This is a genomic window from Pseudomonas sp. A34-9, from assembly GCF_029543085.1.
Taxonomy (GTDB): Bacteria; Pseudomonadota; Gammaproteobacteria; order Pseudomonadales; family Pseudomonadaceae; genus Aquipseudomonas.
On record NZ_CP119967.1, the window covers coordinates 4086028 to 4143698 of the forward strand.

Here is a 57671-nt window from a genome sequence, read left to right on the forward strand (position 1 = left end):
GAAAATACGAAACCCTATACCGCCCTACAAATCATGTCGAAACATCCTACAGACAACGCCTACTCGCCCGACTTCTTTCCTGATTGATCCCCCGCAAAGTCCGCGCACCTCTTTTTTCATGTGCGCGAGTGCCTGCCAATGTTTCAACCCGATCGGCTTCTGGCTCTGAACAACAGCATTGGCCTGCTCATTGTTGCTGCTTTGAATCCCGATGAGCCGGACTTCGAACACCTGATCCGCGAGTTCCGCCTGTGCCTGAACAACTACGAGGTCTGGGCCGAGCAGTTCTGGACAGGAACCGCGCTGGATGTCGAGCAGGTCTTCACCGTCGGCAACGACGTGCGCCTCAGCGCGCCGATCAAGTCGCGCCAACCGCTCAGTTCATCGGTGGTCATGTGCCCGGCCAGCGGGTCGCTGACGCTGGTGCACATGTTCGACGCCGCGCGGTTCGTGCCGATCGGCGATACGCCGGTGACGCTCGAACCGGTGATAACCGATGTTGGCGGCGTGCTGACTTTTGGCGAACCGTTGCACCACACCATCGGCCCCAGCGGCATTCTGCAAGTAACCGATTGCGATCGGGGCCAGCGTTATCGCATCACCTTTTTTCCCGATGTGTCCACCGACCATGTGCGCGCTCTGTATGCCTCTTATGAGGGTGTCATTGCACGCCTGGAAGGCTGGCTGCGCGCTGAGTGGGCAGGATTTCAACCACAGTGGACGGAGTTTTCCAGCGCCGGGTTTCTTGAGCGTTACGGCCAGTTGCAGCAGGCCGATTGGCGCGGGTTCGAGAAAGCCCTGAATGGCGTCTGGGATGACATCAAGCAGGTATTCGCCCTGCTCGCCGACTTGCAGGCCAACAGTGAAAAATTGCTGGAATACCTCAGCGACGCTGAACTGGAAGCGCTGCTGCAGGCGTCCAGCGACGCCATCACCAACGGTCTGCTGATCCTCAGTGACGAACCGTTGCTGTTCATTCATCTGGCCGCGTTCAGCAGTTGGCTGAAGATGCTGCCGCCGCAATACCTGGCCGAAGTGGTGGCCGAGGTGCGGGTCGAACTGCTGATCAGCTTTCTGCTGACGGGATTGTCTGGCGGCGTCGGCGTGCCACTGCGCTTGAGCAGCAAGGTGCTGGCGAAGATCAAGTCGCCGCGCGCTCGGCAATGGTTGGCGGCTTCAGCGTTGCGACTCGCGGAACTGACGTCAGCGCCGGAACTGAACAAACACGCGGGCGCGTTGAAGCCGCTGATGTTTCACGCGCGTGACGTTGAGTTGAAACCGACACCGTCGATACCGCTGAACATTCGTCAGGCCGATTCGCGGGTGTTGACGGTGCCGAATCCGGCGCCTGTGGTGCGCGACAAGCCTGGCGGCTCAAGCCGGATCGAGCGGCACGAGCCTCACGACGACTCGCCGGACCAGGCGAAAAACCCCAACGGTGACAGCGCCGATTGCGTGCCGCTGACTTGCACCAACGGTTGCCCGGTGTCGATGGTCACCGGTGAGGAACTGCTGACCCTGAAAGATGCGGTGCTCGATGGCGTGTTGCCGTTTGAGTTCACTCGGTTGTATCGCTCCAGCGCCGTCGAGATCGATGTTGGACTGGGGTTTGGCTGGAGTCATTCGCTGGCGCATCGGCTGGCGTTTGAGGGCGACTTTGTTGTCTGGGTCGACCATGAAAACCGCCGCACCCGGTTTCCGTTGCCGAGTAGCGAGCGACCGGCGATTCACAACAGTTTGTCGCGGGCGGCGATCTTTCTGGGTGATGAGCCGGAGGAGCTGATCCTCGCGCTGGCCGGTGAAACGGCGCGGTTTTATCACTTTCGTGCGGGTCGGCTGACGGCGATCAGCGATGCCTACGGCAATCGTCTGACGGTGCAGCGCGATCGGTCTGACCGGGTGCAGCGACTGGACAACGGTGCCGGGCGTTCGCTGCTGTTGCGGTATGACCGGGCGCAGTTGGTTGGTGTTGATTACCAGGTGTTTCGCGACGGTGCCTGGAGCACCGAACAGGCGCTGGTCAGTTACCGCTACGACGCTTATCAGCACCTGATCGAAGCGACTAATGCCGTCGGTGACAGCGAGCGCTACGACTACGACGACGCCCACGTGATCCTGCAGCGGCAACTGGCCGGCGGCGCGAGTTTTTTCTGGGAGTGGGAACGTTCCGGCACGGCTGCGCGTTGTGTACGCCACTGGGCGTCGTTTTCGCAGATGGACACGCGCTATGTCTGGAGCGACGACGGCAGTGTCGCGGTGCATTACGTCGACGGCACCGAAGAAACTTATGTCCACGACGAACGTGCGCGGCTGGTGCGCAAGGTCTCGGCCAACGGTGGTGAGCAGCTCAAGGCCTATGACGACGCGGGGCGACTGATCGCCGAGCAGGATGCCTTGGGCGCGGTCACCGAGTACCGCTATGACGAGGTCGGACGACTGATCGCGCTGATTCCTCCGGATGACGCGCCCACGTCCTACGAGTATCGCAACGGTTTCCTGCATCGGCGTTCGCGTGGCGAGGCAGTGTGGATCTACCGGCGCAATGCCGAAGGCGATATCACCGAAGCGGTCGACCCCGAGGGTCAGGTCACCCATTACTACTACGACACCCGTGGCCAGTTGCTGTCGATCCGCTACCCGGACAGCAGTCGGCATCGGCTGGTCTGGAATAGCCTTGGTCAGTTGACCGAAGAAACGCTGCCCGACGGTGGCGTACGGCGTTTTTCCTACGATGCGCTGGGACGGCGGACCACCACCGCCGACGAACACGGTGCGGTCACCCGGCAGCATTGGGACGCCGTCGGCCGACTGATTCAGACGACATTTCCTACCGGCAGCACCCGCGCCTACAGCTACGGCGCCTACGGTCAGGTCACCGCCGAGCGCGATGAACTGGGGCGCATCACCCGCTACGAATACGACGACGATCTGCATCTGGTCTCGCGGCGGATCAACCCTGACGGCACGCAAGTGCAGTACCGCTACGACCATGCGCAACTGCTGCTCACCGAGATTGAAAACGAATCGGGGGAAAAGTATCGGCTGGACTACACGCCGACCGGGCTGATTCGTCAGGAAGTTGGTTTTGACGGTCGCCGCACGGCGTACGCCTACGACCTCAACGGCCATCTGCTGGAAAAGACCGAGTTCGGTGATGACGGTTCGACGCTGATTACCGGATATGCCCGCGATGCTGCCGGGCGCCTGTTAATCAAGACCCTGCCCGACGGCATCAAGGTCAGCTATCAGTACGACCGCCTCGGCCGTTTGATTGGGGTCGACGACGGCCAGCAACATCCGTTGGCCTTCGAATACGACCGTCAGGACCGCTTGATCACCGAACATCAGGGCTGGGGCACTCTGCGCTACCGCTACGACGCCTGCGGCCAGCTCAAGCGCATGCGCCTGCCGGACAACAGTCTGCTCGACTATCACCACGCCAAGGGCGGCACGCTGACCGGCATCGACCTCAACGGCGCACCGCTGACCCGCCACGTCTACCAGTCCGGTCGCGAACTGCAACGCCAGCAAGGTTTGCTGCTCAGCGAATATTCGTACGACGAACAGGGACGGTTACTCGCCCACGCCGTAGGCCATCAGCGCGCTGCGCTGTATCGCCGCGATTATGCCTACAACGCCAACGGCAATCTCGCCCACATCGCCGACAGCCGCCACGGCCAGCGCACCTACGGTTACGACGCCCTCGACCGCCTCATCCGCGTACGCCACTCGCGCGACGAACTGCCGGAAAGCTTCGCCCATGATCCGGCCGGCAACCTGCTGATGCAGGACCGCCCCGGCCCGAGCCAGATCAAAGGCAATCGCCTGCTGATGCAAGGCGACCGCCACTACGACTACGACGCCTTCGGCAACCTGATCCGCGAACGCCGCGGCCGCGCGCAAACCCTCGTCACCGAATACCGCTACGACTGCCAGCACCGCCTGATCGGCCTGACCCGCCCCGACGGCCAGACCGCCAGTTATCGCTACGACGCCTTCGGCCGACGCATCCGCAAAACCGTCGGCGACGAAACCACCGAGTTCTTCTGGCAAGGCGACCACCTCGTCGCCGAAAGCAGCGAACGCGAATACCGCAGCTACGTCTACGAACCCGGCACCTTCCGCCCCATCGCCCTGCTCGACGGCAAAGGCCCGCAAAAGGCCTGCCCCTTCTACTACCAACTCGACCACCTCGGCACCCCGCAGGAACTCACCGACTACAGCGGCGCCATCGCCTGGTCCGCGCAATACGACGCCTACGGCAAAGTCGCCGCGCTGACCCTGGCTGGCGACGACTACCTGAACCAGCCGCTGCGCTTTCAGGGGCAGTATTTCGATGCGGAAAGCGGGCTGCATTACAACCGGCACCGGTACTACGACCCGAGGCTGGGGCGGTATCTGACGCCGGATCCGATCAAGTTGGCGGGTGGGCTGAATCAGTACCAGTACGTGCCGAATCCGACGGGGTGGGTGGATCCGTTGGGGTTGAGCTCCAATTGTCCGCCGCCGAATACGCCTGGGTGTGAGGTGCCGGGTGGGATTGGTGGGGCTAAGGTAGATGAAGGAGAGCCCAAGCGCCCAGCGCCGAAAGGTGAACAAGAATATCTGTACCGTGGAGACGAAAAGGACCCCTCGGATATCTTCGTGAATGGTTTCAAAAGCAAGGGAGATAGCATGGATCTGATGCTTCATTCAATTGACAGCAACTTCCCACCAAGCGGCTTCATCAGTACCTCCCCCTCCAGAGATGTGGGAATAGAGTTTGCTACGGGTTTTTTCACAAGAACCGGCTTCCTTTACACCCTCAAAAAAGTTCCAGGTCACGACCTGAAAAAAGAGCTCGGCTCCGGTTACAAGTTTGATAGAGAACAAGAGATTGCAATCCCCCGAGTAATCAAAAATGAAGACATCCTAGGTGCCACCATCATCACCGACGAAGGCAAAGAGTTCGGCTACTCCATCCCCAACCCACACAGGAAAATATATAAATGATTGCAAAATTCGAAATAGCCATCAGCACTGGAAACACAACAAAAAAAACCGAGCTAATTTGCGACAACGAGGCGATATCGATAACCGCAACCTTAGAAGACGACAGCCCCAGAACCTACATTGAAAGCGATTTTTACAAATGCTTCGGACTACTGCGTAAAGCCAACCCTCACATAACATTTTTTTGTAAGGGTGCGAAAATCAATGTTCACCCGTCAAGCATGTCCGCGCAAATGACTCTGGGCATGAAGGCATACGAACTAGAAGCAGGTAAGAAGCCGTCCCTTGCCGACTTAGTTTTCATATTTGATTATGAGGAACAACAATTGACTAACAACCCGGAGGAGCAGCGCGCTTTCTACTTGAACTGGATAAAATCGAAAACCGAGGAATAAACCCTGAAAGGGCTGTGGAAAATTTAAAAAAACAACAAAGGTCACGCATGAAAACGATATATGTTGAGATCGTTAAAGATCTGAAGCGAGAAACAGGAAACATTGTGATAGATCGAAAAACAAAAAGACTTACCTTCACTATGAAAAACGGCAAAACCAGCACACGCAGTGCCGCCGACTTGTATATTTGCTTCGGCCTAATCAGGGCAGACTTCCCCGACATCAAATTCCTATGTAAAGGCGCCAAAACAAATGTTCACCCTTCGCGTATGACATCACAAATGTCCACTGGGTTGGTCGCATACGAACTCACTTTTGGCCAGCCCACCGAAGAGTCTGACATTGTTCGCATCTTCGATTATGAGGATAACGATTTAACGAATGATCTTGAGGCTCAAAAAGCCTATTACTTTCGATGGATTAAATCCTTAAAGACTTAAAAAAAGACAATTCCAACCCCGACATCATTCCTGCCCCAAATACTCAACGCCTACCAAGAAATATACCGCAGGCCTTTTCCAACATCCCCTAAGAGAGAAAAAATGGAGCACAGAAAAATATCACTTATCGTCAGTGGTGCCAGGGAAGAGGCCAAAATCAATTACGACTCGATAAAAGGCACTATAAAGTTCTCCATGAAAAATGGCTTCACTAAAACCTACGAGTCGACTGATCTCTATTTATGCCTAGCAAAAATAAGACACGACAACCCTGAAGTTATTTTTATGTGCAAAGGAGCAAAACTGAACGTAACTCCATCAAGAATGTGCTCACAAATGAGTGGTGGCGTGATCGCTTACGAGCTTAAGGATGGTAAGTCCGCAACCTTTGAAGACATTGTCCAAATATTTGATTATGAAGAAAACAACTTAGCAAAAAGCCTGAAGGAGCAGCGAGAGTATTACTACACATGGTTGAACTCCCTTTTGATCGCGCTGACTTATAAATAACACCGGAAGCTTTTGTAAGATGAGCGACTCTAATCACGCCCCTTAATTTTGATAAATACATTGGCACCAAAATACATTAAACGCGCCGTCACTGCTCAACCTCATCCTCTTCATACTGCGTATCCGCCTTATCCGAATCACGCAAAGGCACCGTCACATCATCCATCAGCGACCCCGGATCCTTGTTCTCCGAATCATTGATAAACGACAGCCAACTCGAGACATTCTCTTCCTTGCCTTCAGTTTTCAGGTGTCACGGTAACCCTCATCATTTTCAGGGGACAAGCGTTCGAAAATCCCCAACAGCCAATCGTCCCGCCGTCTCACCGGAAAATATGAAAAGCCCGGCAGCGCTACCGGGCTTCTTTATTTGCAACTAACGAGCGACGTGCGACAACGAGTCATCAACAGTCTGCCCCGCGGCGGGAACCCCGTGAATCAGCGGTCCATAACGCCGGCTGAATTCCCAGTTGTACGGCACGCCATCCTTGCTGGTGCCGTTGTCCCAGTTCACCGACCAGGTCATCAAGCCTTTGATCGGTATCCCCTTGATCGCCAGACGCTTGAGGACGTTGCCGACCACGGTGTTGTCGATCACATAACCGGTGGCTGCTGCATCATTGTTGGCTGGCAGACCGATGACGAACTTGTCTGCCGGGATCCGCGTGAAGCCACGTGTGCCGGTCACCAGACTTTCGGTCAGGTAATAAAGGAAATCCTCCTTCAGCGCATCGTTGTTCTGCGCAATCCACGCACCCGCGCCGTTGTTCGCCTCCGGTACCCAGACCCCGTCACCGCCCTGGTTGTAGAACTGCGGGGCGATGAAGTCGTAGTAGCCTTCCAGTGCCTGCAAATAGCTGATGTATTTACCGGTGCTGGTCAGGTACGGAAACTCCGGAGCCATGCTGATGATGAAGTGCTTGCCCTGGCCTGCGTAGTGATCCTTGACCAGTTTCAATGCCGCTGGCAGGACTGTCTTGTTGGCAGCGAAATCAATCGCGCTCTGCTCAAGATCGATGTCCAGCCCGTCGAAGCCGTAGGTTTCCACCAGACGGATGATTTCATTGGCCAGCGGTTGTTCCTGACCGCTGCGCAACTCGATGTGCGCATCGGCACCGCCGAGGGAAATCAACACGGCCCGCCCCTGGCTGTTGAGCACGCCGACCTGACGGCGGAACTCGGCATCGGAAACGTTGAACGGTTTGAAGGTCGGAATCCCGCTGCCCTTCATAAAGGCTACCGCGACGACGTTGTATTCCTTGGGCACTTCCTCCAGCGAGAGGCTGGCGAAGCGGCCCTGACGGTAACCATCGCTTGGCCCCGCCGGCCAGTTGTGCCAGAAGCCCATGAGGATTTTTTTGCCAGCAATGCTCGGCATCAGCGAGGCGGCATCGCTCGCCGCGCTCTGCACTAAAGAGAAATCGATTTTTGACATGTTCTAATCCTTCAGAACGTGGGTTTGACGACGTATCGCCGTTATTTGAAGTCGACGTCGAAAGCCTGATAGAAGGCGTTACCGGTGTTGGCGACGATCCACATCAGTACGATCACATGATGGCCCTTCTTGTTGACCGGCAGTTTCACCGTGTGATTGACCTTGGCCTTCAGCTCATTCGGGTAGCTGTAATAAGGCACCTGAGTGTAGAAGTCCTCGAAGAATGGTTGGGCTTCCAGTTGCGCACGGGTAATACGCTGTTTCGGGTCCCAGCCATCCTTGGTGATCAGCCAGCGGTAGCCGCGGGTGGTGTGCGGCGCGGTGTATTCCCATTTGATTTCGAGGGTTTGCCCCGGGGTTACATTGAGCAGCGTCCAAGTGAACGAACGAGCGAGTTTCTTGCTCATTTCCTCATTGGTGAAGTTCACACAGTCGCGGGCATCGGTCTTGCCGCCGCTGAGGATGTAGCCATCGGCCGGCGGCGTGACACTGTCCGAGTCGCTCTGGTAAGGCGCCGGAAATGGCCCCGCTGCCAGCGCCGGGAAATTCTTCCCGCCTTCCATTTCGTTGACCTGCCAGGCGCCGAGCAATCCTTGCTCGATCGCTACCGCACCGCGGCTGGCAGGAGAGATGACGCGACCGTGTCGCAGTTGGGTGTGTGCTTGTGGTTGATTCATGTTTTTCACTCCGTTGATTTAAGAACTCTCCATTCCGAGGAGAGGCCTTCAAGCTAACGGAGGCGGATTTTTTGTCCATCGGCGGTTTTGTCGCAGCCAGCGGCGTTAAAACGTAAAAACACCGCAAATACTGGATTGATATACAGCTGTTTACGACAACGCCCACTCAAGGTGACGCCAAAGGATTACACGCCGACGCTACAAAAACTTCCATTCAGTACTCACGCCAACTGTGCCTTGAACTCCTTTTCGTACTGCCCGGCGAGCTGCTCTTTCTGCTTTTCGTTGAGCAATTTGCCCGCCATCTGGAAGAACTTTTGCTCTTCTTCTTTCAAATGATGATGAACCTTGTCCGACAGCTTCTTCGCAGTTGCCAACCACGCTGGACTGGACATCTCGGTCTCGTCGAGTTCTTCCATCATCTCGTCCATTTCATGGTGTTCAGCGATGGCATGACGGCTCAGATCGACACCCTGATCAAGCTCCATCAACGGAATGTAGAAATGGCGCTCTTCGGCAGTTTCATGAGCCTGGAGCTCTGCCTTCAGCTGTTTGTAGGCTTCGACCCGCTCTGGCGTATCGCCGCTGGTTTCTATCAGGGTTTTGGCGTAGCTACGCTGGCGGTCATGGCTTTCGCGAAGGGCTTCGAAAATATTCATTGGGGGGTCCTCATCTACCGCGTGCGGGAATGACGCTGTAAAAGCTAGACCCCGACGTGAGAGCGGCAGTTCCACCGGCTTGAGGGAGGGCTTGGAAGACGAGCGCCGGGCAGGATAGGCTGCGAGTTCACATTACAAGGAAGTCCTGCATGAACCTGCGTATCGAGTTGTCGCAAAACTCAACAGAAGAAGAACGTCAGGCCATTCTGGCGCCCCTGCACGCCTATAACGTGGCCAAGGCCGGGATTGCTGTATCCGAGCCGCTCACCCTGCTGGTGCGTGACGATAATGAGCAGATTCTGGGCGGACTCTACGGCCGGTTGGTCTGCCAGTGGTTGTTCATCGATTTGCTGTCGGTGCCTGAAGCTGGCCGGGGTCAAGGTATTGGATCGAAGCTGATGCACATGGCCGAGGAGCTGGCGCGTGAGAAAGGCTGCATCGGCGCATGGCTCGACACGTTCGACTTTCAGGCACCGGAGTTCTACAAGAAGCTTGGATATAGCCAGTTTGGCGAGATCGTCGACTACCCGCCAGGACACAAGCGGCACTTTTTCCAGAAGCGACTGGTAGTTTGAAGGTACTGCCGCCTTCGCGAGCACGCTCGCGAAGGCACATCAACACCTGATCAGAGGCAAGTCGCCAACGCCGCTAACCGGCGTTTGGCGACAAAGTCATCCTTCTGCGCGTAGTAATTCAACGTAGTACCCGATGCCCCGGTAATCACGTCGACAAACGACTCCGCCGAACGGGTATACACCGTCGTACCGCCCGATTTACGCGGCTCCAGATACGCCGCCGCATCCACACCGAACACCGCTTCGTCCTGCCAACCAAACTGCACACACTGCGCCACGACTTTTTCAGCCTTGTCCGACGTCAACACCTTGTACGGGGTTTTCGTGCGAGCATCGTCCATCACCGAGCCGGCGCAACCGGCCAGCAGCGTCGCCGCCAGCGCTACCATCAGAATTCGCATTGCATTCGCTCATTCAGAAAAAAGCGGACTGTATCATCGCAGCAGCAGAAATCGTTCTGCTTTACTGCATTTATAGCGCGACACACGCCAGCCGCTGCGGCACCCTAAGGTCATCAGCCTCACAAGGAAAACCCATGGCGCCTTCTGACCAGCGACATGAACACGCCCTGAAACTGTTTCTCGATGCGCGTCCCGAACTGCGCGAATCCCTCGATCACCTCAACCCGTTGCTGGCCCAGGCCAAGGGTGAAACTCAAGCGCAGTATCGCGAAGAGCGCCTGCATGAAGCGTTTGAGGCCGAAGCGGAAAGCCTCGGACTGTTCGCCTGGGAGTTGACCCTGAAACTGACGACTGATTCGCCTGAGGAATACCAGGCGCAGCGTGAGGAAGTACATCGTGAGGTGGCGGAAATGGCCGGGATGGATTGGCTGGAATATTGCGATCTGTATGGCATAGAACCGTAACCGTCGCGAAAGGACCGCCACTCATGCTGCCATCCGCCTCCACGCACCGCGCCAGCCCCGGCCATCTGCACACGCAAAAGTGGCGCGGACGAGTGGGTCTGGCGCTGGTGGCCAGCCTCTCGGTACTGGCCGGGATGACCGACGCCATCGGCTTTATGGCCAGCGGTGACTTCGTCTCGTTCATGAGTGGCAATACCACCCGGCTCGCCGTGGCGATCAGCGATGGCGATGTCGGACTGACCGTGCGTTTGTTGATCCTCGTCGCAACCTTTATCGTCGGGAATGCCTTGGGGGTGGTCGTTGCACGTTTCGGCGGACGCCGGGCGTTACCGCTGCTGCTGTGTATCGCCACCCTGCTATGCGCGGCGGCAGTCTGGCCATTCGAGACACAGCTGCCAGCGCTGCTGGCGGCAATCATTGCGATGGGCATGCTCAATGCAGCGGTCGAAGAGGTAAACGGCTTGCCGGTCGGACTGACTTATGTGACTGGCGCCTTGTCGCGCTTCGGACGAGGGCTGGGTCGCTGGATGCTCGGCGAACGGCGCAGCGGCTGGCGGGTGCAACTGGTGCCATGGAGCGGAATGTTTATCGGCGCGATTCTGGGCGCGCTGCTGGAACATCATCTGGGGCTCAAGGCGATGTTTGTCAGCGGTGTGCTGGCCGCGATGATCGGGCTGCTCTCCCTGAAAATCCCGCGGCGCTGGCAACTGGGCTACATGCCTCGCTAGTGGATGCCTGAGCCCAATCCCGTGTAGGAGCTGTCGAGTGAAACGAGGCTGCGATCTTTTGACTTGCTTTTAAAGATCAAGATCAACAGATCGCAGCGTGCCGCAGCTCCTACAGAGATCGTATTTCCCTATAAGCGCTGCGATCCTTTGCGGCCTGCAATGCTTTATCATGACCGCAGTTTTGCTGATCGAGTCTGTCATGAAGTTCGCCATCGCGCTGTTTTCCGCCGCCCATGCGCCCTCCTCGCGCCGTGCCCTGTTGTTTGCGCAGGCTGCGCTGGCCGGTGGGCATGAAATTGTCCGGCTGTTTTTCTATCAGGACGGCGTCTATAACGCCTCGGATGCGGTCGTCACTGCGCAGGACGAACTGGATTTGCCCAAGCATTGGCGCAGCTTCATCACCGAGCAGAATCTGGATGGTGTGGTGTGTATCGCCGCCGCCCTGCGCCGTGGTGCGCTGAACGCTGAAGAAGCCAAACGCTATCAACGTGACGCCGTCTCTGTCAGCGGGCCGTGGGAGTTGTCCGGTCTTGGTCAGTTGCATGACGCGGTGCAAGACGCCGACCGTTTGATCTGCTTCGGAGGTGCGTGAGATGGCCAAATCCCTGTTGATCGTCAGCCGCCAATCACCGTGGTCTGGCCCCGGCGCCCGCGAAGCGCTGGACATCGTGCTGGCAGGTGGCGCCTTCGATCTGCCGATCGGTTTACTGTTTCTGGATGATGGCGTACTGCAACTCGCCGCCGGGCAAAACGCCAGGGCCCTGCAACAGAAAGACCTCAGCGCCAACCTGCAGGCGCTGCCGATGTTCGGCGTAGAAGAACTGTTTTATTGCGCAGAGAGCGCCGAAACTCGCGGCCTCGTCGCTCTGTCGCTGGACGAAGCGCAGCCGCTGGCCGCCGAGCAAATCACCGCCCTTATTGACCGTTACGACCAGGTGATCACCCTCTGATGTCGACTTTGCATGTGTTGTCTCATTCCCCGTTTGGCGACGATCGCCTGACCAGTTGCCTGCGCCTGATCGGCAACGCTGATGCTGTGTTGCTGTCCGGCGATGCGGTCTATGCGCTGCAACCGGGCACCGCGCCATTCACCGCACTGCAAAACCGCCAGATCAAATTGTTGGTGCTGGCCGAAGATGCACAGGCTCGCGCCATCGAAGTTCCGGACTGGGCCGTTGCGATCGATTACCCGACCTTCGTCGAGCAGTCGATCCATCACGACAAGGTCAACAGCTGGCTATGAATTCCATGACCGTCGGCGCCCGCGCCATCGAACTGGACAAGGACGGTTTTCTCGTCGACCTGAGCGACTGGTCGGCGGATGTCGCCAGCGCCCTCGCCGCCGCTGAAGACATCGCGTTGACGCCCGAACACTGGGAAGTCCTCGAACTGTTGCGCAGCTTCTACGCCGAATTCCAGCTGTCCCCGGCCACGCGGCCATTGATCAAGTACACCGCGTTGAAACTCGGTCCGGACAAAGGCAACAGCCTGCACCTGAACCGACTGTTCAAAGGCACCCCCGCCAAACTCGCCGCGAAACTGGCGGGCCTGCCCAAACCGACGAATTGCTTATGACCGACCTTCCAGCGCTGACCCTCGAAACGCCTGCCGAACATCCGTTCGCTCAATTCGTGCGAATCCTCGGCAAGGGCAAGCGCGGCGCCCGCGACCTGACCCGCGACGAGGCCCGCGAAGCCATGGGCATGGTGCTCGACGACAAGGTTGAAGACACCCAGCTCGGCGCGTTCCTGATGTTGCTGCGGCACAAGGAAGAAAGCGCCGAGGAAATGGCCGGCTTCACCGAAGCCCTGCGCGAGCGCTTGCAGGCCCCCAAGCTGAATGTCGATCTGGACTGGCCGACCTATGCCGGCAAGAAGCGCCATCTGCCTTGGTATCTGCTGGCAGCCAAGTGTCTGGCGCAGAACGGTGTACGCATTTTCATGCACGGCGGCGGCGCACACACGGCCGGGCGCCTGTACAGCGAGCAATTGCTCGGCGAATTGAACATCCCGTTGTGCCGCACCTGGCAGCAGGTCGGCACGGCGCTGGACAACGGCGGACTGGCGTTCATGCCGTTGGTCGACTGGGCGCCGCAGTTGCAGAAGATGATCGACCTGCGTAACACCCTTGGCCTGCGCTCGCCGATTCATTCGCTGGCGCGGATTCTCAATCCATTGGGCGCGCGTTGCGGGCTGCAAAGCATTTTTCATCCTGGCTATCAGGCCGTGCATCGCGATGCCAGTGGTTTGCTTGGCGACACGGCGATTGTGGTCAAGGGTGACGGCGGCGAAATCGAGATCAACCCGGATGCCGACAGTCACTTGTACGGCACCACCGGCGGCGAGAGCTGGGACGAGGAATGGCCGCAATTGTCGGCGCAACGCCACGTCAAACCGGCAACTCTGGACGTTGAACATCTGAAAGCGGTGTGGCGTGGCGAGGTGGTCGACAGCTATCCCCAAATGGCCCTGATTGCGACCATGGCCCTGGCCTTGCGCGGCCTCGGTGAAAGCCGTGGACAAGCCTTCGAAACCGCCGAGCACTACTGGGCTGCGCGGAACAAATCGATTTAACCGATCATTCACGCCCGATCTTTGCGCTTTTTGTTCGAACTCATCGGAATAGACTCGACTCCAACGATTATTGGTTTATGGAGTCTTGATCATGGGTTTACTCGTCGATGGCCACTGGCAGGACAAGTGGTACGAAAGCAGCAAGGACGGCGCGTTCCAGCGCGAGCAGGCCAAGCGCCGCAACTGGGTCACCGCCAACGGTGAACCCGGTCCCAGCGGTGAAGGTGGTTTTGCCGCTGAAGCCGGGCGCTATCACCTCTACGTTTCCCTCGCCTGTCCATGGGCGCATCGCACGCTAATCCTGCGCAAGCTCAAAGGCCTGGAAAGTCTGATCGACGTTTCGGTGGTCAGTTGGTTGATGCTGGAAAACGGCTGGACCTTCGACAAGACCCTCGGATCGACCGGCGACACGCTCGACGGCTTCGACTTCATGCATCAGCGCTATACCGCCGACACTGCCGATTACACGGGCCGCGTCACGGTGCCCGTGCTGTGGGACAAGAAACTCAAGCGCATCGTCAGCAATGAATCGGCGGAAATCATCCGCATGTTCAACAGCGCATTCGATGGTTTGACCGGCAATGACCTGGATTTCTACCCTGCGCCATTACGCAGTGAGATTGATGCGCTGAACGAGCGCATTTATCCAGCCGTGAACAACGGCGTGTATCGCGCAGGCTTTGCGACGTCACAACAGGCTTATGAAGAAGCGTTCGATGAGGTGTTTGCCGAACTGGATCATCTGGAGCGTGTATTGGGCGCCAATCGCTATTTGACCGGTGAATACCTGACCGAGGCGGACGTGCGTCTGTTCACCACGATGATTCGTTTCGATGCGGTTTACCACGGCCACTTCAAGTGCAACCTGCGGCGGATTGCCGATTACCCGAATCTGTCGAACTGGCTGCGTGAGGTGTATCAGTGGCCGGGGATTGCCGAGACCGTGGATTTGCGGCACATCAAGAACCATTACTACGGCAGTCACAAGACCATTAACCCGACTGGCGTTGTGCCGAAGGGGCCGGAGCAGGATTTCACCGTGGCCCATGATCGGGCGCGGTTGGCTGGCAAAGGGGTTTGGTTGAAAGGCTAACAGCACAAGCAAAAGATCGCAGCCTTCGGCAGCTCTTACAGGAGAATGCGTTCCTTTGTAGGAGCTGCCGAAGGCTGCGATCTTTTGATCTGACTCAGACCTGCGCCTGAGCCCCTTCGAACCACGCCAGTTTCTCGCGCAGTTGCACCACTTCCCCGACGATCACCAATGTCGGCGCATGCACTTCATGCTCCGCCACCAATCGCGGCAGATCAGCCAGCGTGCCGGTAAAGACCCGCTGATTGACCGTGGTGCCCTGCTGAATCAACGCCGCCGGGGTATCTGCTGAACGACCATGCTGGATCAGTTGTTCGCAGATGACCGGCAAGCCGACCAGGCCCATGTAGAACACCAGCGTCTGCGCCGGCGCGACGAGGTCGGCCCATGGCAGATCGGTGGAGCCGTCCTTCAAATGCCCGGTGACAAAGCGCACGGACTGCGCGTAATCACGATGCGTCAGCGGGATCCCGGCATACGCCGCGCAACCGCTGGCCGCGGTAATACCCGGCACAACCTGAAACGGGATACCGTGAGCGGCCAGCTCTTCGATCTCTTCGCCGCCACGGCCGAAGATGAATGGATCGCCGCCCTTCAAACGCACCACGCGCTTGCCGGCCTTGGCCAGATCGACCAGTTGCTGGTTGATCTGATCCTGCGGCACGGCGTGATCGGCGCGACGCTTGCCGACATAGATGCGCTCGGCATCACGACGGCACAGTTCAAGAATCGCCGGCGCGACCAAGCGGTCGTACAGCACCACATCGGCTTGCTGCATCAGGCGCAAGGCCTTGAAGGTCAGCAGATCCGGATCACCCGGCCCTGCCCCGACCAAATACACCTCACCGGTGGTGACCATGGCTTCACCATCAATCTTGGCTTGCAACAGACGTTCGGCTTCAGCGCCCTGCCCAGCCAATTGCCGATCGGCAATCGGCCCCTGAAACACGTCTTCCCAAAATCCACGACGCTGCTGCACATCCGGAAACAGGGCTTTCACCTGATTGCGGAAGCGTGCTGCCAACCCGGCCAGGTGACCGTAAGTCGATGGAATCCAGGTTTCGATCTTGGCGCGAATCAACCGCGCCAGGACCGGCGCATCACCGCCGCTGGACACCGCAATGATCAGCGGCGAGCGATCGACGATCGCCGGGAAGATCACGCTGCACAAGGCAGGCGCGTCGACCACGTTGACCGGCACGCAGCGCCGATGAGCATCGGTGGACACTTGTGCGTTCAGCGTCTCATCGTCGGTGGCGGCGATGATCAGCCCGCAACCGTCCAGATCCGCCTCGACGTAACCGCGCAACAGGCACTCACCACCGGAGGCAGTAACCAGTTCACGCAGTTGCGTTTCGATTTCAGGTGCGACCACCCGCAGCAGCGCACCGGCATCGGCCAGCAGGCGGGATTTGCGCAAGGCAATTTCCCCCCCACCGACGACCAACACACGACTGCCGCGCAGGTTGTGAAACAGCGGCAGATATTTCATTTAGCCGATGACCTCAAGGCCACCCATGTACGGCTTCAGTACGTCCGGCACACGGATCGAACCGTCGGCCTGCTGATAGTTTTCCAGCACGGCAACCAGCGTACGGCCAACAGCCAGACCAGAACCGTTCAAGGTGTGTACCAGCTCAGGCTTGCCGGTTTCCGGGTTGCGGAAACGCGCTTGCATACGACGGGCCTGGAAGTCGCCGCAGTTCGAGCACGAGGAGATTTCACGGTACTTGTCCTGGCTCGGGATCCACACTTCCAGGTCGTAGGTCTTGACCGCGCTGAAGCCCATGTCGCCGGTGCACAGCGCCAGGGTGCGGTAAGGCAGACCCAGCAGTTGCAGGACTTTCTCGGCGTTGGCGGTCAGGCCTTCCAGTGCTTCCATCGAGGTCGACGGCTCAACGATCTGAACCATTTCAACCTTGTCGAACTGGTGCTGGCGAATCATGCCGCGGGTGTCGCGGCCCGACGCACCGGCCTCGCTGCGGAAGCATGGAGTGTGTGCGACGAACTTGATCGGCAGCAGTTTCGAATCGACGATTTCACCGGCCACGATGTTGGTCAGCGACACTTCGGCGGTCGGGATCAGGTACAGATCGGCTTCGCCTTCGCGGGCGATCTTGAACAGGTCTTCTTCGAACTTCGGCAGTTGACCGGTACCTTGCAGGGCCGGGGCCTGAACCAGATAAGGCGTGTAAGCCTCTTCGTAGCCGTGCTCGTTGACGTGCAGGTTGATCATGAACTGCGCCAGTGCGCGGTGCAGACGCGCAATCGGGCCGCGCAGCAGGGCGAAACGGGCGCCGGACAGTTTGGCGGCGGTTTCGAAATCCAGCCAGCCGAACTTCTCGCCCAGGGCAACGTGGTCTTTCACTTCGAAATCGAACGCAGTCGGCGTGCCCCAGCGGCGCACTTCAACGTTGTCGTCTTCGTCTTTACCGACCGGCACCGATTCGTGTGGCAGGTTCGGGATGCCGAGCAGGATCGAATCCAGTTCGGTCTGGATCGCGTCCAGCTCGACTTTACCGGCGCTCAGTTCGCCCGCCATGCGCTCGACGTCCGCCATCAACGGCGCGATGTCTTCGCCGCGCTGCTTGGCCTGACCGATGGATTTGGAACGCGCGTTACGCTCAGCCTGCAGTGCTTCGGTGCGGGTCTGGACGGTCTTGCGCTGTTCTTCCAGCGCTTCGATGCGCGCGGTATCCAGGGCAAAGCCACGGGAAGCCAGGCGGTCCGCTACGTCCTGAAGGTTGCTACGTAACAGTTTGGAATCGAGCATGTCGGTTTCTCGTTATCAAAGTTTGGTCAAAGACAGGCCAGCCCACGTCGCGAGCAGCCCGCCGAATACGCTGAGTGCCGCATAGCCGAGGGCCAGCGGCACTTGCCCGCTTTCCAGCAGGCGCACCGTATCCAGTGAAAAGGATGAAAAAGTCGTCAGCCCCCCAAGGAAGCCGACCATCAACCCGGCGCGCACCTCGATCGGCACCTCCGGGCGTATCAAAAACAGGCCGTACAACACGCCAATCAACAGACAGCCCACGATATTAACGGCCAGCGTCGCGGTATAGAAGTGCCGCGGCCAATTGGCGTTGACCCAATTGCCGGTGGCGAAGCGCAACAGCGTGCCGGCAACCCCGCCGACGGAGACTGCAATGATCAATGGAAGCACTATTTTCTCCGCTGCCGAGGGCTTAAACGGTCGAGTTGAGCAAGGTGGTTGAGCTTCTCGCCGATCTTCAACTCCAGGCCACGCGGCACCGGTTGGTAGAACGGGATGGGATCAAGCTCTTCCGGGAAATAGTCTTCGCCGGCGGCGTAAGCGTCCGGCTCGTCATGGGCGTAGCGGTATTCGTCGCCGTAGCCCAATTGTTTCATCAGTTTGGTCGGCGCATTGCGCAGGTGCAGCGGCACTTCCAGCGAACCGTGTTCGGCGGCGGCACGCAGGGCCGTTTTGAAGCCCATATACACCGCATTGCTTTTCGGCGCGCAGGCCAGATAAGTGATGGCTTGCGCCACGGCCAACTCGCCTTCCGGGCTGCCGAGGCGTTCCTGCACCTCCCACGCGGCGAGGCACAGGCTCAGCGCACGCGGATCAGCATTGCCGATGTCTTCGCTGGCCATGCGCACCACGCGCCGGGCCAGGTACAGCGGATCGCAACCGCCGTCGATCATCCGCGCAAACCAGTACAGCGCACCGTCGGGGTTGGAGCCGCGCACCGACTTGTGCAGCGCGGAGATCTGGTCGTAGAACGCTTCGCCGCCCTTGTCGAAACGCCGGCGCGTGTCGCCGAGCAGGCTCTGCAGCAGATCGATGCCCATCTCGCTGTTGTCATCGGCCAGATCGGAGGCGTTCTCCAGCAAATTGAGCAGACGCCGGCCATCGCCATCGGCGGCCGATAGCAGCATCTGAAATCCCTCATCGCTGAGGGTCAGGTTGCGCTTGCCCAGACCGCGCTCTTCGGTGAGTGCGCGGTGCACCAGTTTACGCAGTGCGGCTTCGTCGAGGCTTTTCAACACGTAAACGCGGGCACGCGACAACAGAGCGTTGTTGAGTTCGAACGAAGGGTTTTCGGTGGTGGCGCCGATGAAGATCAGCGTGCCGTCTTCAACATAGGGCAGGAATGCGTCCTGCTGAGACTTGTTGAAGCGGTGCACTTCGTCGACAAACAGAATCGTGCGCTTGCCGTACTGGCCAGCCTGCTGCTTGGCGATTTCAACGGCCTGACGGATCTCCTTGACCCCGGCGAGCACCGCCGAGACCGTTTCGAAGTGCGCATCAGAGACTTCCGCGAGCAACCGCGCCAGGGTGGTTTTACCCACGCCCGGCGGGCCCCAGAAGATCATCGAATGCAGGGCACCCTGCTCCAGCGCCTCACGCAGCGGCTTGCCGCGAGCGAGCACGTGCTCCTGACCGACGTACTCATCCAGATTGGTCGCACGCAAACGCGCGGCCAGTGGCTGGGCAATCGGTGCACTGCGAAACAGATCCATCACGTAGCGTTGAAACCTCTATTTGATCTGGAGCAGATCATTGTCCCTGTGGGAGCGAGCCTGCTCGCTCCCACAGGGGGTTGGGTTTATTCCTGGATCACGTCGGCACCCTTGGGGATGTCGAACTTGAACTTGGATGCCGGTACTGGCTCGTTGGCCTTGACCCCGGTAAACAGAATATTGGTGCGCTGGCCGACGCTGTCGATCAGTTGCATGTCATTGAGCAGACCGTTGCGGAACGACAGACGCAGGTTGTCGAACAGGGTGTCCTTGGTTTTCGGCTTGAGGGTGAAGTCGATCACACCGCCCGCCTCTTTCGCGGAAATATCAAAGCTCTGGCTGATCTTCGACACATCACCGGACAGCAGCAGCGCCGGGGTCTGGGTCAGACGCTCGTCGAGCTTCTTGATGGTCGCCTGTTCCAGGTCCGGATCCCACAGGGTGACTTTCTTGCCATCGGAGACCATGGTCTGCTCGGCCGGCGCATTGGTGTGCCAGTAGAACAGGCCCGGACGCTGCAGGGTCATGTCGCCGGTGGTTTCCTGCAACTGCGTGCCGCTGCCGTCGAGGGTCAGTTGCGAGAAGTTCGCGCTCAGGGTTTTGGATGTTTCCAGCAATTGGGTCAGACGCGCCACGTCCTTGTCATCGGCGTGGGCCGTGAGCGTGGTCAGCGCCAGTACTGGCAGCAGCATGCGGATAAGACGCATGGGAGTCCTCTTGAATACTCGTTGGGAGAGCGGCGGCACATCATTGTCCCGCCTCTTGCGTTTGCAATCAGTCACGAACCGGGCCCGGGGCCAGGACTTCACGGGAACCGTTGGTGTTCATCGAGGTGACGACCCCGGCCATTTCCATGGCTTCGATCATCCTTGCGGCGCGGTTGTAGCCGATTTTCAGCTTGCGTTGTACCGCGGAAATCGAGGCGCGACGGCTTTCGAGTACGAACTGTACGGCTTCGTCATACAGCGCGTCGGCTTCCGGATCATCGCCGTCGCCACCACCGCTGCTGCCTTCAAAGCCGCTGCCGGCTTCTTCGACACCGTTGAGGATGTCGTCGTTGTATTCCGGTGCGCCACGCAGTTTCCACGCTTCAACCACACGGTGTACTTCATCGTCGGAAACGAACGCCCCGTGAACCCGGATCGGCAGGCTGGTGCCCGGCGGCATGTAGAGCATGTCACCGTGGCCAAGCAATTGTTCGGCGCCGCCTTGGTCGATGATGGTGCGCGAGTCGATCTTGCTCGACACCTGGAACGCCATTCGGGTCGGAATGTTGGCCTTGATCAGACCGGTGATCACGTCCACCGACGGCCGCTGGGTCGCGAGGATCAGGTGAATACCGGCCGCCCGTGCCTTCTGCGCAATACGGGCGATCAGTTCTTCAACCTTCTTGCCGACGATCATCATCATGTCGGCGAATTCGTCGACCACCACAACGATGGTCGGCAGCTTCTGCAGCAACGGCGCTTCGTCGTGGATGCTTTCCCGCTTGTACAGCGGATCGCTCAACGGCTCGCCGGCGTCCTGGGCTTCCTTGACCTTGGCGTTGAAGCCGGACAGGTTTCGTACGCCCATCTTCGCCATCAGCTTGTAGCGACGCTCCATCTCGGCGACGCTCCAGCGCAAGGCGTTGGCGGCGTCCTTCATGTCAGTCACCACCGGACACAGCAGGTGCGGAATGCCTTCGTAGATCGACAGTTCCAACATCTTCGGGTCGATCATGATCAGCTTGGCGTCTTCCGGGCCGGACTTGAACAAAATCGACAGAATCATCGCGTTCACACCCACCGACTTACCGGAACCGGTCGTACCGGCCACCAGCAAGTGCGGCATCTTCGCCAGGTCAGTGATGACCGGTTTACCGCCAATATCGTGACCCAGCGCCAGGGTGACCGGCGATTTGAAGTTGTCGTATTCAGGTGTCGACAGCACTTCGGAGAAGCGCACGATCTGCCGGTCTTCGTTGGGAATCTCGATACCGACGGTGGTTTTGCCCGGAATCACCTCGACCACCCGCACACTGGTCACGGCCAGCGAACGTGCAAGGTCTTTCGCCAGGTTGGCGATGCGGCTGACTTTTACGCCGGCGGCAGGCTGGATCTCGTAACGGGTAATCACCGGGCCGGGGTGGATCGAATCCACCGTGACTTCGACGCCGAATTCCTTGAGCTTGATCTCCAGCAAGTGGCCGACCGCCGCCAGGGATTCCGGTGAGTAATTGAGTTGTTTCTTTTCTGCAGGATCGAGAATCGAGATCGGCGGCAAGGTGCCTTCCACGGCGCTGTCGACGAACAACGGCACCTGCTTCTCTTTCTGTACGCGTTTGCTTGGCTCCGGGGCCTTGACCGGCGCCGGGGCAATCACTGGCGGAACCTGTTTTTCGCGATCGGACATGTGCTTGCTCAGGGCTTGCTCACGTTCGATCAGGCGTTCTTTGACTTTGGCTTGCTCACGCTTGTCGGTGACTGTCGGCGCGACCACGTCATGCACGCGATCGTCGACTTCACGCAGTTGTGCGACCAGTTGCTTGCGTTCGGTACGCGCCGACCACCAGCGATTGACGGCGCCCTGGAACAGTTCGAACAGGTCTAGGGTGATCTTGCCAGTGATGTCCATCACCTTGAACCACGACAGGTCGGTGAACACCGTCAGGCCAAACAGAAACAGCGCAATGAACAACAGGGTGCTGCCCTGAATGTTCAACGCGTTCTTCGCCAGATTGCCGAGGCTCTCGCCCAACGCGCCACCGGCACCGGCCGGTAGACCCGACGCCGCATGAAAATGCAGATGCGCCAGCGCCGCGCCGGACAGCACCAGAAACACCAGACCGATCAGACGCCAGGAAAAAAGCCAGCCGCTCCACTGCCACGGTTCGTGGCGCTGGCGGAAGATCTGGTAGGCCTTGATCGCCAGCAGCAGCGGGAAGATGTAGGCGAAGTAACCCAGCACCATAAACAATATGTCGGCGCTGTATGAGCCCGCCGGGCCGCCGAAATTCTGTACGTCGTCGATCTTGCTGTTGTGGCTCCAGCCCGGATCGTCCTTGCCGTAGGTCAGCAAAGCCATCATCAGGAACAGGCACAAGGCGCCAATGGCGATCAATGCACCTTCCTTGAGCCGGTAGTGCAATTGTTGGCGCCAGAGCGGAACGACTGTTTTTGGTGCTTCGGTGGATTTCTTCAAAACGCTTCTTTTCCTGCGCCCGAGGCGCGTCCATCTATTGAATGACGATAAAAAACTGCCCAATCCAGGCAGGTAAAAAAGTGAACGAGCGCAACTGAGACTACTTTTAACACTGCGTCGCGCTTTTTATAAACACAGCGCACCGCGAATATTCTGTAACAGCCCGGCATTGTACGGGTTTGTGCGTCTGATGCCATGCTTCAAACCCCAGGACTGAGGATAGTCAAACACACAGAACCCGCGATTCAATTTGAGCATGCATTACCTTTTGTGACAAAGGCTTATGAGGTGTATTTGATGAACGTAGCGAAGCATTCACGCCTGATCATCCTCGGCTCCGGTCCAGCCGGCTACAGCGCTGCCGTGTATGCCGCCCGCGCCAACCTCAAACCCGTGGTCATTACCGGCCTGCAGGCAGGTGGCCAGCTCACCACCACCGTTGAAGTCGACAATTGGCCCGGCGACGTCGAGGGCCTCACCGGCCCGGTACTGATGGAGCGCATGCAGAAACACGCCGAACGCTTTGCCACAGAGATCGTTTACGACCACATCCACACCGCCAAGTTGCAGCAGCGCCCGTTCGAGCTCGTTGGCGACAGCGGCACTTACACCTGCGACGCCCTGATCATTGCTACCGGGGCCTCGGCGCAATACCTGGGACTGCCCTCGGAAGAGGCCTTCGCCGGCAAAGGTGTTTCCGCCTGCGCGACCTGTGATGGTTTTTTCTATCGCAATCAGGTGGTGGCGGTAGTCGGCGGCGGCAATACCGCCGTCGAGGAAGCGCTGTACCTGTCGAACATTGCCAAGGAGGTGCACCTGATCCACCGCCGCGACAAGCTGCGTTCGGAGAAAATCCTTCAGGACAAACTGTTCGAGAAAGCCGCGAACGGCAACGTACGCCTGCACTGGAACCAGCATCTCGACGAAGTACTCGGCGATGCCAGCGGCGTCACCGGTGCGCGATTGCGCGACAGCCATACCGGCGAAACCCGCGAACTGGCACTGGCCGGGGTATTCATCGCCATTGGCCACAAACCCAACACCGACCTGTTTCAAGGCCAGCTGTCGATGCGCGACGGCTATTTGCAGGTCAAGGGCGGTCGCGACGGCAATGCTACTTCCACCGAGATTCCCGGGGTGTTTGCCGCCGGCGACGTGGCCGACCACGTTTACCGTCAGGCGGTCACATCGGCAGGCGCCGGCTGCATGGCCGCGCTCGACGCCGAGAAGTATCTGGACGACATTCCTGTCATTTAACGGCAAACTTTATCGCGGGCCAGACAGCCCGCACCGCCCTCCCCTTCTGCAAGCCTGGATGCCATGCTGACTTGGTTACAACGTAATTCCCTGACTTTTCCGCCGCTGGAAAAGGCCATGCGCGACCCTAACGGATTGCTTGCCGCCGGTGGCGATCTGTCGGCCGATCGGCTGATTCAAGCGTATCGCCATGGCTGCTTCCCGTGGTTTTCCGAGGGCCAGCCGATTCTCTGGTGGTCGCCGGATCCGCGCACGGTGTTGTTTCCCGACGAACTGCATGTTTCGCGCAGCCTCGGCAAACTGCTGCGCCAGGAACGCTATCGAGTGACCTTCGATCAAGACTTCGACGCCGTGATCCGCGCCTGCGCGGCACCACGGGACTACGCCGACGGCACCTGGATCACCGAGGCCATGCAGGACGCCTACGTTGAACTGCATCGTCGCGGCTTCGCGCATTCTGTGGAGGTCTGGGATCAAGGCGAACTGGTCGGCGGCCTGTACGGCCTGGCAATGGGCCAACTGTTTTTCGGCGAATCGATGTTCAGCCGCGCCGACAACGCCTCCAAATTCGGCTTTGCCACCCTGGTGCGCCACCTGAAAGACTCGGGATTCGTGCTGATCGATTGCCAGATGCCGACCGATCATCTGCACAGCCTCGGTGCCCGGGCCATTCCCCGCCACGAATTTGCCGACTATCTGGGTCGCCACCTGGATCAACCCAATCGTGCCACCTGGGTTTGCTGAGCGACTTTTGCGCGCGTGGCTTACACTTAATTCACCAGCTTATCCCGAGGGTTGATCATGACCGAGTTGGCGCGTCTGAAGTTCTATGCCACTCAGCCTCACTCTTGCAGTTATCTGCCCGAGGAGCAGGCCACGACCCTGTTTCTCGATCCGAGTCAGCCCATGGATGTGCATGTCTACGCAGACCTGTCGGAAATGGGCTTTCGTCGCAGCGGCGACCATTTGTACCGGCCACATTGCCAGAACTGCAATGCGTGCGTGCCTGCGCGAATCCCGGTGGCGCAGTTCATGCCCAATCGCCAGCAGAAGCGGATTTTCAAGCGCAACACGGATTTGCAGGTACGCCCGGCCAAACCGCAATTCAGCGAAGAATATTTCGATCTGTACCAGCGCTACATCGAACAGCGTCACGCCGACGGCGATATGTATCCGCCGAGCCGTGATCAATTCTCGACGTTTCTGGTACGCGACCTGCCCTTCTCACGCTTTTACGAGTTTCGACTCGACGGACGGTTGCTGGCCGTTTCGGTGACCGATTTGCTGCCGAACGGTTTGTCGGCGGTCTACACCTTTTACGAACCCGCTGAAGAGCGCCGCAGCCTTGGCCGATTTGCCATCCTCTGGCAAATCGGCGAGAGCCAGCGCCTCGGGCTTGAGGCGGTGTACCTCGGTTACTGGATCAAGAACTGCAAAAAGATGAACTACAAGACGCAATATCGACCCATCGAATTGCTGATTAATCAGCGCTGGGTCATCCTCAACTAAACCCACGCCCTAAACCCCTTGGCGTAAACCCCATTTTTCGGGCACAATGCACGCCGCTTTTGCCTGGCGCAGTTGCACCGGGCCATTCATTGGATACCGAGGGCTTTACTGCATGTCGAAAGAAGACAGCTTCGAAATGGAAGGCACTGTCGTCGACACCCTGCCCAACACCATGTTTCGTGTGGAGTTGGAAAATGGGCACGTCGTAACCGCGCATATTTCCGGCAAGATGCGCAAGAACTACATTCGTATTCTTACCGGTGACAAAGTGCGCGTCGAGCTGACGCCCTATGACTTGAGCAAAGGGCGCATCACTTACCGCGCTCGTTAATCAAGTCAATACAGAACGCCCGGTTTATGCCGGGCGTTTTTGTTTGTCTGCGTTTTGGGGTTTTGGGGTTTTGGGGGCATATCCGTTTTCTCGGGTGCTGCCGCTGGTGGTTTCGCTCTTACAGCGACTCACTTTTCCAAACGCCGAAAAGTAAGCAAAAGGCTTTGCCCCGGTATGACTCACCCACATAGGTAACAAAACAGTTCAAGCACATAGGTAACAGTTTTTAACTGGCACTGGTCGATTCCGAGGATCTGACCATGCCGTGGCGAGAGCTGAAACCTATGGACCTTAAAGTGATGTTCATCGCCGACTATCTGTCCGGTCGGCTCAACTTCAGTCAACTCTGTGCGGCTCACAGCATCAGTCGCAAGACTGGCTACAAGTGGGTGGCCCGCTACAACGCGGACAGCATCAATGGCTTGGCGGAGTGCAGTCGCAAGCGTCATTCTCAAGCACAGGCTGTGCCGTTTGCGGTCAAAGAAGCCATTCTTGAGCTGCGGCGCCAAGGTCAAACCACGCCGGGCCCGAAAAAGATCCAGACAGCCCTGCAAGAGCGGTTTCCAGATCAGCCGCCGCCCTCCAAAACCACGATCTACAACGTGCTTAAAAAAGCGGGGCTAGTGGTGTCTCGACGGTTGCGTCAGCGTGTCGCTGTCTATCCAAAACCACTCCAGAAAGCCGACCTTCCTAATCAGCTCTGGAGCGCTGATTACAAAGGCCAATACCTGACAGGAGACGGTGTCTGGTGTTACCCGTTGACGGTAATGGATCACGCCAGTCGATTTTTACTGGCTTGTGAAAGTATGCCGAGCACGACTTTCAAGGACGCCAAAGCCACCTTCGAACGGTTATTTAAGACGTATGGGATGCCTGAGCGGATCCGCACTGATAACGGTGTCCCTTTTGCCAGCGGCGGGCGTGCGGGGTTATCACAATTATCCATTTGGTGGGCTCGTCTAGGCATCATTCATGAGCGGACTCAACCTGGGCGACCTGAGCAAAACGGACGGCATGAACGCATGCACCGCACGCTTAAAAGTACATTGCCAAGACCGCCGGAAATTGAGTGGGGAGCTCAGCAGAAGCATTTTGATCTGTTCATGCAGCACTATAATCATGAGCGTTTTCATGAGGCATTGGGGCAGAAAACCCCGGCCTCTTGCTACATCAGCTCTTCACGGGTATTTCCGAGAAAGTTGCCGGAGATGAAATACCCCAGCCATGTTGAGGCATACCGAACGGACTCCAACGGCGTAGTGAACAAAGGAAGGCTCAGAATCTATGTGGGCTATGTCCTGAAACATCAGATAGTCGGATTGGAGAGCATCAGCGAGGGTGTTTGGGACATCATCTTTGGGCCTGTTCTACTGGGACGTGTTGATGAACGAGACGCTAAGGATGGTTATCTGACGCTCAAAGTAATCAAAAATAAGTGATCAGGTGTTACCCATGTGCCTGAACTTAACTGTTACCTATGTGGTTGTCCCGTTCACCCCTGGCGTACGGCACTTCGCTGAGGCTCAGTGTTCCCTCGCTACGGTGTCCATCCGGGGGCATCGCCTACGGTTTGCTTCGCTGCACCTCCTCTCGATGAATGCGGCTTCGCCGCACGGCGCTGCGCGCCTACCCCCGGATGAACACCTTCGCTCGGCCTGCCGAAGGGGCAAAAAATCAAAAGCCAAAGCAAGATCAAAAGCCAGATCAGAAGCCCCTCACCCTAGCCCTCTCCCGGAGGGAGAGGGGACTGACCGTGGTGTTTGGGGGAGGTATGCCGACGTGTGATACCGCGGTGAACTCAGGTTTTGAAACGCCCGAAAATCGGCCCCCTCTCCCTCGGGAGAGGGCTGGGGTGAGGGGCAAATCCACCACAAAACCACAGGCGACCGCGCTGTGCTCTTCACCACTCAACAGGATGAGCGTTAGCTCGGCTGCAGCTCTTGATCTTGATCCACGGGCGACGTCGGAAGGCTGAGCGGAGGGATTGATCCGGGCGTGGGAGCGCAGCGACCGTTTGGCGAAGCCAAACACAGCGGGAGGAGGTGCAGCGAAGCAAACCGTAGGCGCTGCGCCCAGATCGATCCCGGAGCGAAGGAACCCCGAGCCCCAGCGAGCGGGCCGCACGTAGGAGCAAGCCTTTTTGGTTACTTTTTCGGCGTCTGGAAAAAGTGACCCGCCGTAAGGGCGGAACCCTAATCAGCCATCACCGCAGCAACGGATATTCACCCAAAAACCCCAGACAACAAAAAGGCGCCCGAAGGCGCCCTCTTGATCTAAGGCCGTCAGGCCATTTCTGCAGTAGTTTCGAAGTCAAACGTCAACTCACCATCCTTGATGTCGATGTGAACCACACCGCCATGCTCGGCCAGTTCGCCAAACAGAATCTCCTCCGCCAACGGACGCTTGATCTTGTCCTGGATCAGACGCGCCATCGGACGCGCACCCATCGCCGAGTCATAACCACCCGCCGCCAGCCAACTGCGTGCCGCGTCGGTCACCTCAAGCAACACACGCTTGTCTTCCAACTGCGCCTGAAGCTCGGTAAGGAACTTGTCCACCACACTTTTGATGACCTCATGGCTGAGGCGACCAAACTGGATAATGGTGTCCAGACGGTTACGGAACTCCGGCGTGAAGCTCTTCTTGATCACTTCCATCGCATCAGACGAGTGGTCCTGATGGGTGAAACCGATCGAAGCCCGCGCGGCCGTTTCAGCACCGGCGTTGGTGGTCATGATCACAATCACGTTGCGGAAGTCCGCCTTGCGCCCGTTGTTGTCGGTCAGCGTGCCGTGGTCCATTACCTGCAGCAGCAGGTTGAAGACTTCCGGATGCGCCTTCTCGATTTCATCGAGGAGCAATACGCAGTGCGGCTGTTTGGTGATCGCTTCGGTCAACAGACCGCCCTGATCGAAACCGACGTAGCCCGGAGGCGCACCGATCAGACGCGATACGGTGTGACGTTCCATGTACTCGGACATGTCGAAGCGAACCAGCTCGATCCCCAACGCCTTGGCCAGTTGCCGCGCAGCCTCGGTTTTACCGACACCGGTCGGGCCTGCGAACAGGAACGAACCGACTGGCTTGTCAGGCGACTTGAGGCCGGCGCGAGACAGCTTGATCGCGGTCGACAACGAATCGATCGCCGCGTCCTGACCAAACACTGTCAGCTTCAGGTCTCGCTCAAGGTTACGCAGCAGCTCCTTGTCGGAGCTGGTGACGTGCTTGGGCGGAATCCGCGCGATTTTCGCGACGATGTCTTCGACGTGCGGCACTTCGATGCGCTTGGCGCGCTTCTCGACCGGTTGCAGGCGCTGATAGGCGCCCGCCTCGTCGATAACATCAATGGCTTTGTCCGGCATATGCCGGTCATTGATATAGCGCGATGCCAGTTCAGCAGCGGCACGCAGCGCTTCGTCGCTGTATTCGATGTTGTGGTGCTGTTCGAAACGCCCTTTCAGGCCGCGCAGGATACCAATGGTGTCTTCCACCGATGGCTCGACGACATCGACCTTCTGGAAGCGACGCGCCAAGGCACGATCCTTCTCGAAGATGCCGCGAAACTCCTGGAACGTGGTCGAACCGATGCAGCGAATGTCGCCAGACGACAGCAGCGGCTTGAGCAGATTCGAAGCGTCCATGACCCCGCCCGACGCAGCGCCCGCGCCAATAATGGTGTGGATCTCGTCGATGAACAGAATGGCTTGCGGACGTTTTTTCAATTCATTGAGCAGCGCTTTGAAGCGCTTCTCGAAATCACCACGATACTTGGTGCCCGCGAGCAGAGCACCGAGATCCAGCGAATAAACCACGCTACCGGCCAGCAGATCCGGAACCTGGTTGTCGACAATGCGCTTGGCCAGACCTTCGGCAATCGCGGTTTTACCCACGCCTGCTTCACCGACCAGCAGCGGATTGTTTTTGCGCCGACGCGCGAGAATCTGCGCGACACGTTCGACTTCCGATTCACGACCGACCAGCGGATCGATACGACCCTGGCGCGCGAGTTCGTTGAGGTTGCTGGCATAAGCATCCAGAGGATTGCCTGAAGAAGAAGACTCACCGCCCTCGTCGTCCTGCATATCTTGTTCACCTTCAGAGTGATCGCCATGCCCCGGCACTTTGGAAATGCCGTGAGCGATGTAGTTGACGACATCAATGCGCGCCACGCTCTGCTGCTTGAGCAGGAACACGGCCTGACTCTCTTGCTCACTGAAGATTGCAACCAGCACGTTGGCGCCGGTTACCTCGCGTTTGCCCGAGCTCTGTACGTGGAAAACAGCACGTTGCAGTACACGCTGGAAGCCCAGGGTTGGCTGGGTTTCGCGATCTTCGTCATGAACGGGGATCAATGGCGTGGTGGAGTCGATGAACTCCTGCAGGTCATGCTTGAGTTTGTCGAGGTTTGCGCCGCAGGCACGCAAAACGGTGGCGGCAGCCTCATTGTCCAATAGGGCCAGCAAAAGGTGTTCGACGGTCATGAATTCATGACGTTTCGAACGAGCCTCCTTGAAGGCTAGATTGAGGGTGACTTCGAGCTCGCGGTTTAACATAGCTTCACCTCATACCCAAGTGGTCGGCGATTAACCGTCCTTCTCGATTTCACAGAGTAGCGGATGCTGGCTTTCCCTGGCGTACTGGTTGACCTGCATGGCCTTTGTCTCGGCGATGTCGCGGGTAAACACTCCACATACTGCCCGTCCTTCTGTGTGAACGGCCAGCATGACCTTGGTCGCCAGCTCGCGATTCAGGTTAAAAAACACCTCGAGCACTTCGACGACGAAATCCATCGGTGTGTAGTCATCATTAAACAAAACCACCTTGTACATCGGCGGCGCCTGTAACGCAGGCTTTGCTTCCTGAACAGCAACGCCTGCCGAATCGTCGTCGTGCTCCTGTGGAAGATCCTTTTGGAGAAGCGGGCGATCCTGATTGAATGTTAGTCGAATCTGGCTGATTGCATGCATGGAAAGAAAGGTTCGTCAGTTGTGCAAATACAGTGGTGGGGGCGGTTGTACGCGTTTTCAACTCCGACTGCCCGGTCACCTTGACTATCGGGAAAACGGTGTTACAACCAATAGAGCCCACAGTGGGTAAAAAAGATCCGCGGAGTCAATCCTTTTAACGGATTAGATTGCGGATGAATTGGATGATACTCCAGCGATGGAGTCTGTTGCAGAGGGATTTGAGCATGGCTGTCGGCAAGGTGAAATGGTTCAACAATGCCAAGGGATTCGGCTTTATCAATACCGACGCCCGTGAAGGCCGCGATGAGGATGGCAAAGAGATTGATTTCTTTGCGCATTACTCCGCCATCAAAATGGACGGGTACAAAACCCTCAAGGCAGGGCAAGCCGTCAGCTTTGAGATTGTGCAAGGCCCCAAAGGCCTGCATGCGACCGAGATTAAAAACGTCGAGACCGCGAAAGACGCCGTCTCGAGCGCCGTCCAGCAGCAACCGGTAACCAGCTGACCTGACTGAACCACCTGCCAGAAAAAAAGTGCCCGGCTCGATCACTCGAGCCGGGCACTTTTGTTACAGCCGCTTCAGTTACATATGTGAAATCAGCGCATCACCGAAGCCCGAAGAAGACACCAGCGTGGCACCCTCCATCAGACGCTCGAAGTCATAGGTCACGGTCTTGGCCTTGATGGCGCCATTGGTGCCCTTGATGATCAGGTCTGCCGCTTCGGTCCAGCCCAGGTGACGCAGCATCATCTCCGCCGACAGAATCACCGAACCCGGGTTGACCTGATCCTTGCCGGCATACTTCGGCGCAGTACCGTGGGTGGCTTCGAACATGGCCACGGTGTCGGACAGGTTGGCACCCGGCGCGATGCCAATACCGCCTACTTCCGCCGCCAATGCGTCGGAGAGGTAGTCACCGTTGAGGTTCAGGGTGGCGATCACGTCGTATTCGGCCGGGCGCAGCAGGATCTGCTGGAGCATGGCGTCGGCGATGGCATCCTTGACGATGACTTCACGGCCGGTTTTCGGGTTTTTGAACTTCATCCATGGCCCGCCATCGAGCAACTCGGCACCGAATTCTTCCTTCGCCACCTCGTAGCCCCAGTCCTTGAAGGCACCCTCGGTGAATTTCATGATGTTGCCCTTGTGCACGATGGTCAGCGACTTGCGATCGTTGTCCACCACATACTGCAGGGCCTTGCGCACCAGACGCTTGGTGCCTTCTTTGGAAACAGGCTTGATGCCGATACCGCAATCCTGGTCGAAACGGATCTTGGTGACGCCCATTTCTTCTTTGAGGAATTTGATGACCTTGGTGGCTTCAGGGGAGCCGGCCTTCCATTCGATACCGGCATAAATGTCTTCGGAGTTCTCGCGAAAGATCACCATATCGACGTCGCCGGGCTTTTTCACCGGGCTCGGCACACCTTCGAACCAGACCACAGGGCGCAGGCACACATAAAGATCGAGTTGTTGGCGCAGGGCCACGTTCAGGGAACGGATACCGCCACCGACCGGGGTCGTCAGCGGGCCTTTGATGGAGACGACGTAATCTTTCACGGCGTCCAGAGTTTCCTGGGGCAGCCAGGTGTCCTGGTCATAGACCTGGGTCGCTTTTTCGCCAGCGTAGACTTCCATCCAGGAAATCTTGCGCTTGCCCCCGTAGGCTTTCTCTACGGCAGCATCAACCACTTTGATCATCACAGGGCTGACATCGACGCCAATGCCGTCACCTTCAATGAAGGGGATGATCGGGTTATCAGGAACATTGAGAGAATGGTCTGCATTGACGGTGATTTTGTCGCCGACGGCTGGAACCTGAATCTTCTTGTAACCCATGCTGAACTCCATTGTTTGGATTGAACATCTGGCTTGGTTCGAGCGTAACCCAGTTAAATCAACACGCAAACCCTCTGTTCGTGGCGCAGCTACATCTCGTTTCGTACAAGCCTGAAAGCAAAGGGAAAAGCGCCAAACTCAAGCATTCGCGACGACTCTACGCCCCACCCTGCCCTGCGACCTTTAGACCAATGGACGAGAATCGTTGCATATGAACCATCGGCAGATTGCCAGCTACCTATGTATAATGCCGCCCGCTGACCACAGGGTCACGACGGCTGGCCTCTCTAGCACGAGACTTTCCGCCTGATTGGTCGGGTTGTTACCGCAGCCTGACTGCTTGACGCTCTACTGATGCACCCAACATCACCGCGAAGAATCTCGACATTCGGTTCATGGATGACTTTGAACGAACGCGCTTACCCGGCGCCCCTCGAGTTTCTGCGCACGCTTTAGCAAAGAAGAGAGAGTTAATCCGAATATGCCCACCCGCTCGAAGATCATCTATACCTTCACCGACGAAGCCCCAGCCCTCGCCACCTATTCCCTGCTGCCGATCATCGAGGCTTACACCGCCTCGGCCGATATCGCCGTAGAAACCCGCGATATCTCTCTTGCAGCACGCATTCTGGCCAGCTTCCCCGAGCAACTGGGCGACAAAGCCGTAGCCGACCACCTCGCCGAACTGGGCGACCTGGCCGTTACGCCTGAAGCCAACATCATCAAGCTGCCGAACATCAGCGCTTCGGTGCCACAGCTGCAAGCCGCGATCAAAGAGCTGCAAGCTCAGGGTTACAACCTGCCGGACTACCCGGAAACCGTGACCAGCGACGCCGACAAAGACGCCAAGGCGCGTTACGACAAGGTCAAGGGCAGCGCCGTGAACCCGGTTCTGCGCGAAGGCAACTCGGACCGTCGCGCGCCGCTGTCGGTCAAGAACTACGCTCGCAAGCACCCGCACAAAATGGGCGCCTGGGCCAAAGACTCCAAGTCCCACGTCGCTCACATGAGCACCGGCGATTTCTACGGCAGCGAAAAAGCTGCCCTGATCGACGCCGCTGACGCCGTGAAGATCGAACTGATCGCCAAAGACGGCACCGCGACCGTTCTGAAAGAGAAAACCACCGTTCAGGCCGGCGAGATCCTCGACTGCGCCGTGATGAGCAAAAACGCCCTGCGCGCGTTCATCGCTGCTGAAATCGACAGCGCCAAGGCACAAGGCGTGCTGCTCTCGGTTCACTTGAAAGCAACCATGATGAAGGTCTCCGACCCGATCATGTTCGGCCAGATCGTTGCCGAGTTCTACAAAGACGCCCTGACCAAGCACGCTGACGTGCTGGCCGAGATCGGCTTCAACCTGAACAACGGCATCGGCGATCTGTACGCGCGCATCAAGGCCTTGCCGGCTGAGCAACAAGCTCAGATCGAAGCCGACATGGCTGCGGTCTATGCCGTTCGCCCATCGCTGGCGATGGTCAACTCCGACAAAGGCATCACCAACCTGCACGTACCGAGCGACGTTATCGTCGACGCTTCGATGCCGGCAATGATCCGTGACTCCGGCAAGATGTGGGGCACCGACGGTCAGTTGCACGACACCAAGGCTGTGATCCCGGATCGTTGCTACGCGACCATCTACCAGGCTGTGATCGAAGACTGCAAAGCCAATGGCGCTTTCGATCCGACCACCATGGGCAGCGTGCCAAACGTTGGTCTGATGGCGAAGAAAGCCGAAGAGTACGGCTCGCACGACAAGACCTTCCAGATCAAGGCTGACGGCGTCGTTCGCGTGACCGACAGCAAAGGCACCCTGCTGATGGAACAGGCTGTTGAAGCCGGCGACATCTTCCGCATGTGCCAGACCAAAGACGCGCCGATCCAGGACTGGGTCAAACTGGCCGTCAACCGTGCCCGCGCAAGCAGCACGCCAGCAATCTTCTGGTTGGACCCGATGCGCGCTCACGATGGCGTAGTGATCGAGAAAGTTCAGGCTTACCTGAAGGATCACGACACCACCGGTCTGGACATCCAGATCATGGCGCCGGTCGATGCCATGAAGTACACCCTGCAGCGCACCCGCGAAGGCAAGGACACCATTTCGGTGACCGGCAACGTCCTGCGCGACTACCTGACCGACCTGTTCCCGATCATGGAACTGGGCACCAGCGCCAAGATGCTGTCGATCGTGCCGCTGATGAACGGCGGTGGCCTGTTCGAAACCGGCGCCGGCGGTTCGGCACCGAAGCACGTGCAGCAACTGGTTGAAGAGAACTTCCTGCGCTGGGATTCGCTGGGCGAGTTCCTCGCACTGGCAGCGTCCCTTGAGCACCTGGGTGTGAACTACAACAACCCGAAAGCGCTGGTGCTGTCGAAAACCCTGGACCAGGCCACTGGCCAGTTCCTCGACAACAACAAGTCGCCATCGCGCAAAGTCGGCAACATCGACAACCGCGGCAGCCACTTCTACCTGGCAATGTACTGGGCTCAGGCCCTGGCTGCCCAGACTGAAGACGCTGCACTGCAAGCGCAGTTCGCGACCCTGGCCAAGACCCTGACCGAGAACGAAGCAACCATCGTTGCCGAGCTCAACGCCGTTCAGGGCAAGCCAGTCGACATCGGCGGTTACTACCACGCCAATGCCGAACTGATCAGCAAGGCCATGCGCCCAAGCGCAACCCTCAACGCGGCGATTGCTGCGCTGGTATAAGGTTGTAATGGGAACATCACAAACCCCGGCCCTGTGCCGGGGTTTGTGTTTTTAGGGTTCACACAAATCCCCTGTGGGAGCGAGCCTGCTCCGGGCGGCGTTCCGACGAATGCGGTTTATCATTCAGCATCTTCATTGACTGACCCACCGCTTTCGCGAGCAGGCTCGCTCCCACAGGGGATTGGGTTTTAACCTGAATATTGAGGAAGGTTTATGGAATGGCTCCCCCACATCACCGTCGCCACCATCGTCGAAGACAACGGTCGCTTCCTGATGGTCGAAGAACACAAGGCCGGGCGTAACGTACTCAACCAGCCGGCCGGCCATCTCGACCCGGACGAAACCCTGATCGACGCCGCCGTGCGCGAAACCCTCGAAGAAACCGGCTGGGACGTTGAACCCACCGGTGTCATCGGCATTTACCTGTACACCGCGCCGAGCAACGGCGTGACTTACCAGCGCGTGTGCTTCAGCGCCAAAGCCGTCAAACACCACCCGGATTATCAACTCGACGACGGCATCGTCGGCGCCAAGTGGCTGACCCGCGACGAATTAATCGCTCAACGCGACAACTGGCGCAGCGAGCTGATCATCCGTTGCATCGACGATTATCTGGCCGGTCATCACTTCAGCCTCGAACTGATCCGCCCTTCTCTTTAGCCTTGAGGCCGCGAGCCTGCTAGAATCGCGTCCTTTTTCAAGACACTCATTGAATCCCTATGCGTGATCCAGCCCCTTCTGACACATCCAAGAAGCGCGTCATTGTCGGCATGTCCGGCGGCGTGGACTCTTCCGTTTCCGCTCTCCTGCTGATCGAGCAGGGTTATGAGGTGGAAGGCCTGTTCATGAAGAACTGGGAAGAAGACGACGGAACGGAATACTGCACCGCCATGGACGACCTGGCGGATGCTCAGGCTGTCTGCGACAAGATCGGCATCAAGCTGCACACCGCTAACTTCGCCGCCGAGTACTGGGACAACGTGTTCGAGCACTTCCTGGCTGAATACAAGGCCGGGCGTACGCCGAACCCGGACATCCTGTGTAACCGCGAGATCAAGTTCAAGGCGTTCCTCGACTACGCCATGATGCTCGGCGCCGACCTGATCGCCACCGGCCACTACGTGCGCCGCCGTGACATCGATGGCCGCACTGAATTGCTCAAAGGCCTCGATCCGAACAAGGATCAGAGCTACTTCCTGCACGCCGTTGGCGGCGAACAGATCGCCAAGACCCTGTTCCCGGTCGGCGAACTGGAAAAACCCGAAGTCCGTGCGATTGCCGAGAAATACGAGCTGGCGACTGCCAAGAAGAAGGATTCCACCGGGATCTGCTTCATTGGCGAGCGTCGTTTCAGCGACTTCCTCAAGCAATACCTGCCGGCGCAACCGGGCGAAATCAAAACCACTGAAGGCGAAGTCATCGGCCGTCACCACGGCTTGATGTATCACACCATTGGTCAGCGTCAGGGCCTCGGCATCGGCGGCTTGAAAGACGCCGGTGATGAGCCGTGGTACGTGCTGCGCAAGGACCTGGACACCAACGAACTGATCGTCGGCCAGGGCAACAACCATCCGTGGCTGTTCTCCGGCGCCCTGCTCGCTTCGGAAATCTATTGGGTCAACCCGATCGACCTGAGCCAGCCGCTGCGCCTGACCGCCAAAGTGCGCTATCGCCAGAGCGATCAGGCCTGCACCCTGGAAAAAACCGCCAGCGGCTACCGCGCCGTGTTCGACGAGCCGCAACGCGCGGTGACGCCGGGCCAGTCCGTGGTGTTTTACGACGGTGAAATCTGCCTCGGTGGCGGCGTGATCGAAGTCGCCGAGCCGTGGAGCGGCCAGGCATGAGCCCGACTCAGGAGCAACTGACGGCGCTGGGCGGTGTATTTCTCGCCGCCGTGCTGGTCGACCGGATCGCCAAGACCGGCCAGACCAACGAAGCCGGCCTGATCTGCATGCTCGGCAGTCTGCTGGTGCGCGACCCGAAAGACACGCTGGACGTCTACGGCGGCGATGACCTCAATCTGCGCGAAGGCTATCGAGCGCTGATCGGTGCACTGGAACGCGACCCGAGCACGCTGCAACGCGAGCCACTGCGCTACGCCCTGTCGATGCTCGGCCTGGAGCGTCAACTGGCCAAGCGCAACGACATGCTCGACACCATCGGCAAGCGCTTGCCGCAAATCCAGTCGCAGGTCGAACATTTCGGCCCGGCCCACGAAAACGTGGTTGCGGCTTGCGGCGCGCTGTATCAGGACACCCTGAGCACGCTGCGCCAACGCATTCAGGTGCACGGCGACATGCGCAACCTGCAGCAACCGAGCAATGCCTCGAAAATCCGCGCCCTGCTCCTCGCCGGCATTCGTTCGGCGCGCCTGTGGCGGCAGCTCGGCGGCCATCGCTGGCAGTTGGTGATCAGCCGGCGCAAGCTGCTCAAAGAGCTGTATCCGTTGATGCGCAGCGAGTAAAACGCCGCACAATAAAAGCTTTGTAGTCTGTAACGCGTAATACGCCGGTCAGTTGGCAACGGACCGGCGGATTTTTTCATGTATGATACGCGCCCCATTTCGTTGCCCGACTGTCCGAGAACACCCCATGCAGCTTTCTTCGCTCACTGCGGTTTCCCCTGTTGACGGCCGCTACGCCGGCAAAACCCAGGCCCTGCGCCCGATTTTCAGCGAGTACGGCCTGATCCGTGCCCGTGTTCTGGTTGAAGTGCGCTGGCTCCAGCGCCTGGCAGCCCACGCTGGCATCCCTGAAGTGCCAGCCTTCTCCGCCGAGGCCAACGCCGTTCTTAACGAACTGGCTGAAAACTTCTCGCTGGAGCACGCCGAGCGCGTCAAAGAAATCGAGCGCACCACCAACCACGACGTCAAAGCGATCGAATACCTGCTCAAAGAGCAGGCGGCCAAGCTGCCGGAGCTGGCCCAGGTCAGCGAGTTCATCCACTTTGCCTGCACCAGCGAAGACATCAACAACCTGTCCCACGCCCTGATGCTGCGCGAAGGCCGTGACGACGTGATGCTGCCGCTGATGCGCCAGACTGCTAACGCCATCCGCGAACTGGCCATCCGTTTCGCCGACGTACCGATGCTGTCGCGCACCCACGGCCAACCGGCTTCCCCGACCACTCTGGGTAAAGAGCTGGCGAACGTGGTTTACCGTCTCGAGCGCCAGATCGCTCAAGTCGCTGCCGTGCCGCTGCTGGGCAAGATCAACGGCGCTGTCGGCAACTACAACGCACACCTGTCGGCCTACCCGCAGATCGACTGGGAAGCCAACGCCCGCGCCTTCATCGAAGACGAGCTGGGCCTGGGCTTCAACCCGTACACCACGCAGATCGAACCGCACGACTACATCGCCGAGCTGTTCGACGCGATCGCGCGCTTCAACACCATCCTGATCGACTTCGACCGTGACATCTGGGGCTACATCTCCCTGGGTTATTTCAAGCAGCGCACCATCGCTGGCGAAATCGGTTCGTCGACCATGCCGCACAAGGTCAACCCGATCGACTTCGAAAACTCCGAAGGCAACCTGGGTATCGCCAACGCACTGTTCCAGCACTTGGCGAGCAAACTGCCGATCTCCCGCTGGCAGCGCGACCTGACCGACTCCACCGTACTGCGCAACCTCGGTGTCGGCTTCGCCCACAGCGTGATCGCCTACGAAGCCAGCCTCAAAGGCATCAGCAAACTGGAGCTCAACGAGCAGAAGATTGCCGCTGACCTCGACGCTTGCTGGGAAGTATTGGCTGAGCCGATCCAGACCGTGATGCGCCGTTACAACATCGAAAACCCGTACGAGAAGCTGAAAGAACTGACCCGCGGCAAGGGCATCAGCCCTGAAGCGTTGCAGACTTTCATCGACGGCCTGGACATGCCAGCGCAAGCGAAAGCCGAGCTCAAGCAACTGACTCCGGCCAACTACATCGGCAACGCTGTAGCGCAAGCCAAACGCATCTGATCGACCGCTTGATCCGTTTGAGACGCCCGGCCGCGCCGGGCGTTTTTATTCCCGTCTGAAAAGTGCTTTTTTTCAATAGGTTACATATGAATTCCGATATTCTTCTTCAACTTCTGGGCGGCCTCACTGCACGCGAATTCCTGCGCGACTACTGGCAGAAAAAGCCACTGCTGATCCGTCAGGCGATTCCTGACTTCGAAAGCCCGATCGACGCCGACGAACTGGCCGGCCTGGCCCTGGAAGAAGAAGTCGAATCGCGCCTGGTGATCGAGCACGGCGAGCGCCCTTGGGAACTGCGTCGCGGTCCGTTCGCTGAAGACGAATTCAGCAAATTGCCGGAAAAAGAGTGGACCCTGCTGGTGCAAGCGGTTGACCAGTTCGTACCGGAAGTCAGCGAACTGCTGGAAAACTTCCGCTTCCTGCCGAGCTGGCGCGTCGACGACGTGATGATCAGCTTCGCCGCCCCGGGTGGCAGCGTCGGTCCGCACTTCGACAACTACGACGTGTTCCTGCTGCAAGGCCACGGCAAGCGCAACTGGAAAATCGGCCAGATGTGCGACTCCGAGAGCCCGCTGCTGCAACACGCGGACCTGCGCATCCTCGCCGAATTCCACGAGACCGAAGAGTGGGTGCTGGAGCCGGGCGACATGCTCTACCTGCCGCCACGTCTGGCTCACTGCGGTGTCGCGGTCGACAACTGCATGACCTATTCGGTCGGTTTCCGCGCGCCGAGTGCCTCTGAGGTGCTGACCCACTTCACCGACTTCCTCAGCCAGTTCCTGACTGACGAAGAGCGCTACACCGACGCCGACGCGCAGCCGGCCAACGATCCACATCAGATTCAACACGACGCACTGGATCGCCTGAAAGCGCTGCTCGCCGAGCACATGAGCGACGAGCGCCTGCTGCTGACCTGGTTCGGCCAGTACATGACCGAGCCGCGCTACCCGGAATTGGTGGCTGGCCCTGAAGACATCGAGGAAGAAGATTTCCTCGCCGCCCTGCAGGATGGCGCCATCCTGATCCGCAACCCGAGTGCGCGCCTGGCCTGGTCGGAAGTCGATGACGACCTGCTGCTGTTCGCCAGCGGCCAGAGCCGTTACCTGCCGGGCAAGCTGCGCGAACTGCTGAAGCTGATCTGCGCCGCTGACGCCCTGCACACCGATAACCTCGGTGAGTGGCTGAACGACGAAGACGGTTGCAGTCTGCTGTGCCAACTGGTCAAGCAAGGCAGCCTGGGGTTCGCTGATGAATAAGATTCGCGTTCGTGTCGCAGACTGGCAAAAGGACATCGCCGAGATCCGGCGCATTCGTGAAACGGTGTTCATCGCCGAGCAATCGGTGCCACCTGAGTTGGAATGGGACGCGGACGACGCGACCGCCGTGCATTTTCTGGCGTTTGAAGGCGACTTTCCGATCGGTACGGCACGCCTGCTGCCTGATGGGCACATTGGCCGGGTTTCGGTGCTGAAAGACTGGCGCGGGATGAAGGTCGGTGATGCGCTGATGCAAGCGGTGATTGCCGAAGCGGAAGCGCGCGGTTTGAAGCAGCAAATGCTCAGCGCTCAGGTGCAAGCCACGGCGTTCTATGAGCGCCTGGGCTTCAGCCTGGTCAGCGAGGAATTCCTCGAAGCCGGGATTCCGCATGTCGATATGGTTCGCCATTCGGCTTAAGACCGAGGCGCAGCCTTCGCGAGCAGGCTCGCTCCCACACTGGATCTGTGCCTGACGCACAATTTGTGTCCGCTGGAGATCTACTGTGGGAGCGAGCCTGCTCGCGAAGAGGCCAGCAAGAACACCACAAAACGCCCTGCCATTCTCGGATGCCGGGGCGTTTTGCTGTCTACGATTCAACTTGCCCCACCCAAGGCCGACAAACTGGCAATATCAAGCCTTTCGAAAGCGGAGATAACGGACATGTCCCTACGCACCCTGCTCACCACCCTGCTGCTCGGTTGCAGTTTTTCGGTGATGGCAGCCACAGAAATCGTGCCTCTCAATTACCGCACCAGCACTGACATGCTGCCGATGGCGCAAGACTTCCTCGGCAAGGACGGTCAGGTCAGCGCCTACGGCAACCAACTGATCATCAAGGCCGACCCGGACAAGATCCAGGAACTCAAGGCGCTGATCACCCAACTCGACACGGCGCCCAAGCGCCTGCTGATCACTGTCGACACCAATGAAAACAACGGACGCGGCGACGACGGTTATTCGGTCAACGGTGCGCAGACTCGCATCATCAGTCGCAGCACTGCCAGCCGTGACGGCGGCGTGCAACAGGTGCAGGCCACCGACGGCATGCCGGCGCTGATCCAGGTCGGCCAGAGTGTGCCGATCACCAGCAGCCAGAGCAATTCCTACGGCGATTACAGCAGCCAGACGCAATACCGCAACGTCACCCAGGGTTTCTACGTCACCGCCAGCGTCACCGGCGACATCGTTCATCTGGCGATCAGTACCAATCGTGACCGCATGAGCCAGGAACGTCCCGATGTAGTGAACGTGCAAAGCACCGACACAACCGTCAGCGGACGCCTCGGTGAATGGATCACCCTCGCCGGCGTCAATCGCCAGACTCAGGCCGACAAACAGGGCCTGACCCGCAGCTACTCGACTCAAGGCCGGGATGACATGACCTTGCGGGTGAAAGTCGACGCCTTGGACTAAAGCACCAAAAACTGACTGATTAGTCGTATTAGACGAAAGATGTAGTGCTTTAAAAAAAGCACTACAAAACGTTTGACGAGGCAAAAAAGCGAAGGCATGATGGCCTCGCTCCCGCTAATCAGAGGCCCTGGCAAGGGCCTTCGAAGCGATGTTCGCACCTACCCCGCGAACCGCTTCGTGTCTGTACCGCCCACAAGGTGTGTTTGACGAGGTTGCCGACTGGAACGAAGTTGTCCCGAGGGACGGAAGCGTATTTAGGTAACCCGGCTTCACACTGTAGACCGTATAGAGGCCCACGACGCCCGAATGCGCCCACAGTCCGCCACTACCTGCTCACTTCCCCTCGAGCCCATCGTTCATCCCGTCGCCTGCCCCGCCGAACCCGACCTGACCACCTAAGCTTCTGGTCAGCGAGAGCAAGGAATTTTCCACCGCAGAACAACTTTTCATAAAAGACGCGACGAGGTTTATCTCCATGGCACTGACACGCGAACAGCAAATTGCAGCCCTCGAAAAAGACTGGGCTGAAAACCCGCGCTGGAAAGGCGTGACACGCACTTACTCCGCTGCTGACGTCGTCCGTCTGCGTGGCTCGGTTCAACCTGAGCACACCTTCGCAAAAATGGGCGCCGAGAAGCTGTGGAACCTGGTCACCCAGGGTGCCAAGCCGTCCTTCCGTCCTGAGAAAGATTTCGTCAACTGCATGGGCGCCCTGACCGGCGGCCAGGCTGTGCAACAGGTTAAAGCCGGTATCCAGGCGATCTACCTGTCGGGCTGGCAAGTGGCTGCGGACAACAACTCCGCAGAATCCATGTACCCGGACCAGTCGCTGTACCCGGTGGATTCGGTGCCAACCGTGGTCAAGCGCATCAACAACTCGTTCCGTCGTGCTGACCAGATCCAGTGGAAAGCCGGCAAGAACCCGGGCGACGATGGCTACATCGACTACTTCGCACCAATCGTGGCGGACGCTGAAGCCGGTTTCGGCGGCGTTCTGAACGCCTACGAGCTGATGAAGAGCATGATCGAAGCAGGCGCCGCCGGCGTTCACTTCGAAGACCAACTGGCTTCCGTGAAAAAATGCGGTCACATGGGCGGTAAAGTACTGGTTCCTACTCAGGAAGCCGTACAGAAGCTGACCGCTGCTCGTCTGGCTGCCGACGTTGCCGGTACCCCGACCATCATTCTGGCGCGTACCGACGCGAACGCTGCTGACCTGCTGACTTCCGATTGCGACCCGTACGACCAGCCGTTCGTGACTGGCGAGCGTACCCAGGAAGGTTTCTACAAGGTTCGCGCTGGCCTCGATCAAGCCATCGCTCGTGGCCTGGCTTATGCGCCGTACGCCGACCTGATCTGGTGCGAAACCGCCAAGCCGGATCTGGAAGAGGCTCGTCGCTTCGCCGAAGCGATCAAAAAGGAATACCCGGACCAACTGCTGTCGTACAACTGCTCGCCTTCCTTCAACTGGAAGAAAAACCTCGACGACGCGACCATCGCCAAGTTCCAGCGCGAACTGTCCGCCATGGGTTACAAGCACCAGTTCATCACCCTGGCCGGCATTCACAACATGTGGCACAGCATGTTCAACCTGGCGCACGACTACGCCCGCAACGACATGACTGCCTACGTGAAGCTGCAAGAGCAGGAATTCGCTGACGCCGCCAAGGGTTACACCTTCGTGGCTCACCAGCAGGAAGTGGGCACCGGCTACTTCGACGACATGACCACCGTGATTCAGGGTGGCTCGTCTTCGGTAACCGCGCTGACCGGTTCGACCGAAGAAGAACAGTTCCACTGATTCGGCTTCGCTGAGCAAACGGCCTCTGTGGATCGTATAGAAAGCTAACCGCAGAGCCGCAAAACTGACGCCCCGACTGGTTCGGGGCGTTTTTTTGCGCCCGGAAAACACACTCTCACCTGTAGGAGCTGCCGAAGGCTGCGATCTTTTGATTTTGCTTTTAAAAGACAAGATCAAAAGATCGCAGCCTTCGGCAGCTCCTACAGGCGACATGTGTTGGCTCAAGCGCCACGAAACCCTGTGGGAGCGAGCTTGCTCGCGAAGGCATCTTGCCAGCCACCATCCATGTCGGATGATGAACCGCATTCGCGAGCAAGCTCGCTCCCGCAGGGTCGGGGGTGGTCGCGAATCAAAACATTGATCCAGAGCGGTACAACCGTCAGAAAAATCCGCTAAAACGGGCGCCGTCGCTACTTGCAGTAACGTGCAAGTAAGACAACTTCCCAACTGCCATCCCGTTAAACAGTTACAAAACCCCTGCAAACGATATCAATTATCATTTAGCGACAACTATGTTCGTTACATTCCCTACAAAACATTATTTGCATAAACCCGCCTAATGCCCGCAACGCATGGGCTGTAGGGCATTGGAGATGCGCTATGTCCTTATTCCAATAAATAATTTCGCTATAGGAATTTTACTTGCAGGGTGTTTAGCCATAAAATCAGCGCGATTGATTGCTGCGACATATCGTCACTGCCTATTTCTTTATCAAGCTCAGAGACCTTTGCTCTCTGTTAAGGATTACCAGCATGCCCGAAGCGACAGGACTCATGGCCCACAACTGGGGCTTTGCCATTTTCCTTCTGGGTGTCGTCGGCCTGTGTGCCTTCATGCTTGGCGTCTCCAGCCTCCTTGGGTCAAAAGCCTGGGGCCGCAGCAAAAACGAACCGTTCGAGTCGGGCATGCTACCTACCGGTGGCGCCCGCTTGCGGCTCTCAGCCAAATTCTATCTGGTCGCGATGCTCTTCGTGATCTTCGATATCGAAGCCCTCTTTCTCTTTGCATGGTCTGTGTCCGTCCGCGAAAGCGGCTGGACCGGATTCGTCGAAGCTCTCGTTTTCATAGCAATTCTGTTGGCAGGTCTTGTCTACCTGTTCCGAGTGGGCGCCCTTGACTGGGCTCCGGAAGCTCGTCGCAAGCGGCAGGCGAAGCTGAAACAATGAGGCTTTGGCAATGCAATACAATCTCACCAGGATCGACCCCGATGCTCCTAACGAGCAATATCCGATTGGCGAACGGGAAACCGTTTCCGATCCGTTAGAAGATCAAGTCCACAAAAACATTTTCATGGGCAAGCTGGAAGACGTGCTGAGTGGCGCGGTCAACTGGGGACGTAAGAACTCCCTGTGGCCGTACAACTTCGGCCTGTCGTGCTGCTACGTGGAAATGACCACCGCCTTCACGGCGCCCCACGACATCGCGCGCTTTGGCGCCGAAGTGATCCGGGCATCGCCGCGTCAGGCCGACTTCATGGTTATCGCCGGGACCTGCTTCATCAAGATGGCGCCGATCATCCAGCGTCTCTACGAGCAGATGCTCGAGCCGAAGTGGGTTATCTCCATGGGTTCGTGCGCTAACTCCGGTGGCATGTACGACATCTACTCTGTGGTTCAAGGGGTGGACAAGTTCCTGCCCGTGGACGTCTACGTACCTGGCTGCCCGCCCCGTCCTGAAGCATTTCTGCAAGGCTTGATGCTGTTGCAGGAATCGATTGGACAGGAGCGTCGTCCGCTTTCCTGGGTCGTTGGTGATCAAGGCGTCTATCGCGCCGACATGCCTTCGCAGAAGGAACAGCGCCGCGAACAGCGAATCGCAGTCACCAATCTGCGCAGCCCTGACGAAGTCTGATCCAGATCTGTTCTGACAAAGAAACGAGAAGCTGGCTTCATTCTTTACGTTGACCGAAAGCGAAAAAATAACCATGACTACAGGCAGTGCTCTGTACATCCCGCCTTATAAGGCAGACGACCAGGATGTGGTCGTTGAATTGAACAACCGTTTTGGCGCCGAAGCGTTTACCGCTCAGTCGACCCGCACCGGCATGCCGGTGCTGTGGGTCGCGCGCGCCAGGCTCGTTGAAGTTCTGACTTTCCTGCGCAACCTGCCCAAGCCGTACGTCATGCTCTATGACCTGCACGGCGTGGACGAGCGTCTGCGCACCAAACGTCAAGGCCTGCCGAGCGACGCCGAGTTCACCGTGTTCTATCACCTCATGTCGCTGGAGCGTAATAGTGACGTGATGATCAAGGTCGCCTTGTCCGAGAGCGACCTCAGCTTGCCGACCGTCACCGGTATCTGGCCGAACGCCAACTGGTACGAGCGTGAAGTCTGGGACATGTTCGGCATCGACTTCAAAGGTCACCCGCACCTGTCGCGCATCATGATGCCGCCGACCTGGGAAGGTCACCCGCTGCGCAAGGACTTCCCGGCGCGCGCCACCGAATTCGATCCGTACAGCCTCAACCTCGCCAAGCAACAGCTTGAGGAAGAAGCCGCACGCTTCCGTCCGGAAGACTGGGGCATGAAGCGTTCCGGCCCGAACGAGGACTACATGTTCCTCAACCTCGGCCCGAACCACCCTTCGGCGCACGGTGCGTTCCGCATCATTCTGCAACTGGACGGTGAAGAGATCGTCGACTGCGTACCGGACATCGGCTACCACCACCGTGGTGCCGAGAAAATGGCCGAGCGTCAGTCCTGGCACAGCTTCATCCCGTACACCGACCGTATCGACTACCTCGGCGGCGTGATGAACAACCTGCCGTACGTGCTCTCGGTCGAGAAGCTGGCCAGCATCAAGGTGCCCGAGAAGGTCGACGTCATTCGCATCATGATGGCCGAGTTCTTCCGTATCACCAGCCACCTGCTGTTCCTCGGGACTTACATCCAGGACGTGGGTGCGATGACCCCGGTGTTCTTCACCTTCACCGACCGCCAGAAGGCGTACACGGTGATTGAAGCCATTACCGGTTTCCGTCTGCACCCGGCCTGGTACCGCATCGGCGGCGTTGCCCACGACCTGCCGCGCGGCTGGGAAAAACTGGTGAAAGACTTCGTTGAATGGCTGCCAAAACGCCTCGACGAATACACCAAGGCGGCCCTGCAGAACAGCATCCTCAAGGGCCGTACCATCGGCGTCGCCCAGTACAACACCAAAGAAGCCCTGGAATGGGGCGTCACCGGTGCCGGCCTGCGTTCGACCGGTTGCGACTTCGACCTGCGCAAAGCGCGCCCATACTCCGGCTACGAGAACTTCGAGTTCGAAGTACCGCTGGCTGCCAACGGCGATGCCTACGACCGCTGCATGGTTCGCGTTGAAGAAATGCGCCAGAGCATCAAGATCATCGACCAGTGCATGCGCAACATGCCGGAAGGCCCGTACAAGGCGGATCACCCGCTGACCACGCCGCCGCCGAAAGAGCGCACGCTGCAGCACATCGAAACCTTGATCACGCACTTCCTGCAAGTTTCGTGGGGCCCGGTCATGCCGGCCAACGAATCCTTCCAGATGATCGAAGCGACCAAGGGCATCAACAGTTATTACCTGACGAGCGACGGCGGCACCATGAGCTACCGTACCCGGATCCGCACTCCAAGCTTCCCGCATCTGCAACAGATCCCTTCGGTGATCAAAGGCAGCATGGTCGCGGACATGATTGCGTACCTGGGTAGTATCGATTTCGTTATGGCCGACGTGGACCGCTAAGCATGAACAGCACGCTTATCCAGACAGACCGTTTCACCCTCAGTGAAACCGAGCGCTCGGCCATCGAGCACGAGCTGCATCACTACGAAGACCCGCGCGCGGCGTCGATCGAAGCCCTGAAGATCGTTCAGAAGGAACGCGGCTGGGTGCCGGATGGCGCCCTGTACGCAATCGGCGAAATCCTCGGCATCCCGGCCAGCGACGTTGAAGGTGTGGCGACGTTCTATAGCCAGATTTTCCGTCAGCCAGTCGGCCGTCACATCATTCGCGTCTGCGACAGCATGGTCTGCTACATCGGTGGCCACGAGTCGGTGGTCAGCGAAATCCAGAACAATCTGGGCATCGGCCTGGGTCAGACCACCGCCGACGGTCGTTTCACCCTGCTGCCTGTCTGCTGCCTCGGCAACTGCGACAAGGCACCGGCGCTGATGATTGACGACGACACCTTTGGTGATGTGCAGCCTGCTGGCGTCGCCAAACTGCTCGAGGGCTACGTATGACCCTGACATCTTTCGGTCCTGCCAACCGCATTCAGCGTTCGGCCGAGACTCACCCGCTGACCTGGCGTCTGCGCGATGACGGCGAAGCCGTATGGCTCGACGAGTACCAGGCCAAGAACGGCTACGCCGCTGCGCGCAAAGCCTTCGCCGACATGGACCAGGACGCCATCGTCCAGACCGTGAAAGACGCAGGTTTGAAAGGTCGCGGCGGTGCAGGCTTCCCCACGGGCGTGAAGTGGGGCCTGATGCCCAAAGACGAATCCATCAACATCCGCTACCTGCTGTGCAACGCGGATGAAATGGAGCCGAACACCTGGAAAGACCGCATGCTGATGGAGCAACTGCCCCATCTGCTGATCGAAGGCATGCTGATCAGTGCTCGCGCGCTGAAAACCTACCGTGGCTACATCTTCCTGCGTGGCGAATACACCACCGCCGCCAAGCACCTCAACCGTGCCGTGGAAGAAGCCAAGGCAGCGGGCCTGCTGGGCAAGAACATTCTCGGTAGCGGTTTTGATTTCGAGCTGTTCGTCCACACCGGCGCCGGGCGCTACATCTGCGGTGAAGAAACCGCACTGATCAACTCCCTCGAAGGCCGCCGCGCCAACCCGCGCTCCAAGCCGCCCTTCCCTGCCGCCGTCGGCGTGTGGGGCAAGCCGACTTGCGTGAACAACGTGGAAACCCTGTGCAACGTGCCGGCGATCATTGCCGACGGCGTTGACTGGTACAAATCGTTGGCCCGCGAAGGCAGCGAAGACATGGGCACCAAGCTCATGGGCTTCTCCGGCAAGGTCAAGAACCCGGGCCTGTGGGAACTGCCATTCGGCGTCACCGGCCGCGAGTTGTTCGAAGACTACGCCGGCGGCATGCGCGACGGCTTCAAACTCAAGGCCTGGCAGCCAGGGGGTGCCGGTACCGGTTTCCTCCTGCCTGAGCACCTCGACGCACAAATGTACGCCGGCGGCATCGCCAAAGTGGGCACCCGTATGGGTACCGGCCTGGCCATGGCGGTGGACGACAGCGTCAACATGGTCTCCTTGCTGCGCAACATGGAGCAGTTCTTCGCTCGCGAGTCGTGCGGTTTCTGCACCCCGTGCCGTGATGGTTTGCCATGGAGCGTCAAGCTCCTGATGGCCATCGAAGAAGGCCGCGGTCAGCCAGGCGACATTGAGACCCTGCTGGGTCTGGTCAACTTCCTCGGCCCGGGCAAGACCTTCTGTGCTCACGCACCGGGTGCCGTGGAGCCGTTGGGCAGTGCCATCAAATACTTCCGTCCAGAGTTCGAAGCCGGTATTGCGCCTGTAAGCGCCGTCCCGCCTCTGGCAAGGCCGATCGTAGTCGGCGCGTAAACGCTTAAAAGGCGAAGGGTCCGTGCCCTTCGCCTTTCGTCCGATGACGCCTTTCGGGGCTGACTGGATTCGGACGGATAACAAGATTCCATTAGCCACGCCCGCTGACACCGGGCCAACGAAGACCTTTGAACCATGGCCACTATCCACGTAGACGGCAAAGCGCTCGAAGTCGACGGGGCAGACAACCTGTTACAGGCATGTCTGTCGCTGGGCCTCGACATCCCTTATTTCTGCTGGCACCCCGCGCTTGGTAGCGTCGGGGCTTGCCGCCAGTGCGCGGTCAAGCAGTACACCGACGAGAACGACACCCGTGGTCGCATCGTCATGTCGTGCATGACCCCGGCCACCGACAACACCTGGATCTCCATCGACGATGAAGAATCCAAGGCGTTCCGCGCCAGTGTTGTCGAATGGCTGATGACCAACCACCCGCACGACTGCCCTGTGTGCGAAGAAGGCGGTCATTGCCACCTGCAAGACATGACCGTGATGACCGGCCACAACGAGCGCCGTTATCGCTTCACCAAACGCACCCACCAGAACCAGCAACTGGGCCCGTTCATTTCCCACGAAATGAACCGCTGCATCGCTTGCTACCGCTGCGTGCGTTTCTACAAGGATTACGCCGGCGGCACCGACCTCGGTGTGTTCGGCGCCCACGACAACGTGTACTTCGGTCGCGTTGAAGACGGCACCCTCGAAAGCGAATTCTCCGGCAACCTCACCGAGGTCTGCCCGACCGGTGTGTTCACCGACAAGACTCACTCCGAGCGCTACAACCGTAAATGGGACATGCAGTTCGCGCCGAGCATCTGCCATGGCTGCTCGAGCGGTTGCAACATTTCCCCGGGCGAACGTTACGGCGAACTGCGTCGTATCGAAAACCGTTTCAACGGTTCGGTGAACCAGTACTTCCTGTGCGACCGTGGCCGTTTCGGTTATGGCTACGTCAACCGCACCGACCGTCCTCGTCAGCCGCTGCTGGCCGACGGCACCAAGCTCAGCCTCGACGCTGCGCTGGATAAAGCCGCTGACTTGCTGCGCGGGCGCAACATCGTCGGTATCGGTTCGCCGCGTGCCAGCCTCGAAAGCAACTACGCGTTGCGCGAACTGGTCGGCGCCGAGCACTTCTACTCGGGTATCGAAGCCTCCGAACTGGAGCGCATCCGTCTGGTCCTGCAAGTGCTGAAAGACAGCCCGCTGCCAGTGCCGAACATGCGCGACATCGAAGACCACGACGCCATTTTCGTCCTCGGTGAAGACCTGACCCAGACCGCCGCCCGCGTGGCGCTGTCCCTGCGTCAATCGGTCAAAGGCAAAGCTGAAGACATGGCCGAAGCCATGCGCGTTCAGCCTTGGCTCGACGCTGCAGTGAAGAACATCGGTCAGCACGCGCTGAACCCGCTGTTCATCGCCAGCCTGGCGGAAACCAAACTCGACGACATCGCTGAAGAGTGCGTTCACGCTGCTCCAGACGATCTGGCGCGCATCGGTTTCGCCGTGGCTCACGCTCTGGATGCCAGCGCGCCGGCCGTTGAAGGCCTGGACGCTGAAGCACTGGAACTGGCCAAGCGTATTGCTGATGCCCTGCTCGCAGCCAAACGTCCGCTGATCATCGCCGGTACTTCGCTGGGTTCGAAAGCCTTGATCGAAGCGGCGGCGAACATCGCCAAAGCCCTGAAGCTGCGCGAGAAAAACGGTTCGATCAGCCTGATCGTACCGGAAGCCAACAGCCTCGGTCTGGCCATGCTCGGTGGCGAGTCGGTGGATGCGGCGCTGCAAGCGGTCATCGACGGCAAGGCTGACGCGATCGTTGTGCTGGAAAACGATCTGTACACCCGCACCTCGAAAACCAAGGTCGATGCGGCACTGAACGCGGCGAAAGTGGTGATCGTTGCCGACCATCAGAAGACCGCTACCAGCGATCGCGCGCACCTGGTTCTGCCAGCGGCGAGCTTCGCTGAAGGCGACGGTACCTTGGTCAGCCAGGAAGGTCGCGCCCAGCGCTTCTTCCAGGTTTTCGATCCGCAATACATGGATGCGAGCATCCTGGTTCACGAAGGCTGGCGCTGGCTGCACGCCCTGCGCGCCACCCTGCTGAACCAGCCGATCGACTGGACGCAACTCGACCACGTCACCGCTGCCGTGGCTTCGAGCACCGCGCAACTGGCGCGTATCGTCGACGCTGCACCGTCCGCGGCGTTCCGCATCAAGGGTCTGAAACTGGCGCGTGAGCCGCTGCGTTATTCCGGTCGCACCGCGATGCGCGCCGACATCAGCGTTCACGAACCGCGCACCCCGCAAGACAAAGACACCGCGTTCGCCTTCTCCATGGAAGGTTACTCGGGCTCTGCCGAACCGCGTCAGCAAGTGCCTTTTGCCTGGTCGCCGGGCTGGAACTCGCCACAAGCGTGGAACAAGTTCCAGGACGAAGTCGGTGGTCACATCCGTGCAGGCGACCCGGGCACGCGCCTGATCGAAAGCACCGGTGATTCGCTGAACTGGTTCGCCGCTGCGCCACGTGCGTTCAACCCGGCGCCGGGCACCTGGCAAGCCGTGCCGTTCTATCACCTGTTCGGCAGCGAAGAGAACTCTTCGAAAGCCGCACCGGTTCAAGAACGCATTCCGGCTCCGTACGTTGCTCTGGCCAAGTCCGAAGCGGATCGTCTGGGCGTCAATGACGGTGCTCTGCTGAGCCTGAACGTGGCCGGTCAGACCTTGCGTCTGCCGCTGCGCATCAATGAAGAACTGGGCGCCGGTCTGGTGGCATTGCCTGCGGGCATCGCCGGCATTCCACCGGCATTCGCCGGCGTATCCGTCGACGGTCTGCAGGAGGCAGCGCAATGACCTGGTTCACCCCTGAAGTGATCGATGTGATCCTCTCGGTCGTCAAAGCCATCGTGATTCTGCTGGCCGTTGTGGTTGCAGGCGCGTTGCTCAGCTTTGTCGAACGTCGCCTGCTGGGCTGGTGGCAGGACCGTTACGGTCCGAACCGCGTTGGCCCGTTCGGCATGTTCCAGATCGCCGCCGACATGCTGAAGATGTTCTTCAAGGAAGACTGGACCCCGCCGTTTGCCGACAAGGTGATCTTCACCCTGGCACCGGTGGTGGCCATGTCCGCCTTGCTGATCGCGTTTGCGATCATCCCGATCACCCCGACCTGGGGCGTCGCGGATCTGAACATCGGCCTGCTGTTCTTCTTCGCCATGGCCGGTCTGTCGGTCTACGCGGTGCTGTTCGCCGGCTGGTCGAGTAACAACAAGTTCGCCCTGCTCGGCAGCTTGCGTGCGTCGGCGCAGACCGTGTCCTACGAAGTGTTCATGGGCCTGGCCCTGATGGGCATCGTGGTTCAGGTCGGCTCGTTCAACATGCGCGACATCGTCGAGTACCAGGCGCAGAACCTGTGGTTCATCATTCCGCAGTTCTTCGGCTTCTGTACCTTCTTCATCGCTGGCGTCGCCGTGACTCACCGTCACCCGTTCGACCAGCCGGAAGCGGAACAGGAACTGGCCGACGGTTACCACATTGAATACGCCGGTATGAAATGGGGCATGTTCTTCGTCGGTGAATACATCGGCATCATTCTGATCTCGGCGCTGTTGGTCACCCTGTTCTTCGGTGGCTGGCACGGTCCGTTCGGCATCTTGCCGCAACTGGCGTTCGTCTGGTTCGCACTGAAGACCGCGTTCTTCATCATGCTGTTCATCCTGCTGCGCGCTTCCATTCCGCGTCCGCGTTATGACCAGGTGATGGATTTCAGCTGGAAATTCTGCCTGCCACTGACCCTGATCAATTTGCTGGTGACCGCTGCGGTCGTGTTGTGGAACACGCCTGCAGTCGCGGTTCAGTGAGGATTTGACCCATGTTCAAATATATTGGCGACATCGTTAAGGGTACTGGTACCCAGTTGCGCAGCCTGGTCATGGTCTTCGGCCATGGCTTTCGCAAGCGCGACACCCTGCAATATCCGGAAGAAGCGGTCTACCTGCCACCACGCTACCGTGGCCGTATCGTCCTGACCCGCGACCCCGATGGCGAAGAGCGTTGCGTAGCCTGCAACCTGTGCGCCGTGGCTTGCCCGGTCGGTTGCATCTCGCTGCAGAAAGCTGAAACCGAAGACGGTCGCTGGTACCCGGACTTCTTCCGTATCAACTTCTCGCGCTGCATTTTCTGCGGCCTCTGCGAGGAAGCCTGTCCGACCACCGCGATCCAGCTGACCCCGGATTTCGAGATGGCCGAGTTCAAACGTCAGGACCTGGTGTACGAGAAAGAAGATCTGTTGATCTCCGGCCCCGGCAAAAACCCTGATTACAACTTCTATCGTGTTGCAGGTATGGCAATCGCTGGCAAGCCGAAAGGCTCCGCGCAGAACGAAGCCGAACCGATCAACGTGAAGAGCTTGCTGCCTTAAGGAAGAACGATGGAATTCGCTTTCTATTTCGCATCGGGTATCGCTGTTGTGTCCACGCTGCGCGTGGTCACCAACACCAACCCTGTGCACGCCCTGCTCTACCTGATCATCTCGTTGATCGCCGTGGCCATGACCTTCTTCGCACTCGGCGCGCCGTTCGCCGGCGTGCTGGAAGTGATCGCCTACGCCGGCGCCATCATGGTGCTGTTCGTGTTCGTGGTGATGATGCTGAACCTGGGTCCCGCCTCGGTTCAGCAAGAACGCACCTGGCTCAAGCCCGGCATCTGGGCAGGCCCGGTGATTCTCGCCGCCCTGCTGCTGGCCGAACTGCTGTATGTGCTGTTCGCTCACCAGAGCGGTGAGGCCATCGGCCACACCACCGTAGACGCGAAAGCCGTGGGCGTCAGCCTGTTCGGCCCGTACCTGCTGGTGGTCGAACTCGCCTCGATGCTGCTGCTTGCCGCAGCCGTCACGGCGTTCCATTTGGGCCGTAACGAGGCTAAGGAGTAGAACATGCCTGTTATCCCTCTCGGTTCTATTCCTATGGAGCATGGATTGGCCGTCGCCGGCATCCTGTTCTGCCTTGGACTGGTCGGCCTGATGGTCCGCCGCAACATTTTGTTCGTGTTGATGAGTCTGGAAGTGATGATGAACGCCTCTGCACTGGCCTTCATCGTTGCAGGCGCCCGTTGGGGCCAGCCGGATGGACAGATCATGTTCATCCTGGTGATCAGTTTGGCAGCCGCCGAGGCCAGTATTGGTCTGGCGATCCTGCTGCAACTGTATCGCCGCTTCCACACGCTCGATATCGACGCTGCCAGTGAGATGCGCGGATGAACCTGATCTTTCTGACTTTCGTATTCCCTCTGATCGGTTTCCTGCTGCTGTCGTTCTCCCGTGGACGCTGGTCGGAAAACCTTTCGGCGCTGATCGGCGTGGGTTCCATTGGCTTGTCGGCGATTGTCGCCGCGTACGTCATCTGGCAATTCAACGTCGCGCCACCCGAAGGCGGTCACTACACCCTGGTGCTGTGGAAGTGGATGGCGGTCGAAGGCTTCAAGCCTGACTTCGCCCTCTACGTCGACGGCCTGTCGATCACCATGCTCGGCGTGGTCGTTGGCGTCGGTTTCCTGATCCACCTGTTCGCGTCCTGGTACATGCGCGGCGAAGCGGGTTACTCGCGCTTCTTCTCGTACACCAACCTGTTTATCGCCAGCATGCTGTTCCTGGTGCTCGGCGATAACCTGTTGTTCCTGTACTTCGGCTGGGAAGGCGTGGGCCTGTGCTCCTACCTGTTGATCGGTTTCTACTACAGCAACCGCAACAACGGTAACGCCGCACTCAAAGCCTTCATCGTGACCCGGATCGGCGACGTGTTCATGGCCATCGGCCTGTTCATCCTGTTCCAGCAAGTGGGCACGCTGAACATCCAGGAACTGCTGGTGCTGGCACCGCAGAAATTCCAGGTCGGCGACTTCTGGATCACCCTGGCGACCCTGATGCTGCTGGGTGGTGCGGTCGGTAAATCGGCGCAACTGCCGCTGCAAACCTGGCTCGCGGACGCAATGGCCGGCCCTACCCCGGTTTCGGCACTGATCCACGCCGCAACCATGGTGACCGCCGGTGTCTACCTGATCGCCCGTACCCACGGTCTGTTCACCCTGGCGCCGGAAATCCTGCACCTGGTCGGCATCGTTGGTGGTGTGACCCTGGTACTGGCCGGTTTCGCTGCGCTGGTACAAACCGACATCAAACGTATCCTCGCCTACTCGACCATGAGCCAGATCGGCTACATGTTCCTGGCGCTGGGCGTTGGTGCCTGGGATGGTGCGATTTTCCACCTGATGACCCACGCCTTCTTCAAGGCCCTGCTGTTCCTTGCTTCCGGTGCGGTGATCGTTGCCTGCCACCACGAGCAGAACATCTTCAAGATGGGCGGTCTGTGGAAAAAGCTGCCACTGGCCTACGCCAGCTTCATCGTCGGTGGTGCTGCACTGGCCGCTCTGCCACTGGTGACTGCAGGCTTCTACTCCAAGGACGAAATCCTCTGGGAAGCGTTCGCCAGCGGCAATCACGGTCTGCTCTACGCAGGTCTGGTCGGTGCGTTCATGACGTCGCTGTACACCTTCCGCCTGATCTTCATCACGTTCCACGGTGAAGCCAAGACCGAAGCCCACGCCGGTCACGGCATCGCTCACTGGCTGCCACTGTCGGTGCTGATCGTGCTGTCGACTTTCGTCGGCGCGATGATCGTGCCACCGCTGCACGGCGTGCTGCCGGAAAGCGTTGGCCATGCCGGCGGCGAAGCCAAGCACAGTCTGGAAATCGCCTCGGGCGCCATCGCCCTGGCCGGTATCCTGCTGGCGGCCCTGCTGTTCCTCGGCAAGCGTCGCTTCGTCACGGCCATCGCCAACAGCGGCATCGGCCGTTTCCTTTCGGCCTGGTGGTTCGCTGCCTGGGGCTTCGACTGGATCTACGACAAACTGTTCGTCAAGCCGTACCTGGCGATCAGCCACGTACTGCGCAAAGACCCGCTCGACCAGACCATCGGTCTGATCCCGCGTATGGCCAAGGGTGGTCACACTGCCCTGAGCCGCACCGAGACCGGTCAACTGCGTTGGTACGCTGCTTCGATGGCTGCTGGTGCCGTGCTGGTAATCGGCGCCATCGTGCTGGTAGCGGTCTGATATGAACCTTGCGAATTTGCGAAAGGAAACGAGCCCGTCATGATTCTGCCTTGGCTAATCCTGATCCCCTTCATCGGCGGCCTGCTGTGCTGGATGGGTGAGCGCTTCGGCGCTACCCTGCCCCGCTGGATTGCGCTGTTGACCATGACCCTGGAACTCGCCCTCGGCCTCTGGCTGTGGGCCCACGGTGACTATTCATTTGCCCCGGCGCCTGGCGCCGATCCGACCTGGGCGCTTGAGTTCAAGCATGTCTGGATCCAGCGCTTCGGCATCAACGTGCACCTGGCCCTCGACGGCCTGTCGCTGTTGATGATCCTGCTGACCGGTCTGCTGGGTATCCTCTCGGTACTCTGCTCGTGGAAAGAGATTCAACGTCACGTTGGCTTCTTCCACCTGAACCTGATGTGGATCCTGGGCGGCGTGGTCGGCGTGTTCCTCGCCCTCGACCTGTTCATGTTCTTCTTCTTCTGGGAAATGATGCTGGTGCCGATGTACTTCCTCATCGCGCTCTGGGGTCACAGTTCTTCGGACGGCAAGAAAACCCGGATCTACGCAGCGACCAAGTTCTTCATCTTCACTCAGGCTTCCGGCCTGATCATGCTGGTGGCGATCCTCGGTCTGGTACTGGTCAACTTCAACAACACTGGCGTGATTACCTTCAACTACGCCGACCTGTTGAAAACCAAGATGTCGATGACCACCGAGTACATTCTGATGCTCGGCTTCTTCATCGCCTTCGCGGTTAAGCTGCCAGTCGTACCGTTCCACTCGTGGTTGCCTGACGCTCACGCCCAGGCGCCGACTGCCGGTTCCGTCGACCTCGCCGGTATCTTGCTGAAAACCGCTGCCTACGGTCTGCTGCGTTTCGCCCTGCCGCTGTTCCCGAATGCCTCGGCCGAGTTTGCGCCGATCGCCATGACCCTCGGTCTGATCGGGATCTTCTACGGTGCGTTCCTCGCTTTCGCACAAACCGACATCAAGCGTCTGATCGCCTTCTCGTCCGTTTCCCACATGGGCTTCGTGTTGATCGGCATCTACTCCGGCAGCCAGCTGGCCCTGCAAGGTGCAGTGATCCAGATGCTCGCGCACGGTCTGTCGGCGGCGGCACTGTTTATCCTCAGCGGTCAGCTGTACGAGCGTCTGCATACTCGTGACATGCGTGAGATGGGCGGTCTGTGGTCGCGTATCGCTTACCTGCCGGCAATCAGCCTGTTCTTTGCAGCCGCGTCCCTGGGTCTGCCGGGTACCGGCAACTTCGTCGGCGAGTTCCTGATCCTGATCGGTACGTTCGCCAGTGCGCCATGGATCACTGCGATTGCCACGTCCGGTCTGGTGTTCGGTTCGGTCTACTCGCTGATC

Annotated in this window: 52 protein-coding genes and 1 pseudogene (1 of these 53 running past the window's edge); 40 read left to right on the forward strand and 13 right to left on the reverse strand. The window is 58.8% G+C overall.

Translation table 11 applies throughout. The annotated features are described in order from the left end of the window. The first annotated feature begins 138 nt into the window (after positions 1 to 138). The 4 genes from P3G59_RS18180 (at position 139) to P3G59_RS18195 (ending at position 6337) form a co-directional block, all read left to right on the forward strand. Positions 139 to 4992, forward strand: coding sequence for an RHS repeat-associated core domain-containing protein (locus tag P3G59_RS18180; RefSeq protein WP_277758396.1), 4854 nt, complete (start codon positions 139 to 141; stop codon positions 4990 to 4992). Then, on the forward strand, positions 4989 to 5387 hold the full coding sequence (locus P3G59_RS18185) for a hypothetical protein (RefSeq protein ID WP_277758397.1): 399 nt from the start codon (positions 4989 to 4991) through the stop codon (positions 5385 to 5387). Before P3G59_RS18180 ends, P3G59_RS18185 begins: the two co-directional genes overlap by 4 nt. Positions 5388 to 5434: 47 nt before the next feature. Beyond that, on the forward strand, positions 5435 to 5827 hold the full coding sequence (locus P3G59_RS18190) for a hypothetical protein (protein WP_277758398.1): 393 nt from the start codon (positions 5435 to 5437) through the stop codon (positions 5825 to 5827). Between the two features lie 102 nt (positions 5828 to 5929). Next, positions 5930 to 6337 (forward strand): hypothetical protein, encoded by a 408-nt coding sequence (locus tag P3G59_RS18195; RefSeq protein ID WP_277758399.1) that lies wholly within the window; start codon positions 5930 to 5932, stop codon positions 6335 to 6337. Between the two features lie 433 nt (positions 6338 to 6770). On the opposite strand, the pseudogene P3G59_RS18200 reads toward P3G59_RS18195, so the two are convergent. The 3 genes and pseudogenes from P3G59_RS18200 to P3G59_RS18210 all read right to left on the reverse strand — a co-directional run. Next, a pseudogene (locus tag P3G59_RS18200) lies at positions 6771 to 7772 on the reverse strand (chitinase); the annotation flags it as partial. A 41-nt stretch (positions 7773 to 7813) separates the two neighbouring features. Further along, the gene (locus P3G59_RS18205) at positions 7814 to 8449 is read right to left on the reverse strand and encodes a lytic polysaccharide monooxygenase auxiliary activity family 9 protein (protein WP_277758400.1); all 636 of its coding nucleotides are present in this window, start codon (positions 8447 to 8449) and stop codon (positions 7814 to 7816) included. Positions 8450 to 8670: 221 nt separating this feature from the next. Continuing rightward, the gene (locus P3G59_RS18210; RefSeq protein WP_277758401.1) at positions 8671 to 9108 is read right to left on the reverse strand and encodes a hemerythrin domain-containing protein; all 438 of its coding nucleotides are present in this window, start codon (positions 9106 to 9108) and stop codon (positions 8671 to 8673) included. Between the two features lie 149 nt (positions 9109 to 9257). Between P3G59_RS18210 and P3G59_RS18215 the strand changes: the two genes are divergently transcribed. Further along, the gene (locus P3G59_RS18215; RefSeq protein ID WP_277758402.1) at positions 9258 to 9683 is read left to right on the forward strand and encodes a GNAT family N-acetyltransferase; all 426 of its coding nucleotides are present in this window, start codon (positions 9258 to 9260) and stop codon (positions 9681 to 9683) included. Between the two features lie 50 nt (positions 9684 to 9733). On the opposite strand, the gene P3G59_RS18220 is transcribed toward P3G59_RS18215, so the two are convergent. After that, positions 9734 to 10084 carry a hypothetical protein gene (locus P3G59_RS18220; RefSeq protein WP_277758403.1) on the reverse strand — a complete coding sequence of 117 codons (351 nt, stop codon included), beginning with the start codon at positions 10082 to 10084 and terminating at the stop codon, positions 9734 to 9736. A gap of 134 nt (positions 10085 to 10218) precedes the next feature. Between P3G59_RS18220 and P3G59_RS18225 the strand changes: the two genes are divergently transcribed. From P3G59_RS18225 to P3G59_RS18260, 8 genes are all read left to right on the forward strand, one after another. Further along, the gene (locus P3G59_RS18225; protein WP_277758404.1) at positions 10219 to 10548 is read left to right on the forward strand and encodes a DUF6388 family protein; all 330 of its coding nucleotides are present in this window, start codon (positions 10219 to 10221) and stop codon (positions 10546 to 10548) included. Between the two features lie 23 nt (positions 10549 to 10571). Next, positions 10572 to 11276 carry a YoaK family protein gene (locus P3G59_RS18230; RefSeq protein ID WP_277758405.1) on the forward strand — a complete coding sequence of 235 codons (705 nt, stop codon included), beginning with the start codon at positions 10572 to 10574 and terminating at the stop codon, positions 11274 to 11276. Between the two features lie 199 nt (positions 11277 to 11475). Next, positions 11476 to 11868: a sulfurtransferase complex subunit TusD gene (gene tusD / locus P3G59_RS18235; protein WP_277758406.1), complete on the forward strand. Its 393-nt coding sequence runs from the start codon at positions 11476 to 11478 to the stop codon at positions 11866 to 11868. A gap of 1 nt (position 11869) precedes the next feature. Beyond that, entirely contained in the window at positions 11870 to 12226 is a 357-nt protein-coding gene (gene tusC, locus P3G59_RS18240) for a sulfurtransferase complex subunit TusC (RefSeq protein WP_277758407.1), read from the forward strand. Next, positions 12226 to 12519, forward strand: a complete 294-nt coding sequence (tusB, locus tag P3G59_RS18245) for a sulfurtransferase complex subunit TusB (protein WP_277758408.1) — start codon at positions 12226 to 12228, stop codon at positions 12517 to 12519. The genes tusC and tusB overlap by 1 nt, the downstream gene beginning before the upstream one ends. Beyond that, positions 12516 to 12851: a TusE/DsrC/DsvC family sulfur relay protein gene (locus tag P3G59_RS18250; RefSeq protein WP_277758409.1), complete on the forward strand. Its 336-nt coding sequence runs from the start codon at positions 12516 to 12518 to the stop codon at positions 12849 to 12851. Before tusB ends, P3G59_RS18250 begins: the two co-directional genes overlap by 4 nt. After that, a complete protein-coding gene (locus tag P3G59_RS18255; RefSeq protein WP_277758410.1) occupies positions 12848 to 13849 on the forward strand; it encodes a glycosyl transferase family protein in 1002 nt (333 codons plus the stop codon). Before P3G59_RS18250 ends, P3G59_RS18255 begins: the two co-directional genes overlap by 4 nt. Before the next feature lie 91 nt (positions 13850 to 13940). Beyond that, complete coding sequence (locus tag P3G59_RS18260; RefSeq protein WP_277758411.1) at positions 13941 to 14942, forward strand: glutathione S-transferase family protein; 1002 nt, start codon at positions 13941 to 13943, stop codon at positions 14940 to 14942. Positions 14943 to 15036: 94 nt separating this feature from the next. On the opposite strand, the gene cysG is transcribed toward P3G59_RS18260, so the two are convergent. The 6 genes from cysG to P3G59_RS18290 form a co-directional block, all read right to left on the reverse strand. Then, complete coding sequence (gene cysG, locus P3G59_RS18265; protein ID WP_277758412.1) at positions 15037 to 16431, reverse strand: siroheme synthase CysG; 1395 nt, start codon at positions 16429 to 16431, stop codon at positions 15037 to 15039. After that, on the reverse strand, positions 16432 to 17712 hold the full coding sequence (gene serS, locus P3G59_RS18270; RefSeq protein ID WP_007908080.1) for a serine--tRNA ligase: 1281 nt from the start codon (positions 17710 to 17712) through the stop codon (positions 16432 to 16434). A 15-nt stretch (positions 17713 to 17727) separates the two neighbouring features. Continuing rightward, the gene (gene crcB, locus P3G59_RS18275; protein ID WP_038369695.1) at positions 17728 to 18102 is read right to left on the reverse strand and encodes a fluoride efflux transporter CrcB; all 375 of its coding nucleotides are present in this window, start codon (positions 18100 to 18102) and stop codon (positions 17728 to 17730) included. Then, complete coding sequence (locus tag P3G59_RS18280; protein ID WP_277758413.1) at positions 18102 to 19424, reverse strand: replication-associated recombination protein A; 1323 nt, start codon at positions 19422 to 19424, stop codon at positions 18102 to 18104. Before P3G59_RS18280 ends, crcB begins: the two co-directional genes overlap by 1 nt. Positions 19425 to 19510: 86 nt before the next feature. Continuing rightward, entirely contained in the window at positions 19511 to 20131 is a 621-nt protein-coding gene (gene lolA, locus P3G59_RS18285; RefSeq protein ID WP_008087013.1) for an outer membrane lipoprotein chaperone LolA, read from the reverse strand. A gap of 67 nt (positions 20132 to 20198) precedes the next feature. Further along, positions 20199 to 22607, reverse strand: coding sequence for a DNA translocase FtsK (locus tag P3G59_RS18290; protein WP_277758414.1), 2409 nt, complete (start codon positions 22605 to 22607; stop codon positions 20199 to 20201). Between the two features lie 297 nt (positions 22608 to 22904). On the opposite strand from P3G59_RS18290, the gene trxB reads away from it, so the two are divergent. The 5 genes from trxB (at position 22905) to P3G59_RS18315 (ending at position 27143) form a co-directional block, all read left to right on the forward strand. Then, entirely contained in the window at positions 22905 to 23864 is a 960-nt protein-coding gene (gene trxB / locus P3G59_RS18295) for a thioredoxin-disulfide reductase (RefSeq protein WP_277758415.1), read from the forward strand. A gap of 63 nt (positions 23865 to 23927) precedes the next feature. Beyond that, a complete protein-coding gene (gene aat, locus P3G59_RS18300; RefSeq protein ID WP_277758416.1) occupies positions 23928 to 24608 on the forward strand; it encodes a leucyl/phenylalanyl-tRNA--protein transferase in 681 nt (226 codons plus the stop codon). A 57-nt stretch (positions 24609 to 24665) separates the two neighbouring features. After that, complete coding sequence (locus tag P3G59_RS18305; protein WP_277758417.1) at positions 24666 to 25373, forward strand: arginyltransferase; 708 nt, start codon at positions 24666 to 24668, stop codon at positions 25371 to 25373. Positions 25374 to 25485: 112 nt separating this feature from the next. Beyond that, positions 25486 to 25704 (forward strand): translation initiation factor IF-1, encoded by a 219-nt coding sequence (infA, locus tag P3G59_RS18310; RefSeq protein ID WP_002553999.1) that lies wholly within the window; start codon positions 25486 to 25488, stop codon positions 25702 to 25704. Between the two features lie 260 nt (positions 25705 to 25964). After that, positions 25965 to 27143, forward strand: a complete 1179-nt coding sequence (locus P3G59_RS18315) for an IS481 family transposase (protein WP_277758418.1) — start codon at positions 25965 to 25967, stop codon at positions 27141 to 27143. 843 nt (positions 27144 to 27986) lie between these two features. Here the strand turns inward: P3G59_RS18315 and clpA are convergent. Together clpA and clpS are read right to left on the reverse strand one after the other, a co-directional pair. Further along, positions 27987 to 30257: an ATP-dependent Clp protease ATP-binding subunit ClpA gene (gene clpA / locus P3G59_RS18320; protein WP_007920210.1), complete on the reverse strand. Its 2271-nt coding sequence runs from the start codon at positions 30255 to 30257 to the stop codon at positions 27987 to 27989. Between the two features lie 30 nt (positions 30258 to 30287). After that, positions 30288 to 30671: an ATP-dependent Clp protease adapter ClpS gene (gene clpS / locus P3G59_RS18325; protein ID WP_011334948.1), complete on the reverse strand. Its 384-nt coding sequence runs from the start codon at positions 30669 to 30671 to the stop codon at positions 30288 to 30290. Positions 30672 to 30895: 224 nt separating this feature from the next. On the opposite strand from clpS, the gene cspD reads away from it, so the two are divergent. Beyond that, entirely contained in the window at positions 30896 to 31177 is a 282-nt protein-coding gene (gene cspD, locus P3G59_RS18330) for a cold shock domain-containing protein CspD (RefSeq protein ID WP_277758419.1), read from the forward strand. Positions 31178 to 31255: 78 nt separating this feature from the next. On the opposite strand, the gene icd is transcribed toward cspD, so the two are convergent. Continuing rightward, positions 31256 to 32512: an NADP-dependent isocitrate dehydrogenase gene (icd, locus tag P3G59_RS18335; protein ID WP_277758420.1), complete on the reverse strand. Its 1257-nt coding sequence runs from the start codon at positions 32510 to 32512 to the stop codon at positions 31256 to 31258. A 481-nt stretch (positions 32513 to 32993) separates the two neighbouring features. Between icd and P3G59_RS18340 the strand changes: the two genes are divergently transcribed. The 21 genes from P3G59_RS18340 to nuoM form a co-directional block, all read left to right on the forward strand. Then, a complete protein-coding gene (locus P3G59_RS18340) occupies positions 32994 to 35219 on the forward strand; it encodes an NADP-dependent isocitrate dehydrogenase (protein WP_277758421.1) in 2226 nt (741 codons plus the stop codon). Between the two features lie 213 nt (positions 35220 to 35432). Then, on the forward strand, positions 35433 to 35879 hold the full coding sequence (locus P3G59_RS18345) for an NUDIX hydrolase (protein ID WP_102358980.1): 447 nt from the start codon (positions 35433 to 35435) through the stop codon (positions 35877 to 35879). Between the two features lie 59 nt (positions 35880 to 35938). Then, on the forward strand, positions 35939 to 37063 hold the full coding sequence (gene mnmA, locus P3G59_RS18350; protein ID WP_127928939.1) for a tRNA 2-thiouridine(34) synthase MnmA: 1125 nt from the start codon (positions 35939 to 35941) through the stop codon (positions 37061 to 37063). Further along, complete coding sequence (hflD, locus tag P3G59_RS18355) at positions 37060 to 37683, forward strand: high frequency lysogenization protein HflD (protein ID WP_277758422.1); 624 nt, start codon at positions 37060 to 37062, stop codon at positions 37681 to 37683. The genes mnmA and hflD overlap by 4 nt, the downstream gene beginning before the upstream one ends. Before the next feature lie 127 nt (positions 37684 to 37810). Beyond that, positions 37811 to 39181, forward strand: a complete 1371-nt coding sequence (gene purB, locus P3G59_RS18360) for an adenylosuccinate lyase (RefSeq protein ID WP_122661290.1) — start codon at positions 37811 to 37813, stop codon at positions 39179 to 39181. Positions 39182 to 39267: 86 nt separating this feature from the next. Continuing rightward, positions 39268 to 40437, forward strand: a complete 1170-nt coding sequence (locus P3G59_RS18365; protein ID WP_277758423.1) for a cupin domain-containing protein — start codon at positions 39268 to 39270, stop codon at positions 40435 to 40437. Beyond that, positions 40430 to 40855 carry a GNAT family N-acetyltransferase gene (locus P3G59_RS18370; protein WP_025108996.1) on the forward strand — a complete coding sequence of 142 codons (426 nt, stop codon included), beginning with the start codon at positions 40430 to 40432 and terminating at the stop codon, positions 40853 to 40855. The genes P3G59_RS18365 and P3G59_RS18370 overlap by 8 nt, the downstream gene beginning before the upstream one ends. 243 nt (positions 40856 to 41098) lie before the next feature. Further along, on the forward strand, positions 41099 to 41851 hold the full coding sequence (locus P3G59_RS18375; RefSeq protein ID WP_277758424.1) for a secretin N-terminal domain-containing protein: 753 nt from the start codon (positions 41099 to 41101) through the stop codon (positions 41849 to 41851). 475 nt (positions 41852 to 42326) lie between these two features. Then, the gene (gene aceA, locus P3G59_RS18380; RefSeq protein ID WP_016775277.1) at positions 42327 to 43652 is read left to right on the forward strand and encodes an isocitrate lyase; all 1326 of its coding nucleotides are present in this window, start codon (positions 42327 to 42329) and stop codon (positions 43650 to 43652) included. Between the two features lie 753 nt (positions 43653 to 44405). Continuing rightward, the gene (locus tag P3G59_RS18385) at positions 44406 to 44819 is read left to right on the forward strand and encodes an NADH-quinone oxidoreductase subunit A (RefSeq protein WP_003223812.1); all 414 of its coding nucleotides are present in this window, start codon (positions 44406 to 44408) and stop codon (positions 44817 to 44819) included. Between the two features lie 10 nt (positions 44820 to 44829). Further along, the gene (locus P3G59_RS18390) at positions 44830 to 45504 is read left to right on the forward strand and encodes an NADH-quinone oxidoreductase subunit B (protein WP_003223809.1); all 675 of its coding nucleotides are present in this window, start codon (positions 44830 to 44832) and stop codon (positions 45502 to 45504) included. 73 nt (positions 45505 to 45577) lie between these two features. Then, a complete protein-coding gene (gene nuoC / locus P3G59_RS18395) occupies positions 45578 to 47362 on the forward strand; it encodes an NADH-quinone oxidoreductase subunit C/D (protein WP_277758425.1) in 1785 nt (594 codons plus the stop codon). A 2-nt stretch (positions 47363 to 47364) separates the two neighbouring features. Then, entirely contained in the window at positions 47365 to 47862 is a 498-nt protein-coding gene (gene nuoE, locus P3G59_RS18400) for an NADH-quinone oxidoreductase subunit NuoE (RefSeq protein ID WP_003223804.1), read from the forward strand. Further along, positions 47859 to 49211, forward strand: a complete 1353-nt coding sequence (nuoF, locus tag P3G59_RS18405) for an NADH-quinone oxidoreductase subunit NuoF (protein ID WP_212809465.1) — start codon at positions 47859 to 47861, stop codon at positions 49209 to 49211. The genes nuoE and nuoF overlap by 4 nt, the downstream gene beginning before the upstream one ends. 135 nt (positions 49212 to 49346) lie before the next feature. Beyond that, positions 49347 to 52061 carry an NADH-quinone oxidoreductase subunit NuoG gene (gene nuoG, locus P3G59_RS18410; protein ID WP_277758426.1) on the forward strand — a complete coding sequence of 905 codons (2715 nt, stop codon included), beginning with the start codon at positions 49347 to 49349 and terminating at the stop codon, positions 52059 to 52061. Beyond that, complete coding sequence (gene nuoH, locus P3G59_RS18415; protein ID WP_007920179.1) at positions 52058 to 53065, forward strand: NADH-quinone oxidoreductase subunit NuoH; 1008 nt, start codon at positions 52058 to 52060, stop codon at positions 53063 to 53065. The genes nuoG and nuoH overlap by 4 nt, the downstream gene beginning before the upstream one ends. A gap of 11 nt (positions 53066 to 53076) precedes the next feature. Continuing rightward, positions 53077 to 53625, forward strand: coding sequence for an NADH-quinone oxidoreductase subunit NuoI (nuoI, locus tag P3G59_RS18420; protein WP_007920177.1), 549 nt, complete (start codon positions 53077 to 53079; stop codon positions 53623 to 53625). 9 nt (positions 53626 to 53634) lie between these two features. Continuing rightward, positions 53635 to 54135, forward strand: a complete 501-nt coding sequence (gene nuoJ / locus P3G59_RS18425; RefSeq protein ID WP_277758427.1) for an NADH-quinone oxidoreductase subunit J — start codon at positions 53635 to 53637, stop codon at positions 54133 to 54135. A gap of 3 nt (positions 54136 to 54138) precedes the next feature. Further along, positions 54139 to 54462 carry an NADH-quinone oxidoreductase subunit NuoK gene (gene nuoK / locus P3G59_RS18430; protein WP_277758428.1) on the forward strand — a complete coding sequence of 108 codons (324 nt, stop codon included), beginning with the start codon at positions 54139 to 54141 and terminating at the stop codon, positions 54460 to 54462. Further along, positions 54459 to 56312 carry an NADH-quinone oxidoreductase subunit L gene (gene nuoL, locus P3G59_RS18435; RefSeq protein ID WP_123450781.1) on the forward strand — a complete coding sequence of 618 codons (1854 nt, stop codon included), beginning with the start codon at positions 54459 to 54461 and terminating at the stop codon, positions 56310 to 56312. Before nuoK ends, nuoL begins: the two co-directional genes overlap by 4 nt. Positions 56313 to 56351: 39 nt before the next feature. Continuing rightward, positions 56352 to 57671, forward strand: partial view of an NADH-quinone oxidoreductase subunit M gene (gene nuoM, locus P3G59_RS18440; protein WP_277758429.1) — the 5' portion only. The gene runs 213 nt beyond the window's last position; the window shows 1320 of its 1533 coding nt (coding positions 1-1320); it begins with the start codon at positions 56352 to 56354; its stop codon lies beyond the right edge, outside the window.

Coding starts and splice junctions, on each gene's coding strand:
- P3G59_RS18215 (WP_277758402.1), top strand. CDS start 9,258: ATGAACCTGCGTATCGAGTTGTCGCAAAACTCAACAGAAGAAGAACGT.
- mnmA (WP_127928939.1), top strand. CDS start 35,939: ATGCGTGATCCAGCCCCTTCTGACACATCCAAGAAGCGCGTCATTGTC.
- P3G59_RS18220 (WP_277758403.1), bottom strand. CDS start 10,084: ATGCGAATTCTGATGGTAGCGCTGGCGGCGACGCTGCTGGCCGGTTGC.
- P3G59_RS18230 (WP_277758405.1), top strand. CDS start 10,572: ATGCTGCCATCCGCCTCCACGCACCGCGCCAGCCCCGGCCATCTGCAC.
- P3G59_RS18255 (WP_277758410.1), top strand. CDS start 12,848: ATGACCGACCTTCCAGCGCTGACCCTCGAAACGCCTGCCGAACATCCG.
- trxB (WP_277758415.1), top strand. CDS start 22,905: ATGAACGTAGCGAAGCATTCACGCCTGATCATCCTCGGCTCCGGTCCA.
- P3G59_RS18225 (WP_277758404.1), top strand. CDS start 10,219: ATGGCGCCTTCTGACCAGCGACATGAACACGCCCTGAAACTGTTTCTC.
- nuoG (WP_277758426.1), top strand. CDS start 49,347: ATGGCCACTATCCACGTAGACGGCAAAGCGCTCGAAGTCGACGGGGCA.
- P3G59_RS18250 (WP_277758409.1), top strand. CDS start 12,516: ATGAATTCCATGACCGTCGGCGCCCGCGCCATCGAACTGGACAAGGAC.
- lolA (WP_008087013.1), bottom strand. CDS start 20,131: ATGCGTCTTATCCGCATGCTGCTGCCAGTACTGGCGCTGACCACGCTC.
- P3G59_RS18305 (WP_277758417.1), top strand. CDS start 24,666: ATGACCGAGTTGGCGCGTCTGAAGTTCTATGCCACTCAGCCTCACTCT.
- tusD (WP_277758406.1), top strand. CDS start 11,476: ATGAAGTTCGCCATCGCGCTGTTTTCCGCCGCCCATGCGCCCTCCTCG.
- serS (WP_007908080.1), bottom strand. CDS start 17,712: ATGCTCGATTCCAAACTGTTACGTAGCAACCTTCAGGACGTAGCGGAC.
- P3G59_RS18185 (WP_277758397.1), top strand. CDS start 4,989: ATGATTGCAAAATTCGAAATAGCCATCAGCACTGGAAACACAACAAAA.
- clpA (WP_007920210.1), bottom strand. CDS start 30,257: ATGTTAAACCGCGAGCTCGAAGTCACCCTCAATCTAGCCTTCAAGGAG.
- clpS (WP_011334948.1), bottom strand. CDS start 30,671: ATGCATGCAATCAGCCAGATTCGACTAACATTCAATCAGGATCGCCCG.
- P3G59_RS18210 (WP_277758401.1), bottom strand. CDS start 9,108: ATGAATATTTTCGAAGCCCTTCGCGAAAGCCATGACCGCCAGCGTAGC.
- P3G59_RS18205 (WP_277758400.1), bottom strand. CDS start 8,449: ATGAATCAACCACAAGCACACACCCAACTGCGACACGGTCGCGTCATC.
- icd (WP_277758420.1), bottom strand. CDS start 32,512: ATGGGTTACAAGAAGATTCAGGTTCCAGCCGTCGGCGACAAAATCACC.
- P3G59_RS18340 (WP_277758421.1), top strand. CDS start 32,994: ATGCCCACCCGCTCGAAGATCATCTATACCTTCACCGACGAAGCCCCA.
- aceA (WP_016775277.1), top strand. CDS start 42,327: ATGGCACTGACACGCGAACAGCAAATTGCAGCCCTCGAAAAAGACTGG.
- nuoE (WP_003223804.1), top strand. CDS start 47,365: ATGAACAGCACGCTTATCCAGACAGACCGTTTCACCCTCAGTGAAACC.
- nuoF (WP_212809465.1), top strand. CDS start 47,859: ATGACCCTGACATCTTTCGGTCCTGCCAACCGCATTCAGCGTTCGGCC.
- P3G59_RS18190 (WP_277758398.1), top strand. CDS start 5,435: ATGAAAACGATATATGTTGAGATCGTTAAAGATCTGAAGCGAGAAACA.
- P3G59_RS18365 (WP_277758423.1), top strand. CDS start 39,268: ATGAATTCCGATATTCTTCTTCAACTTCTGGGCGGCCTCACTGCACGC.
- tusB (WP_277758408.1), top strand. CDS start 12,226: ATGTCGACTTTGCATGTGTTGTCTCATTCCCCGTTTGGCGACGATCGC.
- nuoK (WP_277758428.1), top strand. CDS start 54,139: ATGCCTGTTATCCCTCTCGGTTCTATTCCTATGGAGCATGGATTGGCC.
- cspD (WP_277758419.1), top strand. CDS start 30,896: ATGGCTGTCGGCAAGGTGAAATGGTTCAACAATGCCAAGGGATTCGGC.
- nuoC (WP_277758425.1), top strand. CDS start 45,578: ATGACTACAGGCAGTGCTCTGTACATCCCGCCTTATAAGGCAGACGAC.
- infA (WP_002553999.1), top strand. CDS start 25,486: ATGTCGAAAGAAGACAGCTTCGAAATGGAAGGCACTGTCGTCGACACC.
- P3G59_RS18260 (WP_277758411.1), top strand. CDS start 13,941: ATGGGTTTACTCGTCGATGGCCACTGGCAGGACAAGTGGTACGAAAGC.
- P3G59_RS18345 (WP_102358980.1), top strand. CDS start 35,433: ATGGAATGGCTCCCCCACATCACCGTCGCCACCATCGTCGAAGACAAC.
- aat (WP_277758416.1), top strand. CDS start 23,928: ATGCTGACTTGGTTACAACGTAATTCCCTGACTTTTCCGCCGCTGGAA.
- P3G59_RS18390 (WP_003223809.1), top strand. CDS start 44,830: ATGCAATACAATCTCACCAGGATCGACCCCGATGCTCCTAACGAGCAA.
- tusC (WP_277758407.1), top strand. CDS start 11,870: ATGGCCAAATCCCTGTTGATCGTCAGCCGCCAATCACCGTGGTCTGGC.
- purB (WP_122661290.1), top strand. CDS start 37,811: ATGCAGCTTTCTTCGCTCACTGCGGTTTCCCCTGTTGACGGCCGCTAC.
- P3G59_RS18385 (WP_003223812.1), top strand. CDS start 44,406: ATGCCCGAAGCGACAGGACTCATGGCCCACAACTGGGGCTTTGCCATT.
- P3G59_RS18315 (WP_277758418.1), top strand. CDS start 25,965: ATGCCGTGGCGAGAGCTGAAACCTATGGACCTTAAAGTGATGTTCATC.
- P3G59_RS18180 (WP_277758396.1), top strand. CDS start 139: ATGTTTCAACCCGATCGGCTTCTGGCTCTGAACAACAGCATTGGCCTG.
- hflD (WP_277758422.1), top strand. CDS start 37,060: ATGAGCCCGACTCAGGAGCAACTGACGGCGCTGGGCGGTGTATTTCTC.
- P3G59_RS18280 (WP_277758413.1), bottom strand. CDS start 19,424: ATGGATCTGTTTCGCAGTGCACCGATTGCCCAGCCACTGGCCGCGCGT.
- P3G59_RS18375 (WP_277758424.1), top strand. CDS start 41,099: ATGTCCCTACGCACCCTGCTCACCACCCTGCTGCTCGGTTGCAGTTTT.
- P3G59_RS18370 (WP_025108996.1), top strand. CDS start 40,430: ATGAATAAGATTCGCGTTCGTGTCGCAGACTGGCAAAAGGACATCGCC.
- cysG (WP_277758412.1), bottom strand. CDS start 16,431: ATGAAATATCTGCCGCTGTTTCACAACCTGCGCGGCAGTCGTGTGTTG.
- P3G59_RS18195 (WP_277758399.1), top strand. CDS start 5,930: ATGGAGCACAGAAAAATATCACTTATCGTCAGTGGTGCCAGGGAAGAG.
- nuoJ (WP_277758427.1), top strand. CDS start 53,635: ATGGAATTCGCTTTCTATTTCGCATCGGGTATCGCTGTTGTGTCCACG.
- nuoI (WP_007920177.1), top strand. CDS start 53,077: ATGTTCAAATATATTGGCGACATCGTTAAGGGTACTGGTACCCAGTTG.
- nuoL (WP_123450781.1), top strand. CDS start 54,459: ATGAACCTGATCTTTCTGACTTTCGTATTCCCTCTGATCGGTTTCCTG.
- nuoH (WP_007920179.1), top strand. CDS start 52,058: ATGACCTGGTTCACCCCTGAAGTGATCGATGTGATCCTCTCGGTCGTC.